This window comes from Haloarcula japonica DSM 6131, from assembly GCF_000336635.1.
Lineage (GTDB): Archaea > Halobacteriota > Halobacteria > Halobacteriales > Haloarculaceae > Haloarcula > Haloarcula japonica.
Map to the genome: position 1 here is coordinate 1 of NZ_AOLY01000035.1, position 57,671 is coordinate 57,671.

A 57,671-nucleotide genomic window follows, 5' to 3' on the forward strand; every position below is an offset into this window, starting at 1 on the left:
CATCAGAGATGTGTATAAGAGACAGCTCTCGGAAACCGCCATACCCGATCCGGCCAGTCCGGGCAGTCGACGCTTGTGAAGGTCCGGAACTGGGTCGCGCCGACGTTCCTGTCGTGGCGCTCGGTTGTCCCGACGGCGGCGACGTTGACCGTGTTCGGCATCACGTTCCTGCTCGTCGTCTCGCTGGCCGGCCTGGCGTCCCCGCTCGGAGGCGGAGCGGGTGGCTCCGGGACCATCACCGAAGCCGGCGCGCCCCACCCGCTGAACAGTCGCCTTGACGCTGAGTACGCCTCAGCCCTGCGGGCCGACGGGACACCGGCCAGCCCGGAAATCATCTACGCCCAGGTATCAGACGGCCAGCCGTACATGGCCCACGGGGCGGAGTACGACGCGTTCGCAAACGTCACCGGGGCCACGCTGGTCGAAGGCAAACGGCCACAGCGACACGATGAGGCCGTCGTCGGGAGCGACCTCGCGCGGACACTTGATATCGAAGTCGGTGACGAACTGACCGTCAGCGGGAGCGTCAAGCCCGGGATTCGCCGGGTCACTGTGGTCGGTCGGTACGACGCCCCCAGAACGCTTGATGACCTGCTCATTCTGCCGCTTGACTCCGCGGCCGACCTGGCGACCGGGCAGGGACAGGTCCACATGATTCGCGTAAAGGGGTCGGTATCAGGGATTGACGACGTCGACGGTGTCGCGGCCAACCGGTCGGGCGCTGTCGTGACGGGGCTATCGGGTCCGGGACGCGTCACGAAAGGTGACACAGTTAACCTCACCGTCGCCGTGCGAAACGTCGGCAGCGAGCGGACTAACCGGGAGGTCACAGTCCGGTATCGGGGCGAACAGCAAACGACGACGGTTGCCGTTCCGCCGGGACAGGAGCGGACCGGGACCGTCACCTTCAGGGCGTCGGAACTGGGGACCGCAAACGCCACCGCCGGGGAGTACACCCATTCCGTGACCGTCGTCTCGCCGAACGCGATCGAGATTCCGAGCCAGTTGCCGTCACAGGCCCCGCCCGGATCGGGTCTCTCCGTCCCTGTTGTCACGAAAACTGGCGAACGCGTTTCGAACGCCACCGTCACGGTGAACGGCCCGTCGCTCAGAACCGGATCAAGCGGCGTCGCTGTTGTTCCCCTGCCACGCGAGCCTGGGAACTACACGATAACAGCTCGCTCGGGAGACCAGACGGCGACACACGACATCCAGATCGTCCGTGGTACCGAGCGGGAACTGTACGGGGAGCTGTCGATAGCTCCGTCATCGGGGTCGGTCCTGACGACGCCAACGCTCAGGGTCGGGCTCGCAAACCCATGGCAGGAACCGCTCACGCGCAACGTGGGCGTCATCGGTCCCGGTGTCTCCCGGAACCGGACCGTCTATATGCCGCCCGGAAACGTCACGCAAACGCGGTTCTCCCCGGACGGTGGACGGAGCCAGCCCGGAACGTACACCTATCGAATGACAGTCAACGGGACCACCCTCACCACGGCGGACTACGAGGTGACCGGCGACCGCCGGCTGGCATCTGCGGTGGCAAGCAGCGGGTCGTACGCGTCCGGAACGCCAATCGAGCGCTCCGTCGAGGGCGTGTTCGGGAATGTCCAGTTGATTCTCGGCGTCCTTGTCGTTCTCTCGGCGTTGAGTACCGTCGGCAGTACCACGGCGACGTTCGCACAGGGGGTCCACGCGCGCCGGCAGGCTATCGGCATCCATCGCTCAACCGGCGCGACGCAGTGGCGGGTCCTGCGGACGATTCTGGCTGATATCGCCCGGATAGCGATCCCAGCGACCGGTCTCGCGCTTGGCCTGTCGGTCGTCGCGTTACACCTGCTGGAGCGGGCTGGTTGGCTGGTCTTCTTCGGCTTCCGGCTCTCCGCGCGGACGCCGCCGACTATCCTCACAGCGATATTCCTCGGCGGCGTCTCGCTCGCCCTGCTTGGTGCGCTCGTCGCAACGGTGCCGTATCTGACGGCGTCGCCGGTGTCGCTGCTCCCGAGTGGCGACCGAACGCGGACGCCAGATGCCGAGTCGGTCGACGAGAGACAGCCTAGCGACGACTGAACCGAACTGCTAGGGTAGCCGTTACTCGTGGCCCAGTCAGCAGCCGTCGGTCGGAACTTTGACTGTCTACCGAGGAGAACGCCGTACCATGGCGACACGACAGCGCCAGCGGTTCATTTACGGCCATCTCACGTGGGTGCTTGGTACCATCCTCGTGTTGACCCTCCTAGATGCGCTGACGCTGGAGCTGTTTTTCGTTGTCTCGCTGATCGGGTTTCTCGTTACTGTCGAACTGGTTGCACCGCAGGCTGTGTCACCGCGTTGGCGACGGCGGCTCTGGTGGCTCATCGGACTCGGTCTGGTGGGCTTTGCCTATGTGGTCATCAAACGGATCCTTGAGATTCTACCGCCGGGGCTAATCTGATGGCGTCGACACCGTTTTCGGACGATTCCTGGCTGCCGTCGCTCACTCTCCCACAGCTACTACTTGCCACTTACACCGCCCTCACGGTTCTCGCACTCGTCTACGCCGCGAGCACGTCTTCGGCGGCATTCGGCGTGTACAACTCTCAATGGGACGGGTCGGGTGACCTCCGAAACGTCGTGGCTGACGCCGGTGCAAACGTGACCGTCGGAACGAACGTGAGTCAGTATCCGACGAGTGACGCCGACGGCACCGTTGCTGTCGTTCTCTCGCCGGAGCAGTCGTACTCGCCGAGCGAGCGGGCACGGATTGCGGAGTTTGTTCGAAGCGGCGGGACACTCGTCGTTGCCGAGGATTACCGCCCACGCGGGAATGACCTGCTCGCTGCCGTCGGGGCGGATGCACGCTTCGACGGTCGCCCGGTGTACGACAACCGAAACTATTACCGGAACTCCTCGCTCCCGGAAGCGACGCCTGCTGGTGACTATCCAGAGACAACTGGCGTCGATACTATCGTCCTCAACTACGGCACGACTGTCAGGGCCGGCAACGCGACGCCACTCGTCAACACCTCCGAATACGCCTATCTCGACACCAACGGTAACGCCAACCTCGACGGTGCGGAGCAGTTAGCATCTCGACCTGTTGTCACGAGCGAATTGGTCGGCGACGGTCGAGTTATCGCCGTCAGTGACCCGAGTCTCTTCGTGAACGCGATGCTCGAACGAGGTGACAACCGACGGTTCGTCCGGAACATCGTCGCCGATCACGACACGGCCCTGCTGGATTACTCACACGCCAGCAGTATCCCGCCAGTGGCCGCTGCCGTCCTCGCCGTGCAGCGGTCGGACGCGTTGTTACTGTTCTGTGGCGTCGTGCTGGTCGGGACGCTGCTCGCGTACGACCGCCGTCTCGACGAGTCTCTCCGGGATCGACTCCGGGAATACAGTGGCCACGAGGTGGACTCGCATCTCTCCCGAGACGGCGTTGAGAAGTATCTCAGAGCCCGTCATCCGGACTGGGAAGCCGCACAGGTAGAGCGAGTAACGGAAGCCATTATTAAACAGCGGCCCGAACGTCAACGTAATGACTGATCCGTCGGTACTGTACGACCGTCTCAGGGAGGAGACGGAGACAGTTCTTATTGGTAACGAGCAGGTTCTTCGTCACATTACTGTTGCCATGCTTACACGCGGTCATGTGCTTCTTGAGGGGGTCCCCGGCGTCGCGAAAACGACGATTGCCACGCTCGTCGCCAACGCGACGGATCTCCAGCACTCTCGGGTCCAGATGACGCCTGACTTGCTCCCTGCGGATATCACCGGAACGACAGTGTATCACCAGCGAAACGGCGAGTTCGAGCTGCAGAAAGGCCCGGTGTTTACCAATCTGGTCATCGCTGACGAGATCAACCGCGCCCCGCCGAAAACACAGAGCGCACTCCTCGAAGCGATGCAGGAGGGACAGGTTTCCATTGAAGGGTCGACGCTCGGACTCCCGACGCCGTTTACCGTCGTTGCGACGATGAACCCCTTGGAGATGGAGGGGACATTCAAACTCCCGGAGGCCCAGCGCGACCGGTTCCAGATGAAACTCGTCACTGAGATTCCCAACTCCGAGGAGGAGCGTGCCATCCTGGACAGGTTCGACGCGAACCCGACGCTTGATGCGGACTCTATCTCGCAGGTTATCTCCCGGAGCGAACTTCTGGACGCCCGGTCAGTCGTCCCAGAGACACACATCGAAGACAGCATCAAGGAGTACATTCTCGCTATCGTTGGCGCGACGCGGGACCATCGAAACGTCGTTCACGGGGCCTCACCGCGGGCGACAATCGCCCTGCAGAATACGGCCAAAGCAGTCGCTCGTCTGAACGGCCGGGAGTACGTCATTCCGGACGACGTCAAAGAGATGGCGCTCCCGGTGTTGCGGCATCGTCTCATTATGAACAGCGATGCCGAACTAAGCCAGATCAGCGCCGAAACGGTTATCGAAGAAATCCTTCAGTCGATTACGCCGCCCGGATCCGACACCGACCACAGTACGGGTGTCGAGAAAGCGGTCGGTGACGGTGGGACGAAACGGGAGTTCGAGTAGCACCCGGACTGACGTCAGCTGTTTTCCGGAGTTGGTGTCGTCTCTCGTTCTCGGGCTGTCACGCCAGTGGACTCCGCCGATGGTTGTTCGAGTGTATCCCACGAAACGGTCACGACACCGTTGAACCGGTCGTCATTGCGTGTGTCGACAGTAACCGGTCGATCAAGGCTCGTAGCAAACCCCACCGCGAGCAGGGACACCACTGGGTGGTCTAGTTGGTGAATGTCGCCGAACGCGGGATTGTTGATGGCAATAGAGGCGGTTCGGTTCTCGTCATTGATTTCGATTGTTGTGTCATCGACGAGTTCGAACTGCTCGGATAGGGCCGCAGTCAGCTGTGTCGCTAGTGAATGGGGGTCGTCATCGAGTTCACCCGATAGGGTTCGCTCGAACTCGGTGTATAGTCGGCCACCGGTCGGGGGAAGCGATATGCCCTGCTCCGCCTCGGCACCGCTCGTAACGAACAGTTCCTCCAACTGCTCTGGATCGGGAACTGCGTACTCGACGTGCTGGGGGACGAACAGGCGCGCATTCGTCTCTGGACGGGATGCCGTTGGGACATACACCGTCTCGGTCTGGAGTTCCAGTTCACTGACGAGGTGCTGTTCGACATCGGCCAGCGTGTCGAACACCGTGTCACTGACCGACGCCGAGACGAACCGCTCGGGAGTGAGATAGAACGTGACGATGCCGGCGAACACACCGGTTCCAGCGAACGCGACGAAGATGGTCTGCAGGGCTGGAAAGAGGAACGCCGCTATGAGGGATAGTCCGCCGACCGCAAAAAATCCCACTGCGGTCCGTCTGAACGTTGCCCGCTTCGCATGCGCGTAGGAGTCGCGCAACCGGCGGTTCTCCTCCCGTAACACTTCCATCTCCGCTTCGAGTGTCTGGCGATCCCGTACAATATCCGTCTGCTGGGTGCTGTCATCGGCTGATGCGTCCGGTTGCGTAGGCTCGGGTTGGCTCATAGGAAATCACGATCCGAAGCTGCGTCTTCAGTCACGATGTCGAGTTCTATCAGCAGATAGCGATGGAGGAGATAGCCGATGATGGCAAGTCCGATGACCAGGGCGGATCCGGCTCTGAGTGGGGCCAAGTTCCAGCGCCAGAGCGACAGCCAGGCGAGACTGCCCAGCAGTGGAACGACAAGTGCGACGAGGCTGCCGGCGACTCGGCTGTCGGGCGTCTCGATAGTTACCGAAAGCAATGCAAGGAACAGGCCGCCTTCGACAAGAACGAGCGGTAGCAGTGACGGTGTATCGACTGTGATGAGTGCTATCTGCCCGAACACGACCGCGAGAACGGGTGTTCCGGACAGGTAGAGGCCGCCAAGGAGAACACCGACGAAACCAAGCCAGACCGGCCCGCCCCAGACGAGTCCACCTGTGGCTACGATGATGCCCAGCAGGCCGAGCACGGTGGGCGGTGATCGGAGCGAGCGTACCCTCGTTTCCAGTGCGACGCTCATGCGTACTCCCTCTGTTCTGTGTTCGCTGGGCTGCCGGACAGAAGAGCCGAGATCTTGTCCGGGGACCCAACCTCGTAGGCTGTCACCGAGTCGATCTCGTTCAGTTCTCGCCGGAACTGGTCGAAGGCTCGATACCGTTCGTATGCGGTATCGAGATCAGTGAGGAGGTCCGTATCGAAGGCTACTGATGGAGCTATAAACACGACGACCTCCGTTGCGTTGCGCCTCGCCAGTCCAACTGTGTCCCGTAGTTCACTCGGGTTGCTGTCGTCGGTACAGATGACCAGCAGGTCAGCGTTGCGTATCTCGTGTGGGGCCGCCTGGAACCCGTTGTACAGCGGTTGGTTGGGAAGGTGTCGTTTTGATCCGGCGGCATCTCGATACGCGAGCAACGTCGTTTCCATCGGTGATCGTGTGTCCGATGTCGGGTTCACCGTCCCTTTCATCATTCCAGTGTGAGCCGCTTTCGTGACGGCTGTTGCCGGCGTCTCAGTTTCGATGTCGAGGTCATTGATACGATGCTGGCACGACCTGTACGCCTCGGTTCTCGCTACGGGGACTTTCGAGTCCGTCACACCTGCGTCATCGATAGTCACGTACCCTAACGGGTCGCGGGTCGTTTCGGCACGCTGTCGGAACGCCGCGGCGACTGCTTTGAGGTGCTCTAGCTTCGTTTCGCCAGGTGCACCATCGCCCAGCGTCTGGCGGTGATCGAGGACGAGTACTACGCTACGGTTACCCTCGGCTTCGTAGTTGCGGACGTGCGCTTCGTCTAGTCTGGCAGTCGCCTTCCAGTCGACGTATTTCAGTGCGTCACCCGGAACGTATTTTCGAATCTCCTCGGCCGACAGGCCACCTGTTCGCCCCCTGGCATCGTGCTCGCCGACACCGCGTAGCAACTGTTTCCCGCTCTGGCCAACGTGAATCGGGCCGACCGACGGGGATTCGACTGCTATTTCCGGGCCCGGTGCCGTCGTGAACGACTGGGTAAACAGCCCGGTACCGTCACTGACCGTCACTGTGGCTCCGGGAACGGTGTAGTTGCCAACAGTCTCCCAGGTGAGCGGGAGTGTCACTGATAACGACCGCATCGACCTACCGAGGGTGATATCCGGAGAGGGACCCGCTTCCATTTGTGCTGTGAGTGGAATCCGTGCTTCGATGGAAAGCGGCAGATGATCGCCGGCAGCGTCAACCGATGCAGCAAGTGTGTAGTTCGCTTCGGCACCGGTCCGTATTCGGGACCGGTCGAGCGACTGGCTAACCGTGAGTTCGTCCTCGAGCCGTGAAACGCCACGAACGAACGCAAACTGCATTGCGAGCAGCCAGCCTGCGAGCCCAACAGCTCCGACGACTAACAGGGGTGCATCGAGCAGCCCACCACCTACGACGAGGCTCCCGATAGCAGTGAGCGTGAGCCAGAACCGCCGGGTAACACGCATTACCTCCCGTTACTGAACCGAGCCCATTGAAGATACCGACAGACACGCCGAGTACTCCGGATATACGTCTGTATCAGATAGCGGAATCGATACTGATATTTGGAGAATCAATTACTTAATCCCCAACCGAAAACATTGGCGCATAGATGCCTCAGAGCTCTATTTTATCCCATATTTTGGGCATCTGTCCGAACGCATTTTTTGGAATCAATCTTAATATTGAGGCTGAAAATCAAGACAACTCTGTCGGTACAAGTCCCCGCTGGCTCCGTACCGTGCCGATGGTTCGTGTCGGTGCCATCGTACTCGTCACGGTGCTTCTCGCCGGTGTCGTGTTCCCAGTCGCCGGAATGTCGTCACAGGTGAACACCGCTAGTGGTGGTGGGGCCGATACGCCGGATGTACAGCAGGCACAGGCCGATGCGAACGCCACTGATACAGACGGAGACGGGCTGTCGGATTCGCTAGAGCGGTCCGTTTACGATACTGACCCGACCGACGCGGACACGGACGGCGACGGTTATCCGGACGGCATGGAAGTTCGCTGCGAGCAGGCTATTCCGAATGCAGACCCGCTCCGAACGGATATTTACGTCGAAGTCGATTCCACACAGGCAACGACGCTCAGTGATCCGGCCCGGACATCTATTGTCGAGACTTTTGAGAACGCACCCGTTTCGAACCCCGGGGACTCCACCGGGATCGATATCCATCTCGTCACGGACGATACTAACCTCTCGGCCAACGGGACGGTCCACTCGAAATCCCGTCCTGGTGTCGGGAACGACATCTACGACTTCCGAGCCAACCATTCCGAGTACCGTTCTGACGGCTACTACTACGTCCTGCTAACCGACGACGTCGCCTACAACGGAGATGACTACTTCGTCGGCGCGGGCCGACCTGAAATCGCGGCGATGGAACGGTTCGATTCGACGAAGATCACCGCTTCGCTGTTCATGCACGAGTTCGGGCACGCGATGGGGCTCGACGCCTATCAGGACGGTATCGACGAGGAGCGCTACTCCCGGACAGAATACGATAGCGTCATGAACTACAACGGACTGTACAGACAACTCAGCTATTCGAACGGCACCGACAGCGTGGGCCGAAACGAGTGGCAGTTCGTTGCCGAAAACCGAACACAGCCCGCCATCGAATGCGTCGAGAACGGAACATGTTCTAGCAGGTGTACGCAAACCGCTAAAGTGACAGTCAACGGTTAGCTGCTGTCTGCTAGCATACTCATGAAGAACGACCCGAACACTGTCTGTAGCCCCAGCACCACGACTGTCGAGGCCAGAAGGGTCGCCGTGGCTGACGGTAACGCCGCTTCCCCAGCGAGTAGCCACCGTCCGAACACGCTTCCGAGGTACAGGATCCCGACTGCAGCCGCGAGAATACCGATCGACGCGCCGTGTTCCAGCTGGAACTGCTCCCGTATCATGCCGACGAGTACACCGTCGGGCTTGTTTATCGGGTTCGCGGCGATGGAACTGAACAGCGCGAGCGTCCAGACCTGATACCCGACGATTGCCAGCAACGACCCGCCAACCATCGTCTGTATGCCGAAGTTGACGCCACCGATCGACAGCCGAGCGATTGACAGCGACATCAACACTGCCCCGATCGAGACTAGCAACAGAGCCGGATACGAGAACAGGTAGTCCGGCGCGTTCACGAGCATGAATCGGACGTGTCGCCAGCCGTCACTGAAACTGTCGAGCGTTTCCTCGCCTTCCCGCTCGTGGTAGATAATCGGGACCTCCTCGATGATGAGGTCGTTCGCGCCGGCCTCCATGATCATCTCGCTGGCGAACTCCATCCCGGTTGTCTCTAGCTCTAGCGTTTCGAGCGCATCCTTGGTGAACACACGGAAGCCGCTGTGTGCGTCGCTGACACCGGCTCCATAGAACGTGTTCAGAAACCGCGTCAACAGCGGATTGCCGACGTATTTATGCAGTGGTGGCATCGACCCGTCACGGATCTCCCCCTCAAGTCGACTCCCCATACAGATGTCCGCGTCGCCGTTCTGGACCGGCTCAAGGAGCTGTGGAATCATCTTAAAATCGTACGTCGTGTCGGCATCGCCCATCGCGATATACTCTCCTCGTGCCTTGCCGAACGCGTAGCGATACGCATAACCATAGCCCGGTTCGTCAGGTGTCACGACTGTCGCACCCCGCTCGCGAGCTAGCTCCGGAGTCGCATCGGTCGAACTGTCGCTTACGATGATCTCAGTCGGCACACGTAACTCCGATATCGCTGTCTTGATCCGATCAATACATTCTACGATTCCTTTCTCCTCGTTGAGGGTGGGCATCACGACGCTCAAAACCGGCGTGACTTCGCTCTCCGGCGTGACAAGAAACTCGTCTGCAGTGCCTGCTGCGATCCCCTGTTGACCCGCTTGATTTGCCTGATTTGCTTGTATTGTCATTCCCGTACCTCGGCTGTAACTGGTGCGTCTAGTGGCATACGCTCTCCACTCCCCTGGGCGGCTTTCGATGAATACGGCTAGTAGGCCCCATTTTATCTGATTTCAATAGCTAATTTCTGACAGGTACCGCATGGCTCCCACACAGACTGTCATGTCAAAGCACCGTATAATAAAGCTATTGGGTAGGGTAACACATCATTAATAATAATGGTTGGCGTGAGAAACCCGATTCTCCTCTGGTTGTACACAATTTCTTCGGTCCATGACCGCAGTGTGGCGTGTCATCTATCAATAGAGCACATTATTCACGCACTAATGTACGTTGTGAAGCAACCATCTATCAGACTAGTAGACTATGTCTCCTGTGGGTTTCACCGCAGTATATTTCAAGCAAGTTGATAAAACGGGAACTGTCAACAGGAAGCCGCGTCTGTGAGTGTCAAACGACACTGGGAAACTACTATAAGAGGCACTGGGTAGCCGTCTCGCATTTTATCTGTAATCGGGAAAATACGTCAATTCGAGCAAACACGCTCCGGGAACAGCCACGTGATTCCATGTGCCGGTGGCTTTGGCGTCATGGTTGCTGAGCGTCTTATACTGGGCGGCGAAGCCGGCTCCGTATCTCGCCACCAACAGCATGTATCCGCGGCAGTCGCTCCTCTGATGCACTGATCAGCGTTGCGACGCTTAACCCAAGGACGTAGACAACTCCCAAAAGCGCGATAACCGAGATGTCCTTGCTGAACCGAAATGCCCCACGTATCGATGCCATATACGTAGATATATGGGCTGAGTATAAGCCGTTGGGGTCTGATTATTAATATTTGTAACTGGGTGGCTGTTGTCGTCCGGAGCCGTAGATTTAAGCCGCCCTATGTGCTAACAGATAACATGGCCACAGATCAGTTCGAGGGGGCCAGCCTGCACGTGCCACCGCTGGAGAATACAGCGTTTTTCTCCATTGAGGACGATGACGGCTACGTCCGTATTGAACAGTCACTGGGGAATCAGGTCCTGTACACGCCCGATGAGGCGCGAGACATCGCCGAAGCCATTCTCGACGCTGTTGACGAGGCTGTCGAAGAAGAGTAACCCATCGCTGACCGCCGGTCCTGTTTTGCTGGAAGGCGAGACGGTTTGAACAAGGGCGGTCCAGCGTCAGGTATGACAGATGCAAGCCATCGGGCGGCGGTCGCCGAGCGGGCGGCCCGGTCTGGCGGTATCGTGGCCCGGGAGCAGTTCCGGGGCGACCTCAGCGTCGAGTCGAAGGCCAACAAAAACGATCTCGTTACGGAGACGGACCGTGACGCCCAGCGGCAAGTCGTTGCTACTATTCTGGAGGAGTTCCCCAGCGACCGGTTCCTCTGTGAGGAAGACCTTTCCATGCGGGCCGGGCCGGAGGCCGATTACGAACCTGAAGCGGTCGATAACATCCCAAACAGCGGCTCTGTGTGGGTAATCGATCCGATCGACGGAACGGCGAACTACGTCCGTGGGATGCGCCTGTGGGGGACAGCTGTCAGCGCGGTTGTCGACGGCGAGCCGGTCGCATCGGTGACCTATCTCCCCTCGTATGGCGACCTCTACGCCGCCGGCCCCGAAAGCGTAACGCGAGACGGGACTGAGCTTTCGGTGAGTGGCCGAACCGACCCGGAGACGTTTGCCGTGGCTCCTGTCGGCTGGTGGGACCGCGACGACAGGGACGAGTTCGGTCGGCTGTGTAGTGCTGTCGGCGACCGCTTCGGCGACATCAGGCGTCTGGGCTCGTTCCAGGCCACGCTGGCACACGTCGCCGACGGGGCGCTCGAAGGGCTCGTTTGCACGCGCCCGATGGCACCTTGGGATACGCTCGCTGGCGTCCATATGGTCCGACAGGCCGGCGGCACGGTCACTGACCTCGATGGCGAGCCCTGGACCCACGACAGCGATTCCGTCGTCGCCTCCAACGGCGAGGCACATGAGGCCTTCGTGGCGGCCGGCAACGAAGCGCTCAGGTAAGACTGAGCGTACTTTCGCACAGCAGTTTGGCACCGACTGGGCCGCGGACTTCCGCTCCACGCACACGGGACCGGAACGCTAAAACCGCCTGCCACCGGTCACTCGGCCATGGAAACGCTCGAGCGAGCCGTCGATGAGTACGGGCCCGGCCAGCTCTGGGTGGGCTCTTTCGTTGCCGTCCTGCTCGTCGCTATCGGAGCCGTTGTGGCCGCTCCACAGGCCGTCTGGGATCGGTTCCTCTGGCAATACTTCTGGGGGCCAGTGTACGCGGACGCCAAGTCGGCCAGCTGTGCCGAGATGACTGCGTCCGGGCCACAACCGGTGTACGAGGGCTGTAAAGCGGCTATACAGGAGGGGCGGCTCATCGCAGAACCGGGGTACACTATCGTCTCAGAGATCGGCTACATGCTGATTCTGGTGTACATGCTCGTCGGTGTCTACTTCCTCCTCGAGCGGCTGGACATCGCCGAGGACCCGAAGCTTTACTTCGCGTTCGTGCCGTTCATGCTGCTCGGCGGTGCGTTGCGGACCGTTGAGGACGCGACCGACCGCGCGGTCGATGCCGGCGTTACACCCATCGTCGAGTACCCGCTGAGTTCACTCATCATCAGCCCCGTCATCTACGGGACGGTGTTCCTGCTGACGCTGCTCGTCCTCGTCGTCTGTGTGGGTCTCGAACGGCGTGGCGTCGTCGACAGCTACTACCGGACGACCGGCGCTATCGGCGGGGCCTTTGTCGCCATAACGCTTCTGTATCTCACGTTCGTTGCGCTCACACGCGAGTACGCGACGCTGTACCCATCCGTCCTCATCACGACGGTCGCGCTGGCGTCGGTGCTGTCCTATGGGCTGTATCGCCTATTCGAGTCCTATCGCCCGGCGTGGAACGACGGAACCGGCTACATCGGTCTGCTTGTCATCTGGGGTCACGCTATCGACGGCGTCGCGAACGTCCTGCTGGCCGACTGGCTAGACGCGCTCAACGTCCCGCTGACGTACTACCCGAAACACCCGGCCAACGAGTTCATCATCGAGACCACCGAGGCGCTCCAGCCGGCCGGACTCTCGGCCGCTATCGGGACGTCGTGGCCGTTCCTGATCGTCAAGCTCGCCGTCGCCTCGATTGTCGTCTCGCTGTTCAATCAGGAGTTCATCGACGAGAGCCCGCGGTACGCACTGCTGTTGCTCATCGCAGTCACCGCGGTCGGCCTCGGGCCGGGGACGCGGGATATGCTGCGGGCGACGTTCGGGATCTGACCACCGGTTATCCGGTATCTGCCACCCTCTCGCTGCATCGGCTGTTTCTACGGGAACGGATGATGCTCGCTGTCGAGTCGCGGCTCGAAGCCTAGGTCGACCGCCACGGTTTCGGCCCGCTCGCCGAAGAACGGTTCACCGAAGAACAGCGGCTGTGCCGACGGACAGACGACTCGAACCGCTTCGAATCCCAACTGTTCGAGGTCACGCGTCGTCAGCCGTACCCCGTAGGGTGTGAGCCCCGCGTTGGCCGCCCGGTCACATAACGTCTCTAGCTCTTCCTCGCCAGAGAGGGCTGCGTCGGGTCCAAGCGAATCCAGCGGGACCGCTGTCTCCGCCGCCGTCAGGTCGGCCGCCTCACCGGGTGAGTCGGCGTAGCGCCCGATAGCGCCCTGTGCATCCATTGCCGCCTCGGGGCCCATATTGTCGAGTTCCATCCAGTTCTGGAGCGCCTCCTCCAGCGCGCCGACGGCGGCGGCACCGGGGTCCAGATCCGCGTCGGTGCCGAGCGCGAAGCCCGGCCATTCGTCCTGTTCGAGTGCGACAGTGATGACTGGCACGTCAACATCCTGTGTCAGTAGCAGCGCCGTCACGTCGAGTCCCTCAGACGTTGCGCGCCGTCGGAGTGTTTCGTATTGCTCGTGGTCGTCGACGGCGACCCGGAGCGGCTCGAACGTCGAGTACCACGACAGCATCGCGGCGTCGCGCTCGATGACCTCGTACAGCCCGGTCAGTAATGCCTCCGAGACAGTATTACCGAGACCGAGCCCGGTCGTCGTTGCCGGTCTGACGGCGTTGGACGGCGGTGGATAGTGGACGGTTTCGGCAGGAAGCGACCGCTGTTCGTCGGTCAGCAGATTTTCGCCCGGGACCCACGATAGCGCCGTCGATTCGTCCCACGCAGCCTCGTCTCTGACAAACACATCGGGTGTGACGGCATCCGGAACGTCTGCGACTGTCCCGTCCTGCAGATTCTCTTCTCGGTAGACGCCGGCCGCATATCGCTCGTAGTTCTCGCCCAGCGCTTTCATGAATGCTGTATCCCAGTCGATGGCGACACCCGCAGCCTTCGCGGCGGCTGATACGTCGCTGAACCCGGCAGTGTCAGCCAGCGTCGACAGATAGTACGGGGCCGGGAACGATTCGACTTCGCCGACCTCCGTAGCGATGCCGACCCGGTCGTCGAGGCCCAGCTCCGCCCGCGACAGTGCCTCGCTGTCGTGGGCCGTCTGCCGGCCGTCACCGAGTGCGTGGCTCTGTGTCCCGCCACAATCACAGCCCGGGACGGGGAGGAACCGCCGCTGGGTGTGTGGGAGTTCCGTGACAGTCCCGAGAAGAGCCGCGTCGCCGTCGAGAAACTGGGTCACCAGCCGACCGGCCAGCGCGCCCGCGAACCGCTGTGTGGCTGCCGTCGGGGCCGCTGTGGCTTCCTCGGTGTCATCGACCGTTGCCTCGACACGGGCCCGCAGACAGTCGAAACAGCCCGTCTCGGGTCCGAATCCGCTGATCGCGGCGTCAGTCACCGGAACGCCACCGACGCCACCCAGTTCGACGGCGACCCACGGGACGTCATCACCTTTCGCCCGGTTGTTCCACGCCGCAAACGTCTCTGAACCGACGGTATCGACGACGACGGCGAGATCGCCGCTGCTGTCCGCCGGTGTCGACGGCTGTGCTACTGAAACGTCGATATCAGCGAGAAACGCGGTGAGTGCGTCGACGGCCGGTCCACGCCCGACGACTTCGACAGTTCGCATGCCGAAGCCCTCGTGGTGAAAGGAGAAAAACCTACGCGGCGAGGATGGACTGGGCGACGGATGCCAGTTCGTCCGGGTCGGCGTCTTTGAGCCGGTCGTCGCCGAGCATCAGGCGGAGTCGCGGTCGCCCCACGTCAATCGGGACCTTCTCGGTGTCAATGAGGTTCATGTCTTCGAGCTTCGTCTTCGTCCGCGAGAACGTCGCCTTGCTCGCCAGTCCGACATCCTCGCCCCATTTGCTGATATCGTACAACAGTTCGCCGTTCCGGGCGGCCACGAGCAGGCTGATTGTGACCTCGTCGAGGCCGTCGCCGTCGCCACGGGCCGTCGACAGCGAGTTGAGAACTTCGTTGAAGTCAGATGCAGTTTCCGGACCGATGTCGGATTCCAGCGTACTCTGGACGCGGTTGAGCGGCGGCGTTCGGAGCGAGTACGCGTCGGCGTCTTCCCAAGCTGAGTCGTAGTAGTCGTAGGCGTTGTCCACGAACTCCCCGTCGTCGGTCCCGAGGCCGCCGACCGTATCGCTGATCGTGACGAGCGCGTACACCGTATCGACAGTCACCGCGACCGAGTGGTTCGGCACGTCGTCGAGCAGTCGCATCGTGAGCCGCCCCTCGTCGATGAGGTCGGCCGCGGTGCTCGCAACGAGGAAGTCGTCCATGACGTCTTTCAGTGCCCGTTCGTCGGCCAGTAGCCGAACTTCGGGTGCGTCTGAATCTGCGTCCAGTGTCGATACAAGCTCAGAAATAGTCCGCCGCGACGGGTTCACGACGTACACGGGCTCGTCAGTTGCCTCAAAAACCGTGGTCAACATAGACCCGACGTCGTCTTGCAGGAGATTTTCGGTCATTGTCCCTTGCCAGTATATAGTGTACTGCTATATTTAATTTTACCGGCCATACAGTGTTGATTTCGCCAACAATCCGACAACACCCACCAGCGAACAGCGATAAAATATTGGTCAGCTATCCTAAGCAGAAGCCGTTGGACTCATGGACTGAACCACCTTTTCAATCCGTTAACGCCGTGTAATCTGCCGAATCAATGGCTGGTATCACTGTTTCCTTCCCGCCAGAGGTCCTGACCTGGGTACCACCTCAAATCTGCTCTCTAATGCTCCCGTAGAACGTCACATCGCCGCGACTACTCGGTTGGCCGGTTCGAACACAGACTGCGGCCGTTTCGGGTTCTGTTACGGTGTCTGTCAGTTCTGGCTTCCTCAGAAGTCCGTCCGGAGGCGAGCGGCCAGATCGTCGGACCAGTGGAACTCCCCGTCGTAGATGACGGGCAGTGAGGTCTGACCCAGCGCGTCGGCTAACTCCGTAGCGCCGAGCGAGTGGCTCGTCTGTTCGCCGTTCAGCGCGGCGCTGTCGTCAAACGGCAGGCGGTAGCTCTCGCCGGGCCGCTCCGGGGACACGACCGTACACTGTACGTCGAATCCCGTCTCCCCTCTGGAGACCCAGACGACTGCAGGGTGTGCGGGAGTAGGAACGATTGAATAGGTCCCGTCGCCGACAACCGCGTAGTCCTTGCACATCATTATTCGCCGGCGAGCGAGTTCCAGCGCTCGCTGAATACTGAAGCCGTTACTGAGCAAGCGCGCGAAGGCGGTCCCGACCAGGGCAGCGTGCTTGTCCAGTACGTCGGTGAGTGTCACTGCACCGGCAACTGCGCCCTGTTTGACTAAGTCAAGCCCTTCATCGTAGGAGCCACAGGCGTTCAGGAAGAACGTCTGCGTTCGGGCTTTCGACAGCGACGACAGCGCCAGATTCCCGTCGGGACAGCGCAGTCCCGCCTCGTCGCAGTGGCCGATGAAGTGGACGAAATCGGTCGGCTGACGGAACACGTCGGCCAGTTCGTTGACTGACAGCAGTTCGCTGACCTGCACGTCCATCGGGAGGTCCGCCGCCCGGTATATCTCTGTGACTTCTGTGTGCTCGTCGGCCATCTCCTCGTCGTTGAGGACCACCGCGACCCGTTGACTGCCGGTGTCCCGGTTCTGACTCCGGTAGCGGTTCAGGTACGCTTCCGGCGGCGTTTTGCAGGCGTCTATCGGGTTCCCCGGCGCGAGCCACGAATGCAGTTGGCCCTCGCGCAAGTTCGGCTCGATGACCGGTGGGCGTTCGGCCGACCCGCGGCTCAGATACGAATCCGCTAGCGTCCTGTCGAGCAGCTCATCCTGGTCGAGCCGGGAACTGTCCGGCAGGTAGATGAGGCTGAGTCGGTCAAGCAAGAACGGCAGGCAGCGGACCCGCTCCGGCTCTGGCGAGACGTACGTCGAAAGAGGCCACTCCGGCAGAATCGAGTTCACGGCCTCATCGGAGACATCGATGTATCGTTCGAGCCGACCAGCCGGCGATAGCGACCGAATCGTGTCCGGGTCAAGCGAGAGCGCCGACGTGATACGGGTGCCGCTCTCGGCCGGGTCGACGCGTCTAACCTGACAGTCGAGGTAGAACACCTTTCGGAGCAGGGCCGCGACGCCCTCTTGTAGCGACGGCCATGCGTCGAAGGAGAGGTGAACCGACGTGTCTTCGGCTGTCAACAGTGCAGCATCCCGTGACTCGACTACCACTTCGGCCCCGAGATAGTACGCCAGCGGTGCACTGACGAGCAGTTCCGCTTCGCACTCTGGAACACGTAGCGTGATACCGGTTTCTGGACGGTTCTGCCGAACCGTTTCTGGAATACGGGTTGTCTCGCCGGTCGTGACTATCGGCGGGTGCCCGCGGAGCTCCGGGTGCGAGCGGGATGGCTGCATCGTGTGATGAGCACCGCTCAGATGTGTGATTGCCGTTGCGAGCCCTGCGGGCGTCGCGGGGACTTGCAAATGCGGCCGCTCCGCGTTCGTTTCCCAGACGAACCCGACGGTGATGCTCGTCGGCTTTTGGAAACCAAGCACGGTGGTAATACCGGCCGAGTGGAGCGATGCCGGACCGTCGAAGCGAACGTGGATCCGAATATCGTCCACGACGCCAAGCGGCGATTCCCGATCAGTATCCGCAGCACGGGCCTGCATCGTCAACAGGTACTCTCCGTCCTCAAGCGTTGTCGGTGAATCAACCGTCCCGGTATCGGTGTCAGTATTGACTCGGGTTACCGTGGCATCCACCGCCGGCAGCGCTAACTCGGTGACGGTCCCGCGGTAACAGTCGTCGACACGCTGTGGTAGTTGCCCCCCGTCGGTACTCTCTCGGTTGTGTAATTGGTGCACCAGTGCGGTCGGGTCGACCGTTTCCCCATCCCAGTTCAGCGTTTCACCGCTGTCCCGGCCCACCCGCTCGCCTGCCACCCCCCAGGTGACCATGTGTGGATATGTGGAACGTCATCTGATATATACGTATGGTTGTCAGTACGTCGTCACCGCCTACCATACCCGCGGCATCGAATGGGGAGTAATAACACCATACATGCGTGGGGCAAAGGGTAGATTATTGTCGTATCGGTACTGACTCGGATACATGAGCTACGAAACCGTCCGGGAAGCGGACCCGGCAGTCGCGGACGCTCTGGAGGGCGAACGAGGCCGGCAGAACGACACGCTGGCGATGATCGCCAGCGAAAACCACGTCAGCGAGGCTGTGATGGAGGCACAGAGCTCCGAACTGACGAACAAGTACGCCGAGGGCTACCCCGGTGAACGCTACTACGGCGGCTGCGAGTACGCTGACGATGTCGAGGAGCTTGCTATTGACCGCGCGAAGGAGCTGTGGGGCGCGGACCACGTCAACGTCCAGCCGCACTCCGGTTCACAGGCCAACATGGGCGTCTATCTCGGCGTCCTCGAACCCGGCGACAAGATCCTCTCGCTCGACCTGACTCACGGCGGCCACCTCTCACACGGCCACCCGGCGAATTTCGCCGGTCAGGTGTACGAAGTCGAACAGTACAAGATCGACGAGGAAACCGGCTACGTCGATTACGAGGGGCTCCACGATCACGCAGAGGAGTTCGAGCCGGACATCATCGTTTCGGGCTACTCCGCGTACCCCCGAGAGGTCGACTTCGAGCGGATCCAGGAAGCCGCCGATGCGGTCGACGCCTACCATCTCGCGGATATCGCCCACATCACCGGGCTCGTTGCCGCCGGCGTCCACGAATCGCCGGTCGGCGTCGCCGACTTCGTCACTGGCTCGACGCACAAGACCATCCGCGCCGGCCGCGGTGGCATCATCATGTGTGACGAGGAATACGCCGACGACATCGACGCTGCCGTCTTCCCCGGCTCGCAGGGCGGCCCGCTGATGCACAACGTCGCCGGCAAGGCCGTCGGCTTCGGCGAGGCGCTGGCCCCCGAGTTCGAGCAGTACGCCGAGCAGACTGTCGACAATGCCGTCGCCCTCGGTGACCGACTCAAGGAACATGGCCTGGACCTGGTCTCCGACGGCACGGACAACCACCTCGTGCTCATCGACCTCCGACCGTCGCATCCCGACACAACCGGCAAGGAAGTCGAGGAAGCACTGGAGGAAGCCGGGATCGTCCTCAACGCCAACACCGTCCCCGGTGAGACACGCTCGGCGTTCAACCCCTCGGGCATCCGCGCCGGTACGCCCGGGCTCACCACCCGCGGCTTCGACGAGGACGCCTGCCGCGAGGTCGCCGACCTCATCTACGAGGTCGTCGACGCCCCCCACGACGACGATGTTGTCGCAGAAGTCAGCGACCGCGTGGACGAACTGACCGACGAGTACACGCTGTACGACTGAGGCGCTGACTGCGGGACGCGAGCGCTCGTTTTCACATCCATTTTTATTATTCCCAGCCGACATGTCCGGCATGCCACGCATAAGCCGGCGACAGATGCTCTTTACCGTAAGTATCTCCCTCCCGACGCTCGCCGGCTGTACGCAGTTCGAGGTCGAGACGGCCGAGGACACCGAACGGAGCAATGGCGATGCGAGTGAGCCGACGGCACAGACGGAGATTACCACCGCGACAGCGACGGAAGAGCGGGCGACTGCTGGCGGAACAGGGACAGCCGCCGAAGCAGAACTGGACCTCCGAGAGGCCAACGTCGTCGGCGTCGAGATCAGTGACGAGGGCGGCGACTACCGCTTCGACGTAACGCTCTATCACGATGACGACGGCGAGGACGGCTATGCGAACTGGTGGCAGGTCGAGACGCCCAGCGGCGACCGGCTCGGCCGCCGGGACCTCCTGCACGCCCACTCGACGGCCCCGTTCACCCGGTCAGAGACGATCCCGGTTCCCGACGACCTGGGCTGCGTCGTGGTCCGGGGCCACGACCAGACTCACGGCTACGGCGGGCGGGCGATGACCGTGGCCGTTCCGGGCGGCGGGACACGGGCTATCCAGCAAGGATCAGAGCGCCAGTCGGTCACTGAGTCGGACTGTCCCTGAGCGGGAGCGCGTCAGCCTGTCGCGGCTGACCGAAATCCGGGACGTTCATACCGCCCCGCTTCGCCGGTGTAGGTAATGACAGAGATCATCGACGGCAACGCCGTCGCCCAGTCGATCAGGGACGATCTGGTTGCATCCATCGACCGCCTTGTCGACGCCGGCCAGCGCCCGTCGCTGGCGACGGTGCTGATGTCCGAGGACCCGGCCAGCGAGACGTACGTCTCGATGAAACAGGACGACTGCGAGGAGGTCGGTATCGAGGCCATCGACATCGACATCGACCCCGACGCGGACGCCGCCGAACTGTACGACACCATCGAGGACCTCAACGCCGACGAGGATGTCAACGGTATTCTGGTCCAGATGCCGGTCCCCGACCACGTCGAGGACAGATCGGTCCTGCGAGCCATCGACCCGATGAAGGACGTCGACGGGTTTCACCCGGAAAATGTCGGTCGGCTCGTGGCCGGGGACGCTCGTTACAAGCCCTGTACACCCCACGGCATCCAGAAGCTCATCGAGAGCGCCGGTGTGAACACTGAGGGCAAGGACGCCGTCGTCGTCGGCCGGTCGGACATCGTGGGCAAGCCGATGGCGAACCTGCTCATCCAGAAGGCACCGGGCGGCAACGCGACGACGACGGTGTGTCACTCCCGCACCGAGAATCTCGCCGAGCGGACGCGCAACGCCGACATCCTGGTCGCTGCGGCCGGCGTCCCGGAGATGATCGACGGCGAGATGATTCAGGAAGGTGCGACGGTCATCGACGTGGGCATCAACCGCGTCGACGCCGACACCGAGAAGGGGTACGAGCTCGTCGGCGACGTCGAGTACGAGAGCGCGAAAGAGGTCGCCGGCGCAATCACGCCGGTCCCCGGCGGCGTCGGTCCGATGACCCGCGCGATGTTGCTGTACAATACGGTGAAAGCGACGGGCCTGCAACACGACATCGACGTCGACCTCCCTTGAATGCCGACGCTAGCGGACTTTGCAGACCGCGACCTGCTCACCCGTCGAGTGACTCGAGAGACTGACGCGGCGGGCGTAGACGGCGTTCGCGCTCGGGCCGACCGCGGGCTCCACTGGGCGGTCGGTGCGCTCGTCACCGATCCGGCAGACCGGATACTGTTCGTCTACGAAGACGACATCTGGAAGCTTCCGGGCGGCGGCGTCGAAGGCAGTGAGAACCGCCGGGAAGCCGTGCGCCGCGAAGTGTGCGAGGAGACAGGTGTGAACATCACCGTCGACGAACTGGCCGCTGTCACCGAGGTCACCGTGACCGACGGCGGGCGCGAGGCGACGTTCTTTTTCGGGACCTACCGCGGTACGCCTGCCTCGACGACGCTCGCGTCGGACCCCGGACTCGACGGCGAGGGAATCGAGACCGTGCGGTGGCGAGAGTCGGTCCCCGAGAACTGTCTGGACGAGACGTTGGTTCGGCGACTCCGGTGACCACTCAGACGGCGTCGTCCTCGATTCCGGCGAGCCAGTTCTCGGCTCTGACGAAGGCGCTTTCGTCGCCGGTGATGTACGAGCCCAGGTCTCGCGCCGTGTGGACGAGGCGGTTCGCGTCCGCGGGGTCGACATCGCCGTCCAGCGCCTCAACGCGCTTCCGATGGTCGCGAATCCGCCCGGAGAGCTGTCGCGCAGTCGGGTCCGGATTGTCGTCCAGATACGTCCGTACGTCCCGCTGATAGCTGCCGACGGCGGCCGCCATCGCCAGGCCGTACGGTACGCGAAGCTCCGACGGGACTTCATCGACGGCCGGTCGGTCGCCGTCGTCAGCCCCGCCAAGCAGTTCGTAGAAGTACCGCTCCGCCGGGTCGGCGCTGCGCAGCTCCCGGGCGAGGTGTGCGCCGACGTGCTGGAGTTCGACCGCGGCGACGAACGTCGGGTCGAGCGGGCGAAGTTCGCCCGCGTCGATGAATCCCCGCTTGCGCGTGTACTCTCGGCAGCGCTCGGCGGTTGCGTCAGCGATCTCCCGCGTCGTATCCGCGTCGATTCGGCTCCGGACAGGCGTCAGATCGAGCGTGGCCGGTGTGTCGGTGTGTTCGGTGTGTTCGTCGATGCCGACACTGTGGATGCTCCCACAGTCCGGACAGGCGATGCTCCCCGTCTCGTAGTACCGCCAGCGCGTGCCACAGTCCTGGCACTCGCGCTCCCCGCGGACTTTCATACGTGATGCTGAGAGGCCAGCCCTCAAGATTGTTCCGTGAGGGTTGTCTACGCCAACGTATGCGCTCGGAAGACGAGGTCCGCGAGCAGTACGAGTTCCTTGCGGAACAGCTAGACGACGAGGAGATGAACCACGAGCGAGTCCGTATGATGCTCACCCACTACAAGCGGGCGCTTGGATGGGTGCTTGAGGAGGAACATATATAGATTAGTTACAGCTTACATTCGCTTTTAATTCGATAACTAACATCTGCTGGACGGGGCCGGTACTTTTAAGTTATTCTGCCCCATTCGACCAAGTGACGCTTCGCTTGGAGGGCCGAAGCGTCAGCGGGGACCAATTCAGGGCGGCAAGCGGTCGCGTTTTTCGCGACCGCTTTCCACTTACTTCGCTGCTAACGACCTGATACCAGTGATTGCTGTACATCGGAAAAGGAACTGTTGGCCGATACGACGTACTCGATAGACCACTCTGTGTTTGTCGCGTTCTTGGGGCACTCCGGTTCGACTCCGATACTGCGCTCGCTGTCGCCTTCGGGCTCTCGTACTCGGTGTTCCCCTCGAACTCCACCCGCGATAGCGGTGCGACATGGCCTCCGAACCCCTGCGCTGAGCGCGATATCAGATACGTCTCCCAGACAATCGACCATCGTTCTGGGAGATGTGGCGACGGCGCTGGGGTCGAGTCCCCGTTCGCTTTCGAACAGGACTGTTTCTACCGTCCTCTCTGTGTCCTACAGTGACAAATAATACTACTGCCATCAGTTTCCGAAGAATGATGATCTACTGACTGTATTTACTATATGAGCAAAACGATGACTGAGGGCCCAAATACAGAAAATTCGACACTCTGGACTACCGAAATCACATCAAGTTCTCTGGGCCGATATATTTAACAGTATAGATACTAAATCATTACATAGGAAAATCGATGCACGACTTGACAGGATTCCAGCGTGATCTTCTCTACGTGATCGCTGGCAGGGAGGAGCCCCACGGCTTAGCTATCAAGGAGGAGCTCGAAGCGTACTACGAGAAGGAGATCCATCACGGTCGCCTGTACCCGAACCTCGACACCCTGGTCGACAAGGGACTGGTCGAGAAGGGCCAGCGCGACCGCCGGACCAACTTCTATACGCTCACGCGTCGCGGGCGTCGTGAGATCGACGCTCGCCGCGAGTGGGAAGACCAGTACGTCGACCTCTGAGGGTGCCGTAGCGCCACTTATGCCGAGGCCGTCGTCTCACCGGAAGCCCCAGGCTCGTGAGCCGATGCGTCCTGCCACCCTATCACTTTAGCCCGGGCCTGCCCTATCACAGCTGTGCCAATCCTCCTGCAGCTGTCCCCGGAGCCGATTCAGGCGACCGTCTTTCGCATACTGCTCGCGGGAGCGCTCGGGATGTTCCTGGGACTGGAGCGGGAGTGGTCACAGAAGTCGGCCGGTATTCGGACGTTCGCACTGATTAGCCTGCTTGCTGCGGTGTTCACGCTGGTCGAGAACCAGGCACTGCTCGTCGTCGGCGGCGTGCTGGTCATCGTACAAGGGATTTTGCTCGCAGTGCAGGGGCTTCTCGGCGATGCGGAAGACGATGGGCTGTCACTGACCACGTCTGTCTCGATGCTCGTCGCCTACGGCGTCGGGGCGCTGGTCGCACAGGGGTTCATCCTCGAAGGCGTCTCGGTCGCCGTCTTCTCGTCGCTGCTGCTGGTACTCAAGCGGGAACTCCACTCCTTGGCGTGGGGGCTCTCCCGCGAGGAACTGCGCTCGGCGACGGAGTTCGCCATCCTCGCTTTCGTCATCTACCCCTTACTCCCATCAGAACCGGTCGAGATTCCCGGCGGACTGCTGGACATCGCCGTGGAGTTGCGGGTCATCTGGCTGATGGTGGTGTTCGTCGCCGGCATCGGCATCGTCAACTACGCCATCGTCCAGACTTACGGCGGCCGTGGCATCGCGGTCACCGGTTTTTTCGGCGGCCTGGCGTCGTCGACAGCGGTCGTTGGCACGATGCTCGACCATGTCCGACAGCAGCCGGACGCGACCTCGTACGCGGTAGCTGCGATTCTGTTGGCCGATGCCGCGATGGCGCTTCGGAATCTCCTCATTACTGTGTTTTTCACTATCGAGCGTGGCGTTCTGGTCGAGGCAGTTATTCCGTTGGGGGCCGTTATTATCGGTAGCGTCGCCGTCGCTGCGTACACCGCCGACTGGTCTGAGACAGTTGATATGGGACTTGAAAGCCCGTTCTCTCTGCAGAACGCACTTGCCTTTGGCGGCGTGTTCCTGCTAGTCGTGGTTGCCGGCGGGTTCGCGGAAACGCAGTTCGGAACGGCGGGCCTCTACATCACGTCGGCGCTCAGCGGACTGGTCTCAAGCGCCGGGGCAACGACCTCGGCCGTGTTGCTGTACCGCGGCGGCGCTATCGATGGGCCGACAGCGATGCTCGCTATCCTCGCCGCGACGGCTGCCAGTATCATGGTCAAAGCAGCGTTGACTGCCCCGGGACCGAACCGGGCCTTCGCCACGCGCGTCGCGTTCTGGAGTTCAGTGGTCCTGGGCGTCGCAACGGTGCTGGCGCTTGGACTCTTCGTTTAAAACTGGTAGCGTCGGTCGTCTTTGTCCTGTTGCTGGGGGAAGTCATTCCCGGTCATCTGGTCGAAGGTCATTCCCGAGAGGTACTCGTCGTACGTACAATCGTAACTCGACCGGAGGTGGAAATCCAGCGTCCCGCGGTCGACGGTCGACTGAAACAGCATATGTACCGCGCGCCTGACGAGTTCGTCCGGGTCGTCCGGGTCGAATGCGACTGACAGCATCGCGAGTTCGTTGCGCGTCTCGCGGTCAATCGAGAGTTCGAACTCGTCGTCGAAGTCGCCGTACGCCGCTTCGATGTCATCCTGTAGATCGTCGAGGGTCATAACAAAAGAGACGATGAGGGCGAGGAAACCCCTTACGACTCGTCTGGGCCGTTTCCCGAAACGCTGTGTCGACCATTATAACATATGATAAATTATATCATGGGCTAAACATAATGACAGGTAGCGGTTAACTACTGACGGATTCAGATTAGATAATGACAGGTGGTGGGGACAAGACAGCAGCATCCAGCCAGCCCGACGGGCTGATAGAGCGACTTCACGCAGCCCTCCCGGACGTGTACGCGCGAAACTACGCGGTGAAGTTCGCTGTCGCGCTGGCAGTGATCGTCGTCGTACTCGCAGCCGTCGGCTTCGGCAGCTACCTGCAGATACAGGAACGGGTCGTCAGCGACGCGGCGACGGACCTCGAAGTGTCGGCCACGCATCGCGCCGACAGTATCGAGCAGTGGCGGACGACCACGGAGACGGAGACTATTGCTATCGCAGCCGCAAGGGTGTACGACACCGGGACACCCGCAGATATCAGACAGTACCTTACCACGGCAGAGTCGTCCCAGATTCGTTCGCTCCACTACGTCTCTACCATCGACGACTCTCAGATAGTCATCGCGAGTACTGGGACGAACACGGAAGGCCGCTCACCGCGGGCGGTCGAATCCGCGTGGGAGTCCCCCGTACTGGCGACGATGAACGGGACCACCAGTACTGAGACAGTGGTCCGCTCGACAGCATACGCGGACGGTAACGGCCACTCGATGGCGTTCGTGACTCCCGTCTCCGATGGCAGTGGGGCTCTGGTTCTCGTTTCGAGGGTCCCGACCGAGCAGTTTCACGACGGCCGCGATGGGTTCGAGACGCAACTGCTCACTGGGGACGGGGACCCGCTTATCGGCGGTCAGGACGGATCCGCACCCGTCAGCCAAGACGGTCTCCGGGCCGCAACAGCGGGCCAAACGACGACTATCGAAACGGGAGGCCATGTCGAGACGTACACGCCCGTCAACGGTACGTCGTGGGTGGTCACGACGAGTGCGACGCGAGAGTCACTGTACGGAACGAGTCGGCTCGTCCGCTGGGGCTTCCTCGCTGTCATCGGGACCGCAGTCGTCTCGCTGGGCGTCGCCGGGTACCTTTTCGGACGGCATACGGTTCGACCCTTGAGACAGCTCCGTAACCGAACGCAGTCCATGGAACAGGGTGACCTCGGCGTTGCTATCTCGACGACTCGGCAGGACGAGATCGGGAGGCTGTACGACGCCTTCAAAAATATGCGGGACACGCTCCGGAGTCAGATCCGGCAGGCACAGGCGGCTCGTGAAGAAGCCGAGCGGTCGAGCCGCGAACTCGAACGCCAGAACGAGCGGCTGGACGAGTTCGCATCGACGTTGAGCCACGACCTCCGAAACCCGCTCACAGTCGCTCGGGGACACGTCGAACTGCTTGCGACGCGGCTGTCGGACCCGGAGACTGATCCAGCCGACCTCCAGCCCCACATCGAGAAACTCGAAGACGCACACGACCGTATCGAGTCGATAATCGACGACGTGTTGACGCTGACGAGAAAGGGCGCAAGCGTCGAGGAGACGGCTCCGGTTCCGTTGGAGTCCGTCGTCACCGATGCGTGGGACAACATCGACAACAAAAGCGCCACCATCGAAACCGCGGGCAGCCGAACCATCGACGCCAACCGGACGCGGCTCTTGCGAGCCCTCGAAAACCTGTTTCGCAACGCCATCGACCACGTCGGCCCGGACGTGACGGTTACGGTCGGGCTGACGGAACACGGCTTCTACGTCGCCGACGACGGCCCGGGGATACCGACCGACGCGGTCGACAACATTTTCGAGTACGGCCACACGACGAGCGAGGACGGGACCGGGCTCGGCCTCTCTATCGTCAAGACCATCGCGGAAGCCCACGGCTGGCGGCTGTACATCGATACGACCTACCCCGACGGCGCGATGTTCGTGTTTGCGGACGTGTTCAGCGAGGACGAACCGGACTGGTACGGAACCGAGTTCGAGTGGGGACGGTCCGAAGTCGACGACTGATATCGCTTGCCGTACCCTGCAGTATATTTGCCACTCCGGGGTGCCGAAAACCTCTCCAGACGTACAGCCGACAGTATGAGCGGCACCGACCGCCACGCACAAATCAGGACAGAGCCAAGCGAGGGTATGACCGACCAGTCGGCAGCGACAGACCGTCCGGGAGCCGTGCCCGCGGACCCGTCGGCTGTCCAGGACGCGCTCGTGGAGTGGTACGAGGCGGACCACCGCTCGTACCCGTGGCGGGAGACGACAGACCCCTACGAGATTCTTGTTTCCGAGGTGATGAGCCAGCAGACCCAGCTCGACCGCGTCGTCGACGCTTGGGAGGACTTTCTGGACCGCTGGCCGAGTGCGGCGGTGCTGGCCGAGGCCGACCGCGCTGATGTGGTGGGTTTCTGGACCAGTCACTCGCTGGGGTACAACAACCGGGCGAAGTACCTCCACGAGGCCGCGGGGCAGATCGTACAGGACTACGGCGGCGAGTGGCCCCGGGACCCGGATGGCCTCAGCGACCTGATGGGCGTCGGGCCTTACACCGCCAATGCCGTCGCCTCTTTCGCGTTCAACAACGGGGACGCCGTCGTCGATACGAACGTCAAGCGCGTCCTGTACCGAGCCTTCGATGTGCCCGACGACGATTCCGCCTTCGAGACGGCCGCGAGCGTCCTCATGCCCGAGGGCCGGTCGCGGGTCTGGAACAACGCCATCATGGAACTGGGCGGTGTCGCCTGCGAGAAGACGCCGGACTGCGACGGCGCGCAGTGCCCCTGGCGCGAGTGGTGTTCCGCCTACGAGACGGGCGATTTCACCGCGCCGGACGTGCCGACCCAGCCTGAGTTCGAGGGGAGCCGCCGCCAAATGCGCGGGCGCGTCATCTCGGCGCTCAAGGAGTACGACGAACTGCACCTGGACGACCTCGGCCCGCGTGTGCGCGTCGACTACGCGCCTGACGGGGAGTACGGACGCGAGTGGCTCCGCGGCCTCCTGGATGACCTTGCCAGCGACGGCTTAGTCGATGTCGAAGAAAGCGACGGCGAGACGGTCGCGCGTCTCCAACGCTGACCGTCAGTGGCATACACCCTTGAACCCATGCGGTCAATACGGTCCCAATGGTTGGCTTGCTCGGTTCGGTTGCTCTCATCGTCGTCGCAACCGCTGTCATCTGGAGAGGGAGCGCGTACTTCGAGCGGGCCGCGGAGCGATTGAGCAAGTACTACGGATTGCCGGTGGCGGTCCACGGGGCAATCGTCGTCGCCGTCGGGTCGAGCTTTCCGGAGATTAGTTCGGTCGTTATCAGCACCGTCGTCCACGACGAGTTCTCGCTGGGTGTCGGTGCCATCGTCGGGAGCGCGATATTCAATCTGCTCGTGATTCCGGCCCTCGCAGCGCTCGCAAGCGAGGAGCTCCGATCGACGCGTGACATCGTCCACAAAGACGCCCAGTTCTACGTCATCAGCGTCCTCATCCTGTTTATTGTATTCGCCCTCGGGGCGACGTACGTTCCGGGTGGGACCAATCGGGCGGCTATCCTGACCCCGACGCTCGCGTCCATTCCGCTCGTAGCCTACGGGATCTACGTCTTCTTGCATCAGCAGGATGCCAGCGAGCACGTCGCGGACGAAACTAACAGCGTCCGGCCGGGCCGGGAGTGGGGGATGCTGGGGGTCGGCCTGGTCATCATCACCATCGGCGTCGAGGCGATGGTGCAGGGCGCGCTCTCGCTGGGCGTTATCTTCGACACCCCGACGTTCCTCTGGGGGTTGACCGTCATCGCCGCCGGCACGAGCCTCCCCGACGCGTTCGTCAGCGTCCGCGCCGCGAAAAACGACGACAGCGTCACCAGCCTGACGAATGTCTTGGGCAGCAACACGTTCAATCTGCTCGTGGCGATTCCCGTCGGCGTCCTCCTGGCGGGGCAAGCGACCATCGACTTCCTCGTGGCGATTCCGACGATGGGCTTTCTCGGATTCGCGACGCTGGTGTTCATCATATTCACCCGGACGGACCTCGAACTCTCGGACCGCGAAGCGTACACGCTGCTTGGCCTGTACGTGGTGTTCGTCTGCTGGATGGCGCTGGAATCCGTAGGGCTCATCGAGACGGTCCGCGGTATCTGAGGCGACAGCCTTCGCTGACGCTACTCACCGTCTTCGTCGGGCGATAGCTCGCGGGAGTACACGGCCTCGTCGTATGGATCACCACCGATAGTGAGCGTGCGCGTGTTGGTCTGCTCGAAGCCGAGGTTCTCGAAGAACGCCCGGCTCCGGTCGTTCGACGCCAGGTCCAGCGCCCGGAACTGCTCGACGCCGTGTTCGAGAAAGATATCCTCGAGTCTATCGTACAGCGCCGTCCCGACACCCTCGCCGTGGTAGTCCGGGTGGACGTAGAGCCGTAACATCGTTCCCATCGTGTGCATGGTGATGCCCTGCGTGAAGCCGATGATTTCCCCGTCCTGCTCGGCGACCAGCAGCGTCGCCTCGATATCGTCGAGGTCGTTAGCGGAGACGCCGCCGGCCCATCCATGGAGCGCGCTACCCAGCGGGTCGGCGTACCAGTCGGATATCGTCTCGTCGATGACATCGGAATCCAGCGAGTCGTAGGCATCGTGCCACGCTGCCCGTGCGACCCGGCGGATGCCGTCGGCATCGGCGTCGAAGGCTCGGCGGATAGTCGTCATACGTGTCTCGGCGACTTGGACAGATGCTGAGGCGTGTCGCGTACCATGGGTGCTGTGTCTATCGGTTTGTTTGGGCTATCATGGCTAATATCCTCTCCTTGGTGTGTGAGTCATCCGCACTATCTATAATGGTTTATCATTAGGTTTATGTAGTTGACACCCATCGGTGGTCATGTATGAGGACAGTCATCCTCGGTGTCATCGGCTCCGACGCGCACGTCGTTGGGATTACCATTCTGGAGCGAGCCTTCGAAGCGGCCGGGTTCGACGTAGTCAACCTCGGTGTCCAGTCGTCCCAGTCGGAGTTCATCGACGCCGCGGATGAACACGACGCCGAAGCAATACTTGTCTCGTCGCTGTACGGCCACGCCGAGCAGGACTGCCAGGGGTTCCAGCAGCAGATCACCGAGGCTGGGCTGGACGTGACGACGTACATCGGCGGCAACCTCGCTGTCGGGCAGGACTCCTTCGAGGAGACGCGTGAGACGTTCAAAGCGCTCGGTTTCGACCGGGTCTTCGATTCGGAGACCGACCCGGAGGAAGCCATTGAGGCGCTGAAAGCCGATCTCGGCCACCGCTCCCGCGAGGCGTCCTCTGAGAAGATCCAGCTCGGCTCCTAAGCCATGGACTCCGTTTCCAACCGCTAACGTCAGCGAGCCATGCGTAATCCGGGATACTCTCAGCCACTGCTGTCGTCGACCACCCACAGCCCGGGGTGCTTTACGACCGGAGCGCGTATGATATTTAATGTCACACATGACAGCTGAGCTGAGTGACGGCACCGAAATCAAGAACATTCACGACGTGGTCGAAGGGTCGAACGGCGTCCACCTGAAGAAGGAAGTCGGCAGCGGCGGGCTCGAACGCGTCGCGTACATCCCGTATCCGAACCTCCTCTACGTGTACCACGACAACTGATGTCGCCCAGAGCGCCCTCCACGGACTGACAAACCAGCAGGGGAACCGAGACCAGCGGCGCGCCTCGTCACCCCCACCGATATACCGGCCCCACTCCATAGAGCCGCCATGTCCGAACCACACGTCGTCGGTGTCGTCGGCAGTCTCAGAGAGGAGAGCTACACCAGGGCCGGTATCGAGCGTGCGCTCGCCGCTGCCGAGGAGTTGGGGGCGACGACGGAACTGCTCGATCTCCGTGAGTTCGACCTCCCAGTGTTCGATGCAGACCACCGCGAGGCGGGCGACGCCATCGCGTTCGCCGACAGCGTCCACGCGGCTGATTCGATTTTGCTGGGGACGCCGGTGTACCACGGGTCCTATTCCGGCGTGTTGAAGAACGCACTCGACTACTGTGGCTTCGACGAGTTCGAGCACAAAACTGTGGGGTTGCTTGCGGTCGCTGGTGGGGGCTTTCCGATCACCGCGCTCGAACACCTCCGCTCGGTCTGTCGGGCGCTGAACTGCTGGGTCATCCCACATCAGGCTGCAGTTCCGAACGCGCGCAACCACATCGCTGACGGCCAGATAGTCGACGCTAATATCGAGAAACGCGTGGTGACCCTCGGCGAGGAAGCGGTCCAGTACGCGAACATCAAGCCGGATCCGGCGTGTTTCGAGAGTGCGGAGAACGTCGGGGCGGACGATTAGCCGCGAGGGCCGCTGTGGGTGTCTGAGCCGTGAGCGTCCGGTTCGAAGGAGCAGATGAGTGGCCGTGAGGACCGCTGTACGTGTCCGAGCCGCCCACGTCCGCTGACAGAGAGAAGGAAACGGTCAAACCGACTCACACCGTACGTACGGTCGTGACTCAGTGGGTCGAGAATCCGACCGGTGGCCGGGACCGCGGACCAGCCGCGTTGGTGCGCGCGTGGGTAGAAATACTCAGCCGTCCGCGGCGGTTCTTCCGTACCGGCGTCGCGCCGGGCGACCAGGCTCCGGGACTGGTGTTCGCGGCGACGGTGGTCCTCTTCGAGGAGGTGAGCCGGTACGCCGTCGTCAAGCTGGCTCAACGTGGGCTCCTGTCTACGGGGCCGTTCGACTACCCCGCTATCGGCGGCTTCTCGCCCGGCGTCGCGGTGCTGGCGCTGTTTGCCATCCTGGTGTTCGTCACGCCGGCGACGGTGCATCTGACGGCCGCACTGCAGACCCTCCTCTTACTTCCCGTCGCGTCTGACCGCGGCGGCGTCAGCGAGACTGTGCAGGTGATGTGCTACGCGATGGCCCCCTGTCTGCTGGCGGGACTGCCGAGCGCAGAGGTCCGGGTGCTCGTCACTGCGTGGGGCGCAGGGCTGTACCTGATTGGGACCGCTGTCGTCCACAACGTCAAGTTCCCGGTGGCCGCAATCGTCGGGGCCGTTCCCGCGGCGATTATCTTCGGCTACGGTTTCCGTGGCTTCCAGGCCCTCTCGGTACTGCTCGCAGACTACGGGTTTTAGGGTCTGCCCGCGTGCGTTTCCCAACGATGCTCAGTATCGATATCGACCAGTTCATGCTGGAACTCAAGGACGGAGCGTTCAAGAGCGTCGGGCCGTCGAATAAAGAAGCAACCATCAAGATGTACGACGTGGAGGGCGTCGACGTTCGGGAGTACGGCGACAAGCGCGTGAAAATTGCCTTCGAGGACGAACAGGGGAGCGAAATCGAGGTCGCTCTGTTCCCGGAGCAGGCAAAAGCGGTCGCTTCAGGGCTCGAACTGCTGGAAGAAGAGAGCGAGATGTTCGAATAGCGGACCTGTTTCGTTCGTCCGGAATTCGACAACCGTTTTAGGCCCGACATGCTTGCACCGTGTAATGGGTTCGTGTATCATCTGCGGCAAATCTGTCGAAGGACGCATCTGTGACCTCCACGAGGAGGACGCCCTGTTCGAGTTCCGCGGCTCTCGTGCCGACCAGCTATCGGTCGACCGCTACTACCGCGGCAGTGTCGACGGCTTCGCCGAGTTCGGCGTGTTTGTCGACATCGGCGACAGCGTAACGGGGCTGCTCCACCGGAGCGAACTGGACCAACGGCTCGACTCCCTCGACTGGGACTCGGGCGACACCGTCTACGTCCAGGTCAAGAACGTACGGGACAACGGCAACGTCGACCTCGGCTGGTCGATCCGCCAGTCCGAGCGCGAGTTCCGCGGCGTCCTCGTCGACGACCCGGACATCGGCCACTCCGTCCTGCTTGAGAACGAAGACGACGAAGACGAGGGGCAGTCAGACGACGGCTCCAACGAGGCCGAGTCCGAACCGTCAGCCGACGAATCGCCGAGCGACGACGAATCGAGTTCGGACGACGATTCCGACACAAGCCAGTCTGAATCCGAGAGTACCACAAGCGCCGGGACGGTCAGCCGGGCCAGTGATGACGACCGCGTCGAGGGTACTGCGGCTGTCGGCGGCAACGACAGCGGGTCGAACACCGCCGTCATGACCGAATCCGACGAGGAAGCCGACGCAGAGAGCGACGAGCAGACGGACGAAGCGACCGCAGCCGAACCGGTCGCCGCGGCTATCGGCGACCTCGACGACCACGTCGGTGCGGACGTTCGACTGGAGGGCGAAGTCGTCGGCATCCGGCAAACCTCCGGGCCGACGGTGTTCGAACTGCAGGACGAGAGCGGGACGGTCGACTGCGCGGCCTTTGTCGAGGCCGGCGTCCGTGCCTACCCCGAGGTCGAGGAAGACGACTACGTCCGACTGTCGGGCGAAGTCCGCGAGCGTCGCGGCGAACTGCAGGTCGAGACCGAGGAGCTCACCGTGCTCGAAGCCGAGGAGCGCGAGGAAGTCGAACAGCGACTCGCCGACGCCCTCGACGACGAGGCCCGACCTGACACGGCTGAACCGCTTGCCGACGACACGGCGGTCGCGGCCCTCTCTGACCAGCTGGTCGAGGCGGCGACCCAGATCCGGAAGGCAGTGCTGACCGACCGACCGGTCATCGTCCGCCACGCCAACACCGCGGACGGCTACCTCGCCGGCAGCGCGCTCGAACGGGCCGCGCTCCCGCTGGTCACCGAGCAGCACCGCCGCGCCGACGCGAAGTACCACTACTTCGACCGGCGACCTATCGAGGGCGGCGTCTACGACATGGACGACGCGACGAAGGACACGACGACGATGCTCGACAACCGGGAGCGCCACGAGGAGAAGCTCCCGCTGTTCGTCTTCGTCGCCGCCGGCGGTACGCGCGAGAGCCTCGACGGCTTCGACCTGCTGAACGTCTACGGCGCGCCGAGCGTCGTCATCGACGACATCGACGTCGACGGCGCGGTCGTCGACACGGTCGACGCCGTCGTCTCGCCTTCGGCCGACACCGTTTCCGAGACCACGTCGACGGCGCTCGCAGCCAACGTGGCCGCACACGTCAACGAAGACGTTCGCGACGACCTGGAACATCTCCCGGCCGTGAGCTTCTGGGAAGACATCCCCGAACCGTACGTCGAAGCCGCCAGCGAGGCCGGTTACGACGAGACCGCGGTGTCGGAGCTGCGCGAAGCCGTCGCGCTCGAAGCCCACTACCAGTCCTACGAGGACAAGCGCGAACTCATCACTGACCTCGTGTTCGGCGACGACGAGGAGGACGTGGGCGGCCTCGCCGGCCACATCGCCGAGCAGTTCCGCGAGAAGGTCGACGAGGAGGTGTCCACCGCCCGCGCGAATCTGGACCACCGGACCGTCGACGGCGTGGACATCGCCGTCCTCGATACGGACGCCTTCACCCACCAGTACGAGTTCCCGCCGGAGTCGCTCCTGCTCGATGAACTCCACCGTGACGTTCGCGACGAGAGCGACGCGGTGCTCGGCATCTCGACGGACACGATGTACGTCCGTGCCAACGGCGACCTCGACCTGCACGAGCTGGTCAACGAGGTCAGCGAGCGCGTGCCGGAAGGCGGCGTCGCGACGCGGAGCGTCCGCGAGGGGACCATCCGCTATCTGGCCGGCGAGCGACCGGCCGTCCTCGACGCCACGCTCGACGTGCTGGCCGACGAACTGTAACGCAGGGGACTTTTTCTCCCCGCCGGCTGTCTTCTCGGTCATGAGCGACGGCCCCGTCAACGAAGCCGACCTCGACTGGACCGACCACGAACACGGCGACCGCACGTTCAAGCGCAAGCAGCTCGGTGACGCCGCCGGCGGCGAGCAACTCGGTGCGAGCCTCTATGCCGTTCCGCCGGGCAAGCGGCTCTGGGTGCGCCATTATCACGAGGGCAACGAGGAAGCGATATTCGTCCGTGGCGGAACGGGTACGCTCTGGCTCGGTCCCGAGGCCGACGAGCACGCGCTCGAGCCGGGTGATTACGTCGCGCTCCCGGCCGGCGAGGAGAGCGCACACGAAATCGAAGCCGGCGAGTCGGAACTCCAGCTGTTGATGGTTTCGACGATGGAAGAGCCGGATATCACCGTCTACCCTGATCGGGAGATGGTCGGGCTGTACGGCGGGTCGCCCCCAGGCGGCGAGAAAGCCGACCGGACGCTGTCGACGTATCTCGATATAAACGCGGAAAAGGAGTACTGGGAGGAGTGAATCTTACCGGCTGCCGACGTCGAATTCCGACAGCATCGTCTGGAGCCGCTCGGACTGCTTGGCGAGCGATTCGATGCTGGCGCTGACCTGCGACATGGATGCGGCCTGTTCCTCTGCGGTCGCGGAGGCGGTTTCGGTCTCCGCGGCGGTCGCCTCGCTGATGTCCACGGCTTCCTCGACCATCGACACCGCTTCCTCGGTCGTGGCGGCCTGGTCGTCGGTCGTGTCGCTGATCTCCTGAATCCCGTTGTCAGTCGCCTCTGCGTTCTCTGCCACTTGCGTGAACGTGTCGACGACTTCTTCGACGGCTTCGGTACTCTCCTGCATGTCCTGCTTTGCTCCCCGTGCCTCTGTGACTGTGGTTTCTGTCTGGGCCTGTGTCTCTTGGATGAGCTGTTCGATTTCAGTCGCCGAGGCCTGGGTTTCCTCGGCCAACTGCTTGACCTCGTCCGCGACGACCGCGAACCCGTCACCACCCGACCCGTTTCCGGCCCGTGCAGCCTCGATATTGGCATTCAGGGCCAGCATGTTCGTCTGCTCGGCGATGTCGCCGATGAGATCGACGATCTCGCCGATCTCTGCCATCTTCTCGTCCAGTCGCTCTACGTTTTCGACCGTCGAGTCGATGGCGGTCTGAACCTCACGGGAGCCCGCTATCGCTTCCTGTGCCGTCTCTTCCCCGTCGTCCGCGATCTCGGCTGTCTCGCGGGACCGCTCTGCGACGGTTTCGGCGGAGGCGGCGACCTCTTCGACGGTCGCCGAGAGATCGGTCATCTCGCCGGAGACGGTTTCAAGCATCTCCCGCTGTTCGGCTGCCCCGCTGGCGATGCCCTGAATCGATTCGCTCATGTCTTCGCTAGCCCCCGTTGCCTCGTTGGCACCGGCCGTGGCCTGGTCGCTCGTCGACGCGACCTCCTGCGAGAACGTCTGTATCTCTTCCATCGCCGACTCCGTCTCCGTCATCATCTTGTTGAACGACTCGGCGATCTGTGCCATCGCATCGCTCTCGCTGTCGGGGTCGATCCGGACTGTGAGGTCGCCGTCGGCCGCCTGGGACATCGCCGCGCTGTACGCGTCGGCCGTGGTTTCAAGGTAGTCGTTGAACTCTTCGACCTCCCGCTGTCGGGCCTCGGCCTCGGCTTTGGCCTCCTCGGCCTCGGCGATGGTCCGTTCCATTTCGGCTTTCTTCTCCTCCAGGTTTTCGACCTCTTGGGTCTTCGATTTAGCCTGTTGGAGTTGTTCTTCTGCCGCTTCGCGGGAGCGTTCGGTCGAGGCCCAGTGGGCCATCAGCGCCGCAGCTAACATGAGGACGAACGCCGCGTGGATGAACGCCCACGCCCACGGGTTGTTGATCGCCGCCGAGTGGTTGTACACCCGGCTCGGGTCTATCATGCCGAAAATCCCGTGCTGGACGGAGACGTAGCCGATACCGAGGAAAAACGGCAGCCAGTCTTCGTAGACGGCAACGACGGCCATCACGACGAAAAAGTGGAAGTGGGCCTCGATGTACCCACCGGAGAAGTGGACAAGGAACCCGGATGTCGTGACCAGTCCCATCGTCGCCAGCGCGGTCCGCGTTCGCCGACCGAACCACGGCAATCTCGCTAAGACCGCGAGGCCGACGACGACCCCGACCTCTGCGAGAACGTGGAGCGTGTCGATCTCGGGAAGCGTCGCGCCCGTGACAAGCGATTCGGTTCCCGAATACAGCCCAAGCGCCAGCAGGAACGGCACGTGCGCAAGCAGCAGAATGAGGATATTGCGGTGTCGGCCTCGCCATGTCTCGTCGGGGATCGTATCGCCACTCGGAATGTATGCGATGAACTCTTGGAATCGTTCCGTCGGCGTCAGTTCCCGGGAGCGAGTTTGTGCAGACCCACTGGTCGTGTCTGGCATATACTCACAGTCGAGGAGAGCAACGACTAAAAGACTCCCCTGGCAGTATCATTCGAAATAACGGGGTACAGCGTCTGAAAGCGGATTTCAACGTCTTAGGAGTTGTTTCCAGACCCTTCACTCACTGCCAACTGCTCCTCAGGTCCCGCTATGTATCAGTCGCTGAGACAGACCTGGCTGCCTTCTTGGCACCGTAGTACGCCCATTCCGCACTGTAACAGAACACACAGCCGCGGAAGGTCGGCCGGTCGAGGCTCCTAGTGTCGTCCGTTTCACCGCTCATACTCTGACTTGGTGTGACAACACAATGAACCCCACGGCTACCCCTGTCGCTGACGATACCCGAGCGACACGCTTATTCGGCCGAGACGCCGATTTCGCACAACGCCGATGAGCACGGAGACGCCGGACCCAGACGAGACAGAGACCTTCCAGCAGGTGTGTGCGGAGCTGGTCGACCGGATTCTCGCAGGCGAGGTCGAGCGCGACGACGTCGAATCAGCCAAGATCGACGTCTGTCGGGAGTACTCCGCGCCGAAAGTGCCGAAAAACTCCGAACTGCTCGATTACGCGCCACAGGAGCACCGCGAAGTGCTGGAGGAGGTCCTCCAGCGCAAACCGGTTCGGACCGCCTCAGGTGTGTCCCCTATCGCGATCATGACCTCGCCCGAGCGGTGTCCCCACGGGAAGTGCCTGTACTGTCCCGGCGGTCCCGACTCGGAGTTCTCCTCCGCCCAGTCCTATACTGGTCACGAGCCCGCGGCCGCACGTGGCGAGCAGAACGACTACGACCCGTACGGTCAGGTGACCCTCCGGCTCAACCAACTGCGAGAGATCGGCCATCCCGTCGACAAGGCCGAGCTCATCGTGATGGGCGGGACGATGACGGCCCGGAGCCACGACTATCAGGAGTGGTTCGTCAAGCGGGCTCTGGAGGCGATGAACGACTTCGACGTGGACGGAGAGCCGACGCCCGCAGAGGACGTGAGCTTCGCCGAGGACGACTACGAGTTCCGCTATCTGGAGGACGTCATCGCGGAGAACGAAACCGCCGACGTCCGCAACGTCGCCACGACGTTCGAAACGAAGCCGGACTGGTGTGACCCCGAACAGATCGACCGGATGCTCGACCTCGGTGGGACGAAAGTCGAGGTGGGCGTCCAGACGACCTTCGAGCGGATCAACCGCGAGATGCACCGCGGCCACGGCGTCCAGGCCTCCATTGACGCGAACCGCCGACTCCGCGACTCGGGGTTCAAGGTCGGGTTCCACATGATGCCGGGCCAGCCTGGGATGTCAAAGGAGATGTGTCTGGAGGACTTCCGGCGCATCTTCGATGAGACGGACTGGCGGCCGGACTACCTGAAGATATACCCGACGTTGATCGTCGAAGGTACTGTCACCTACGACTGGTGGCGCAAAGACGAGTTCGACCCGTTAGACAACGACGAGGCCGCCGAATTAGTCGCCGAAATCAAAGACATGATTCCCCGCTACACCCGCCTCCAGCGCGTCCAGCGGGACATCCCGGCGGACTTCATCGAGGGCGGTGTCTGGAAGTCGAACCTCCGCCAGCTCGCCTGGCAGCGCATGGAAGAACACGGCTGGACGTGTGACTGTATCCGCTGTCGTGAGGCCGGACATAGCGACGATGAGGCCGAGAACATCGAACTCGACGTGATGACCTACGAGGCCTGTGGCGGCACGGAACATTTCATCTCCTTCGAAGACTTCGAGAACGACGTCCTCGTCGGCTTCTGTCGACTCCGGTTCCCCAACGATCCGGTCCGCCGGGAGCTACAGGACGCCGCAATCGTGCGCGAACTCCACGTCTACGGCAACGCCGTCGGTGTCGGCCAGGAGGGCGACGACGGGGACCACCAGCACAAAGGCTACGGCAAGCAACTGCTGGAAAAAGCCGAAACACTGGCAAGGGACGCCGGCTACCCGAAACTGGCCGTCATTTCCGGTATCGGCGTCCGGCAGTACTACCGGGAGAAGCTGGGGTACAAGCAGGACGGGCCGTACGTGAGTAAGCGTCTCTGATAGCTTCCCGATCTGATTTCTCCCTTTGTCATCCCCAGGTATGTGACTGAGCGTCCTGTCGATAGATCATAGCTACAGAACTACGCTGTTGTGTGTCTGGCTAGCTGAGAGGTACCTTCATCGCGCGGCAGAAGTCAATCGACGACGGAAAGAACGGCCGCCGTTTGAGGCACTATATGTATACCGACATACCAGCCCTGTGGTCCGGGCGCGCTGAACAGGCCATTACCTGTAATGTTGTGGTTCACTCCTTATCAGACTAGAACTGGCGGTAGCGGCCGGTAGACGCGATAATAGGACCTTACTTGGCGATTCGTTCCCGCTAACTAATTACCATACTGTCATCGGCCAACCCATGGGTAAGATTACGGGCCTGTGGCTATCAGCGATGACGCTACTGGCTGTGGTTGCGGTGTCGACGACCCCGATGTTTGGGCCGGGCGTCGCGGCTGCGTCCAATCACGAGACAGAGACGATCGAGGGACCCGATATCGAGATACAGGACGCCGGACTGATTGACAAACGGGTCGATACGGGGCAGATGAAGACGCCCGAGCCCGAGCTGTGGGTCACCTTCGAGAACTCGGGCGATACGGCCGGAGACGCCACGATCACCGTCGAAGTTGGCGGGCGGGAGGTGACGGTCATCGGCCCCGACGAAGCGACGGTTGCGTCGGATGAGTCGAAAAACGTGACCACGACGTACGTGCTGGAGACTAGTGACGGTGGCTACATCGAAAACGGGGAACACGAGGTGACGGTCAACGGTGAACCAGCGGGCACGCTGGTCGTCGGCGAACCGAATATCACCGTTACGGACCACTCTTGGAATACGACGACCGTCAGTGAGGGTGGAGCCGTCGAACTGACTGTCACCGCGGAGAATACGGGCACTGTCTCCGGACAGCGAGACATCTTCACCAGCGTTGACGGGACATCCGCCGGCGGGGTGTCATTCAACCTCCAGCCGGACGAATCAGGGACAGAGAAATACGTACACACGTTCGACGAGACCGGTGAGTTCGAGTTCGGTACTGCCGGGGAGACGCAAACTATCACGGTCGGTGAGCCACCGAGTTTTGCGGTGACAGAGCGCAAGCTCAATAGATCTACGGTCAACGTTGGCGAAGCTGTTGAGATAACTGCTACCGTAACGAACACCGGCGACCGGGAAGGGAGCTTTGAGGTGCCGTTCACCGTCGATGGCAAAACCGAGGTAACAAGAGAGGTGACGCTGGACGGTGGTGATTCGACGACGGTGTCGTACATCCGCTCATTCGACAATAGCGGTAATCGAAGTATCTCGATAAACGATGTGGCTGCCGGGACACTCACTGTCGAAGCAGAGACCGGGGGCGGGGCTGGCCCACCGGACATCAAGGTACGTGATACCGGACTGATCGACAAGCGAGTCAATACGGCGGAGATGCAAACGCCCCAACCCGAGGTTTGGATCACCTTCGAGAACACGGGTGGCACCGCCGGGACTGTTCCGATTACCGTCGAAGTTGGCGGGCGGGAGGTGACGGTTATCAGTTCAACAGAGGTAACCGTCGAGTCAGGTGAACGAAACGTGACCTCGACCTACGTGTTAGAGACCGATGACGGGGGCTACATCGACGACGGGGAACACGAGGTGACTGTCAACGGTAACTCCGCCGGCACGCTGGTCGTTGGTAAGCCGAATATCACCGTCACGGACTACTCGTGGAACCGGACGACGGTCACCGAAGGCGGTGCCGTCGAACTGACTGTCACCGCAGAGAACACTGGGGCTGTGTCCGGTCATCGAGATATTTTCACCTACGTCGACGACAGGTCTGTCGATGCAGTGTCCTTTAGTCTTGGACCGGGTGAGTCCGGGACGGACACATACGTCCACACCTTTGAGCAAACTGGAACCCGTCAATTCTCTGTCGGAGATGCGAGCAAGACGATTACGGTCGAGGGGGTGAACGAAACCGAGGCTGCCACCGGTGAAAACGGGACTGGAACTGAAACAGCTACGGATGCCCAGTCTGCGACGTTCGAGGTGCGCGACGTAAAACTGAGCAATCAGTCCGTCGAAGCCGGCGAGTCAGTGGACGTGACGGCGACCGTGGAAAACGTCGGGACTGAGAGCGGGAACTACACCGCGGCGCTCACAGAGAGCAATCAGACGCTCAAGTCCAAAACTATCGGTCCGATTGCCGGTGGTGAAACAGTAACTGTCTCCTTCAGTATCTCCTTCGACAACGAGGGCATCCGCTCGCTCGCTATTGGTAACGCCGCCGCTGAAACACTCGCTGTCGAAGCCGAAAGCAGTAGTGACGGCGGTGGCGGCGGTAATGGAGGCGGAGGCGACGGAGGCGGTGGTGGTGGAGGCGGTGGTGGTGGAGGCGGTGGTGGTGGAGGCGGTGGAGGCGGCGGATTCGACTTCGATGACAACTCAGACGAGGCCGACAACGGCGGCGGCGCAGAGGCTCCCGCCATCTCACAGTCCCAGATCGACAACGGAGTCACTGTCCGAGTGACTGCCGACGCCGCGAACTCGACGGTCTCCCAGTCGCTGAACCGCTCCGGTCCGTCCGAGACCGCGCCGGCGTTCACCCTCTCTGCACTCTCACTCAACGTGACCAACGAAAGTGATGGGTTCAACGCGACGATGCTCGGCCCGCACGCCACGCCGAACGACATGACCGAAGTTCAGGAAGACGGTGTGCGTGGGTACGTGACTGTCACTTCCGGTGCAAACGCGTCCGACATCAGCCGGGCGACCTACACCCTGCGGCTCAACGAGTCCGCGCTTCCGACCAACGGCTCGATGGACGGCGTCCGGGTGTTCCAGTACCACAACGGGTCTTGGGGGCAGCTACCCAGTACCGCCAACGCGACGAATATGTCTATCCAGGCGTCATCGTCCAATCTATCGACCATCGCTGTCGTTTCCCCGGTCGCTAATGCGTCCACTCCGACGACGACAGCCAGCCCCTCGAATACGAATGTATCGACTCCGATGCCCGCAGAACTCACCGTTTCTGATGCGTCCCTGATGGCTGACTGGGTCCGGGCCGGCTTCAACACATCGGCGCGAGCGACAGTCGAGAATCCGACCGACGAAACCGTCGAGCAGACGCTTACGGTCACTGTCGATGGCGATCCGGTCACTTATCGGACCGTTCGACTCAATGCCGGCGAACAAACTACTGTGACGATGGAGTTCGAGGCTGTCGACGGTGAAGTCGCGGTCAACGGCGTCAGTGCCGGTGACCTCCGTGTCGGCTCGGACACTGCACAGAGTACAGGCGGGTCCGGGACTGATGGGACTGGTGAGAGCGGCGGTGGCGCGGAGCCAGCCGCCGAAACGGTCGCAGCGTCCGGCCCGGGATTCACCGTCCAGCTAGTCGCACTTGTGCTGGCGCTAATCGCCGGTCTCGTCCGAGTCCGTCGACAAATGTAGGGCTCCAGTGGACGGAGACTTTCCGTCTCTCCTGTTTCAGCGTTGGAAGGGCGACCTTACCGACGTTTTGGTTGCTGCGTAACTAATCGTTTACTCACGTACACCCTGTATGAGCGAGGCCAGAACACTCTGTACTGTTGTCGCTGTCGTTTTTGCCATCGCTGTCTTCGCGTCCGTCTTCGCCGTCGGCAGCGTGGTCGCTTCCGACGCCAGTCCACAGCGCGACTCAGACGCCACAGCAAGCACACCCGGAACCACGGTTCCATCTGTTCTCGAACGCCACACAGGGATACTACTCGGGCAGGTCAACGAGACCGACACACAGGATGACGGTGAGCAGACCGAAGAAGAAACGGAGGAGACAGAAGAACCGACCGAGACTGAAGAATCCACAGAAACGGAGGAGACAGAAGAAGCGACTGAGACAGAGGAACCCACAGAAACTGAAGAGACAGAGGGACCGACCGAGACGGAAGAACCCACAGAAACCGAAGAGACGGAAGAACCGACCGAGACCGAAGAGCCCACAGAAACTGAGGAGACAGAAGAACCGACTGAAACGGAAGAACCCACAGAAACTGAAGAGACAGAAGAACCGACTGAAACGGAAGAACCCACAGAAACTGAAGAGACAGAAGAACCGACCGAAACTGAAGAACCAACCGAGAACGGAACCCAGGAGGAAACCGATGCAGATGACGGCGCTGACCGAAACGATTCAGACAATTCAGACGACCCAGACGACGACTCCGATGACTCGGACGATTCAGGCGACGACTCCGATAGCTCGAATGGGTCGGACGACGAGGAGAACACGACTACCCGGAACGAAACCGCGGGCGGCGGTGCGCCTGCTGACAACACGACAGGTAGCGAGAACGGAACCATCGGGTTCGGGACGGAAACTGAAACGGGCACCGACGGGGCACCCACCCCCGGCGGCCAGGGCAGCGCCGATGTCCGGATTTCGGACGCGTCCCTGTCGGCTGACTGGGTCCGGGCCGGGTTCAATACGACCGTGCGAACGACAGTAACGAACACCCGTTCGCGGCCGGTCAACGAGACGCTGAGTGTGACGGTCGACGGCGAACCCGTAGCAACGGATCGGGTGGCGCTTGACCCAGGAGAAGAGACGGTCGTCGAGACCGAGTTCGAGGCAGTCAACGGAACGGTACGGGTCAACGGTGAGACGGCGGGCTCGCTCAGAGTCGAAAACCAATCCGTTCCGGTCACTGACGGCGACGAACAGGCGACGACTGCGGCACAGGGACCTGGGTTCTCACTCCGTCAAGTGGGTGTCGGTGTTGCGATACTCGCCGTCATCTACTGGACGCGCCGGGGCTTTCGACGCCAGCGGGACCGCTGAATGGACCACGGGCGGGCGGTCCGAACTGGTTGTGTGGTGGATTTTTACTCGTACCGTCCGACTGGCAAGTATGTCTCGTAACCTCGCAGTCGTCGGTGCCGGTGGTGCCGGTGCGGCGGCAGCGTATGCGCTCCGCGACACGGACGTCGACGTAACAGTGTTCGAGAAGAGTCGCGGCGTCTGCGGGCGCGCCGCGACCCGTCGGCACGGCGACTGCACGTACGAGTACGGCGCGAACTATCTCAAGGCCGACGACGACCGGGTGACCGAACTGGTCACGGAGACGCTGCCGACCGAGGGGCTCGTGGACATCGACGACCCGATCTACGCCTTCGACGCGACCGGTGAGATCGACCCCGGCCGGAACGCGGACGAACACAAATGGACGTACGAAACGGGCATTACACAGCTCGCGAAGCGGCTGTTCGCCGAGACAGACGCCGAGGTAGAGAACGGCGTGCGGGTCGAGCGTCTGGAGCGACAGCAGGACGGGTGGCTGCTTCAGGACGACAACGGCGCAGACCTCGGGCATTTCGACGCCGCCCTGCTGACACCGCCGGCTCCGCAGACGGCTGACCTGCTGGGGCAGTCGCGGTGGGATCACGACGACTGTCGCGAGCTCCGGCAGGAAATCGCCGCCGTCCCGTATCGGACCGTTATCGCCGGCGTGTTGCACTACCCCTTCGAACTCGACGTGCCGTGGTACGCCGCGGTCAACAGCGACAAGGACCACGATATCGGCTGGATCGGCCGCGAAGAGTGTAAAGACGGCCACGTTCCCGACGGCGAGTCCCTGTTGCTGGTCCAGATGAACGAGCCGTGGTCGATTGCGAACTACGACGAACACCCCGACACGCTTATCGACGACATCGCAACGCGGACGGCGCGACTGTTGGACGACGACCGGCTGGCCGACCCCGACTGGACCGACCACCAGCACTGGCGCTACTCTCAGCCCGAGGGCGAGGTCGACCACGACCTGCTGTCGTGTGCGGCCGAGCACGACCTGCACTTCGCTGGCGACTGGGTGGCTGGCGAGGGGCGACTCCACGCGGCGCTACGGAACGGACTGGAGACGGGCGAGGCAATCGCCGACAGCAGGTAACGGAACGCCTTTGGGTGCCCGCCGACAGCCACCGACATGGACCACAAGCGGGAACTGACGAGCGTCGACCTCGCCGCCCTAGAGGGTGAACTCGCCGGCTACGAGGGCGCGAAGCTCGACAAGGCGTACCTCTACCCCGAGGACGACCTCGTCAGACTGAAGCTCCGGGACTTCGACCGCGGGCGCGTCGAGTTCCTCATCGAGGTCGGTGACGTCAAGCGCGCCCACGTTGCCGACCAGAGCCACGTCCCCGACGCGCCGGGTCGGCCGCCGGATTTCGCGATGATGCTCCGGAACCGGCTGTCGGGCGCTGACCTCGTCCGCGTCGAACAGTTCGAGTTCGACCGCATCATCGAACTGGAGTTCGACCGCGAGGACGCGTCGACGACCATCGTCGCAGAACTGTTCGGTGACGGCAACGTCGCCGTGCTGGACGAATACGGCGAGGTCATCGACTGTCTGGAGACGGTGCGGCTCAAATCCCGGACCGTCGCACCGGGGACGCCCTACGAGTTCCCCTCGGCGCGGTTTAATCCGATGACTGTCGACTACGACGGCTTCGTCGCCCGCATCAAGGAATCTGATGCCGACCTCGTGCGGACGCTAGCGACGCAACTGAACTTCGGCGGTCTCTACGGCGAGGAACTGTGTACCCGCGCCGGCATCGACTACAACGTTGCCGTCGATGACCTCGAGGAGTCCGATTTCGAGCGGCTGTACGAACTCATCGACGAGATGGGGACGCGCCTGCGTGAGGGGAACGTCGACCCGCGGGTGTACTACGAGACGCTCGACGATGATGACGGTGCAGACAGTGGAGAAGCCGATGATGGCCCAGACCGCCGACGGGTCGACGTGACTCCGATTCCGCTGTCGGAGTACGAGGAACTCTACAGCGAGTCCTTCACGGAGTTTAATTCCGCGCTGGACGACTACTTCTTCAATTTCCAGCGGGAGGAGGAAGTCGAGGGCGGTGAGACACAGCGCCCGGACTTCGAGGCCGAGATCGAGAAACAGAAACGCATCATCCAGCAGCAGGAGCAGGCTATCGAGGACTTCGAAGCTGACGCCGAGGTCGAGCGGGAGAAGGCCGAACTGCTGTACGCGAATTACGACCTCGTCGACGACGTACTCTCGACGGTTCAGGCCGCTCGTGAGGACGACGTGTCCTGGGACGACATCGAGGCGAAGTTCGACGAGGGAGCCGACCGCGGCATCGCGGCCGCCGAGGCGGTCGTCTCGCTCGACGGGAGCGAGGGGACGGTGACCCTCGACATCGACGGGACGCGCGTCACAGTGGACGCATTCACCGGCGTCGAGAAGAACGCCGACGAACTGTACAAGGAGGCCAAACGCATCGAGGAGAAGAAAGAGGGCGCGCTCGCCGCCATCGAGAACACGCGCGAGGACCTCGAAGAAGTCAAGGAGCGACGTGACGAGTGGGAGGCCGACGACGGTGACGACGAGACCGACGAGGACCAGAGCGAGGACGAACCGACCGACTGGCTCTCGATGCAGTCCGTTCCGACCCGGTCGACCGAACACTGGTACGAGCAGTTCCGATGGTTCCACACGTCGGACGGCTTCCTCGTCATTGGCGGCCGCGACGCAGACGACAACGAGGAACTCGTCCAGAAGTATCTGGAAGGCGGTGACAAGTTCTTCCACGCGCAGGCTCATGGCGGTCCGGTCACGGTCCTCAAGGCTACCGGTCCCAGCGAACCGTCCAAAGAGGTGGAGTTCCCGCAGGCCTCGCTGGATCAGGCCGCCCAGTTCGCGGTTTCGTATTCCTCGGTCTGGAAGGACGGGAAGTTCGCCGGCGATGTGTACATGGTCGACCCCGATCAGGTGTCGAAGACGCCCGAAAGCGGCGAGTATCTGGAGAAAGGCGGCTTCGCCATCCGCGGTGACCGAACGTACTTCGAGTCCACGCCGGTCGGCGTCGCCGTCGGCATCACCTGCGACGACGAGACGCGGGTCATCGGTGGCCCACCCGCGGCTATCGAGGGACAGGCCGCGACCAGCATCACTGTCGAACCGGGACAGTTCGCGCAGAACGACATCGCCAAGCGCCTGTACCGGGAGTTCAGGTCCCGCTTCGCCGACGAGTCGTTCGTCCGCAAGGTCGCCAGTCCGGACCAGATACAGGAGTTCCTGCCGCCCGGCGGCAGCCGAATGTCTGAGGACTGATCATGTCGGGTCAGAGGGAACACCGCACCGGAGGTGACCGACTGCATGAGTGACCTCGGAAAGATCGACCGCGAGGTGTTTGATAGCGTCATCTACCCGGAACTCGGCGCGGACCGCGACGACGTGACGCTGGGGCCGACTCACGGCATCGACTTCGGCGTCATCGACGTTGGCGGCGACGCCCTCGTCACAGCCACCGACCCGCTGTCGGTCCTCCCCGATTTAGGATTCGAGCGGGCCGGTCGGTTTGCACTCGACGTGGTACTGGCCGACGTGGCCGTCTCCGGTATCCCGCCATCGCACCTGTCGGTGACGTTCACCCTCCCGCCAGCGATGACCGACGACGAACTGGCGGCGATGTGGCACGGCTTCGCTGGGCGGGCGGAGGAAGTGGGCGTGAGTATCGTCACCGGTCACACCGCTCGCTACGCCGGTGTCGACTACTCCTGGGTCGGCGGCGCGACGGTGCTTGGCGTCGGCTCTCACGATGACATCGTCCGGCCGGACGGCGCGCGTCCGGGTGACAAACTGGTCGTCGGTACCGGCCCCGGGGCCGAAGTCACGGGGTTGTTCGCGAACCTTTTCCCGGAGCAGATCGGCCTGTCGCCCGAGTGTATCGCTACCGCACAGGAGCGACTGGCCGACACCGCGCTCGGCGAGGATGCTATGGCCGCGGCAAACGCCGGCGGCGTGACGGCGATGCACGACGCCACAGAGGGCGGCATCACCGGCGCGCTCATCGAGATGGCCGATGGTGCGGGCGTCCGCTTTGACGTGGACAGCGACGCGATGCCGGTCGCCGATGGCGTCGAGAGTCTCTGTAACGCGCTCGATATCGACCCCTGGCACGTCAGCAGTTGCGGGACGCTTCTAGCCGCTGTTGACCCTGCGAGCGCTGATGACGTTGTCGACGCGCTCCGGGACCGCGGGACGCCGGCCGCCGTCGTCGGCGAGGTGACCGACGGCGAGGGCCTGTACGTCGACGGCGCTCGGCAGTCACACCCTGGCGCGGACCCCTCGTGGGAAGCGTTCGCGGAGTTACAGGCGGCTGCCGACACGTAGTGACACTGCTCGCCGGTGTCGTCATCGGTGTCCTGAACGCCGTCGTCATCGGCGCAGTGCTGGTCCCCTTCGTGACGTTCTACGCGAACGTGGCAGGGACCTACGCGGTCGGGACCGCGGTCCGGAATATGCCCGTCGTCGAGACCGGTGACGAAACGCCTGACGCCCAGCCTGCAGCCTGAGTCAGTCCTTCGGTTCGACGTTTTTCCATACCACTGGAGCGCCCGGGTTTATGCCATTGGTTCGACAACACTGATCCGTAACTGGGGTTCCGGGACCGTCCGGATCCACATCGTTACGGAGTCTCCATGTTAGAAGACGCACTCCGATACCCCTGGACCGGCGAGCAGAAAGTCGAGACTATCCTTATCGGTGGCGTGTTGACCCTGCTGGGCGTATTTTTTATTCCGGCGTTGTTCATGTACGGGTATCTCGTCCGTGTCATCCGAGCAGTGAGTGCTGGCGACGACGAAGTGCCGCCGGTGTTTGACGACTGGGGCGACCTGTTCATTGAGGGCGTGGTCGCGTTTTTGATTTCGCTGGTGTACTCACTCGTCCCGCTGGTAGTCATCGGCCTCGCAATTGCCTCGTTCGTTCTGCCTGCCTCCGTGGTCACGACAACCGGTGGTGAGCCAGCGCCGGGGCTTTCCATCATCGGCCTCCTCCTCGCGCTCGTCGTCGTCACTGTCACCGTTGTGGGCTCGCTCGGGGCGGTGTATCTCCTCCCCGCGGCCGTGGCTGCGTACGCAGTTACCGGACGTGTCGGAGCGGCGTTCTCGCCTGGTACGCTACGCGCGATTGGCGGGTCACAGACGTATGCCGTCGCGTGGCTGGTGGCCGTCGCTATCGCTATCGGTGCGCAGGTGGTCGGCGGGCTTGCCTCCGTCACCGTTGTCGGCGCGGTCCTGATACCGTTCCTTTCGTTTTACGGCAACGTCGCCGGTGCATACGCCATTGGAACCGCCGTCAGAGAGGTGCCAGCCCTCGCAAGCGAGTCCGGGACGCCAACCGCAGGCTCTGTCGCCTGAGTGGCTCGGTACACCCGGTCGGAACCAGCTGCTTGCCATAGCGGCGGGTCGAATGGCAGAACACTTGTGTCCATGAAGCGGACGCTTCAGTATGCAGATACAGAGTCAGGAGACCACCGCGGAAGGGGCGGAACGCATCGAGGTGGTCCCCGAGACGCTTGACGACCTCTGGCATCTCTCGTACGTTATCGAGCCGGGGGACCTCGTCTCCGGCGACACGACGCGGCGCATCCAGCGCAACGACGACAATCTCCGGGACAAGGGCGGCGAGCGCGAGCCGATGTGGATTCAGATCGAGGTCACCGACGTGGAGTTCGCGAAGTTCGCCAACCGCCTCCGCGTCGGCGGGGAAATCGTCGACTGCTCCCGCGAGGACCAGTTGGGCTTTCACCACACGCTCAATGTCGAGGAACACACCGAACTCACCGTCGAGAAGCACCTCAAGCCCGATCAGGCCGACCGGCTGGAGGAGGCCGTCGAAGCGACGGAGAACCCTGACGTGGCGATTGCGACCGTGGAGGAAGGGGAGGCGCACGTCCACACCGTCGCCCAGTACGGCACCGAGGAGCGGGCGACGATCACCTCAACGACTGGGAAGGGGGAGTACGCCCGCCCGCGAAAGGAACTGTTCGACGAACTGGCGTCGGTCCTCAAACGCCAGGACGTGGACGCCTACATCCTCGCCGGTCCCGGCTTCACCAAACAGGACGCGCTGGATCACTTTCAGGACGAGATCCCCGATGTGGCCGAACAGATTACCGTCGTAGACACGTCCGCTGTCGGCGACCGCGGCGTTCACGAAGTGCTCAAACGCGGTGCTGTCGAGGACGTCCAACAGCAGACCCGTATCGCCGAGGAGGCGGACTACATCGACGAGCTGATGGAGCGTATCGGTTCAGGTTCGGAGGTGGCCTACGGCCCGGAGGAAGTCGCAAAAGCGGCCGACTACGGCGCTATCGAGACGCTACTCGTACTCGATGAGCGACTCCGACTGGAGCGAGCCGGCGAGGGCGACTGGGATATCGACGTCGACCAGATAATCGAAACGACAGAGCAGAAAGGCGGGGATGTGACTGTCTTCTCCGCGGAGTTCGCGCCCGGACAGCAACTCTCGAATCTCGGGGGCATCGCCGCGCTGCTGCGCTACCGACTCGATTGAGGCTGCATACCCACAATACATGTCTATCATCTCTCACTCTGTCGGTGAGTCCCCCGAAACCGTTTTTTGCCGCGCTCTCCATTGATACGTAGTTCCAATGTCTGCGAGGAGTCGGTGATATGTCGTTTGAAGAACAACAGGACTTCGCCAGACAGGTCGCCGACCTGAACAAGTACGGCCAAGCGCTCAATCGGTGCGAGTCCGTCGACGAAGTCGTCTCCCTCACGCTCGAAGCGATGTCACTGCTGTTTGAGTTCTCCTACTCTACGTTCGTCGAGGTGCGTGAGGATGACCTCCGCGTCGTCCACAGTACGAACCCGAATCTCGTTCAGGGCAAGCCACCGAGTGACCTGGCTCGACGGGCGCAGGAGGCCGGCGAGACGCTGGTCGAGCAGGGGTCTGATGCCGCTGTCGCGGCCGACTCGGACGTGACTGGTGCCTTGGCTGTCCCGGCCCGGATGGGTGATGAGGTGACTGCGGTGTTGGTCACGCGGTCACGGAGTGTCGAGGAGTTCGGGGACGAGTACGTCAGACCGATGGAGATCCTCGCGACCCACGCCGCGACGGCCATCTCCAATATCCGCTCCCGTGAACGGCTCGAACGGGCACACCGGGATCTGGAACGGCGAAAGGAGATGATCGAGATGTACGACCGACTGCTTCGCCACGACTTGGGCAACGACCTCCAGATCATCGCCGGGTTCGCCGATGTCGTCGCTGGACAGGTCGACGGCCAGACCGAAGAGTACGCCGGCAAGATCCAGCGCGCGGCTGAGAGCGCCGCCGACCTCATCCAGCGCGTCGGCGACCTCGTCTCGACGCTTGAGGCACAGGACAATCCGGAGCCACACGACCTCGAATCGGTCCTCGGGGCAACGGTGCGTGATGTCAGAGCCAACTACGGGTCACTGACTGTCGATTTTGCGCCGTCGGAGTTCGAGTATCAGGTGTACGGCGGCGACCTGCTCGACTCGGTGTTCACGAACATCATGTCCAACGCTGCGGTCCACAACGAGGGCGAGATCAATATGCGAGTGCACCCGGCGGACGTCAGTTCCGACGAGGTTACGATCTGTTTCGCCGACGACGGGGACGGTGTCTCGCCGGACCTGCGCGAGGATATCTTCGAGATGGGTGTGAAGGGACAGGAGAGTTCGGGGACCGGTTTCGGCCTGGGGTTCGTTCGGGCACTGACCGAGTCCTACGGCGGCAGCGTCAGCGTCGGCGAGAGCGACGACGGCGGGGCCGAGTTCCGCGTCACACTCGAACGCGTTTAGCTGACCATTATCGTCAGGCCGTCTTCGGCGAACTGCACATCGCCATCGTAGCCCTCTGCTATCGACTCTAGCATCTCCTCGTGTCGCCCCTCGGTGTGTGGATACAGGTGCGTGAGATACACGCGCCCGACCTCGGCGTTGGCATCGCTGAGGGTCCGTCCGAGCGTTTCTGGCGTCGGATGGTTCGACACGTCAACCTCGTCCGGGAACGAGCAGTCGTGAACGAGTACAGCCGACCCGTCGGCGAACTCGATGAGGTCCGTGAACGCCTCTGAGTCCGCGCCAAACGTTATTGCTGGACCGTCATCGACGGAAAGCCGGTACGCGAAACACTGCATCGAGTGGCGCGTTTCACAGGTGTCGCCGCTGAACCCAGCCAGCTCGAACGGGCCGCCGTCGAGGTCTCTGAGTGTCAGGTCCAGCCGGTCCTGCATGTAGTCGTGTGTTTCGAGCAGGTCACGAACCAGGTTGCTCGTCCCCGGCGGGCCAGCTATCGTGAGGGCCGTCTCACCGGCCAGCCAGCGGGCCTTCATTAGCACGTCGAGGTCGGAGACGTGGTCCAGATGATGATGGGTCAGCAAGACGGTGTCGACACCTTCGTATCCCGCGTCTGTTCGGGCCAGCGAGTGCAACACGCCGCTACCACAGTCGACGAGCAGCCGGTTCCCGTCGCGTTCCAGCAGATAGCCGGACTGCATTCGAGAGCCGGTGGGCATGGCGCTGCCGGTGCCAAGAAACGTGAGACGCATATCGGACGACAGCGAGCGAACGGACAAAGGGTTGGTGTCTGGGGAATACGTCGGCAGGGGAACCACCAGGGAGCGTCAGCGGAGTGAGGGCGGTGGCCGTCGGCGGGGACGGGGTCAGGGCGGTCGTGTGGGAAGGTCACCCGACGACGGCGCAGTTCATGCTACGGACGGGGATAGCAAAAGCCCACCTGTGGCTCAAAACGCGTTTTAAGCGAACCCGAACCGCGACAAAACCGCGAAACGGAGCGGGGGACACTTGTGCGAGCACGACGAGGAGTGAGTATGAAGAAATCACTCGACGAACACGCCGAGCGGTTCTCCGAACACGCCGATGCCTACGACGAAGACCAGGATTCAGCGGCGTATCGCGCCTGCGTCGACTTCGTTGTCGAGCACGCGGCCCCCAAAAGCGACGACGTGGTGCTCGATCTCGGCACGGGCACCGGAGCTATCGCGTTCGCGCTCGCGCCCGACGCACGGGAGGTTATCGGCCGCGACATCAGCGACGGAATGCTGGAGAAAGCCCAAGAGAAAGCGAAAGAGCGCGGCGTCGAGAACGTTTCTTTCGGCGACGGTCGCTTCCGCGCCCCGAACGTCGACGGCTCGGTGGACATCGTCACGTCGAACTTCGCCATGCACCACCTCGGTGACGGCGAGAAACGCGAAGCTATCGACACCATCGCCGATCTGGGGCCGCGACGAATCGTCCTCGGGGACGTGATGCTGTTCGGCGACGACGATCCCGATGCACCGTTTTACAGCCCCGAAGTCGACGACCCGGCGACGGTCGGCGTCCTAGCGGACGCCTTCACCGACGCCGGCTACGCACTGACGGCTGTCGAGATGGTCACCGAACAGGCCGGCGTGTTAGTCGCTGAACGGACCGACTCGGACTGAAGCGACTGGACCGCTAAACCGGCTTAGCGGTAGTTCCTGTACGTCCAGAACGAGACGTATAGCGTCAGGACCAGCAGCCCGCCAAGGAAGAAGGCCACACCGGGCTCGATATGGAAGCCGCCACTGGCCGCGGCGTCGGTCGTTAGTTGCCGTGCCTCCTCGGTCATTGCTGCGACCGGGGTGTCAGCCTCCGGAGCCGGAGTGCTTCTCGGGGCCTGCGTGGCCTCTGGTGTCTCCGTCGCCTCGGCTATCTGGAACCCGCCGTCGTCCGACGCCGTCGAGGTCGGTGTCGATTCGACCGTCGCGGCTGTCTGGTTCGCTGTGTCCAGACTCTCGGCGTCCCCGCCGCCCTGAGCACCGTCACCGGCGGTTCCCGCATCGCCGCCGGCCTCCGAGCTCCCGAACTGTATCGGGAACTGCCCGAGCAGGAGTTGCAGCATGACGCTGGCCGCGGTGAGGATACCGATAACAGGCAGGACGCGGCGGACGAGCGACCGGAGCGACCGCTTTCGCTCCTGGGTCCCGACGAACAGCACCAGCGGGTCCTCCGGTGGTTCGTACACCTTCATTTCCTGCCCTTTCTCGGAGTACTGGACCCCGGCGACGGTGATCAGCTCCTCGTCTTCCAGTTTCTCTAGGTGATACGAGACCTTCTGTATCGACATATCGAGTCGGTCGGCCAGCTCGGAAGGCGTTCCCGGCTCGTCGTAGACGGTGTTGAGAATCTCTCTGGCCGTTTCCGAAGAGAGTGCATCGAGTACGGCTGAGACGTCTTCGTCGACCCCGACGACCTGTAGCTCCCCGTCCTGTGAGGTGCTTGCGTCGGGACCGCGGGAGGGCAGCAACGACATATATTGCGTTCACTGCCGCCCAGCGTAATGAATCTCGTGGAACCTCACAGGGCCATTTGAGTTTCAGAGCGCGCTCTCGAAGACGGCAGACCAGACACACCGTCCGAGACAGCAGTGTGATCGCTATCAGAGCAGCGCGGTTCGGTGGTCACTCCAGCATCCCGGTCACGGATTCCACTGCGTCCGACGGGAGCGAGGCCCGGGGCGGTCGCACTGTCGCGTGGTCGATGATGCCGCGGTCGGCGAGCAACGCCTTCACGGTAGGCGCAAACCCGTACTCGGCACAGGCCTCCGAGAGTGGTGAGAGGACGTCCCGCTGGACTGCTCTGGCCTGTTCGATATCACCGCTGGCGACGGCGGTGCCCGCCCGTGCTAACTCGCCGAACAGCAGGTGCGAGAGCGCGCTGACGCCGCCGTCGCCGCCAAGAACGAGCGACGGGACGAACAGGCCGTCGTGGCCCTGGTAGACGGTGAAGTCCTCGGGCGTCTGATTCATGACCGCGGTGACGTACGGGAGATCGCCCGAGGAGTCCTTGAGCCCCGCGACGGCGTCGGACTGGGCGAGCGCAGCGACGGTCTCGACGGATAGCTCCTGTCCGACAGCCCCGGGGATGTTGTAAAGGTAGACGGGCAGCGGCGCGTCGGCCAGCACCGTGTCGAAGAACGCCTCATTGCCCGCTCCGCTGGCCTGCCCGCCGTAGTACGGCGGCACGACAAGCGTGCTGTCCGCGCCCTGGTCGTCGGCGAACGCCATCCGCTCGTGGACGGTCGCAACGTCGGTTGCGGCCGTCCCGACCATGACGCGGCAGTCGTCGGGCGCTGTCTCCGTCGCGGCTCTGACGACGGTCCGGTACTCCTGGGGCGACAGCGTCTCGAACTCACCGGTCGTCCCGCAGGGAACGATACCGTCGACGCCGGCCGCCGATACGTGCCGGACCAGTGATTCCAAGCCGGCGATATCGAGGTCGCCATCGGCGTCGAACGGCGTCACCAGCGGCGTCAATACATCGAAGGAGTCGGCCATGCCACAGGCCAGACGTGGCGGTCGCTTAGGCGTTTTCCCCGTCGATATGGCGGAACCCACTTGCCGTGGCGGCCCTACTGGTCGGTAAGAGCCGACAATGGGAGGACGCGAGCGTCTCGCAGCCACCGACCCGGACTTCGACCCGGAGGCGGTCGACATCGACGACGCCCAGGTGCTGGACCGCCTCGCGCCCGTCGTCCAGGAGTGGTGGGTCGAGCAGTTCGGCGAGTTCGTCCCCGGCAACGGGGGCTTCTTCACGCCGCCACAGAAGGAGGCTATCCCGCTCATCCACGAGCGCGAGAACGCCCTCATCTGTGCGCCGACGGGGAGCGGCAAGACCCTCGCGTCCTTCACCGGTATCATCAACGAACTGTTCGGGAAGGCCCGCGAGGACGAACTGGAGAACTCCGTCTACTGCCTGTACGTCTCGCCGCTGAAGTCGCTGGCCAACGACATCCACCGGAACCTCGAACAGCCCCTCAACGGCATCACGTCGAAGCTTGACGAGCGCGGCGAGGACGTGGAAATCCGCCACGCCATCCGCCACGGCGACACGAGTGACAGTGAGCGCCAAGCGATGCTAGAGACGACGCCCCACATTCTCAACACGACGCCAGAGACCCTGGCGATCCTGCTGAACTCCCCGAAATTTAAAAAGAAGCTCGAAACCATCGAGTACGTCATCGTCGACGAGATCCACAGCCTCGCCGAGAACAAGCGCGGGACGCACCTCTCCGTGTCGTTGGAGCGCTTAGAGGAGATGGTCGAGGAACCGCCGACGCGCATCGGCTGTTCAGCGACCGTCGAGCCGCTGGACACCGTCGCCGAGTTCCTAGTGGGTCGCGAGGAGCCCGGCGGCGACCCACGGGACTACGAAATCGTGGACACCCGCTTCGCCCGCGATTTCGACATGGAGCTGTCCTGTCCGGCGGATGACCTCATCAACACACCGCGGGATATCATCACCGAGCGGTTCTACAAGCAACTCCACGACCACATCCAGTCCCATACCAACACGCTCGTGTTCACGAACACCCGCTCGGGAGCAGAGCGCGTCCTCCACAACCTCCGCGAGAAGTTCGACGACTACGACGAGTCGAACTCCGGCTGTCACCACGGCTCGCTCTCGAAGGAGAAGCGCCGCGACATCGAGGAGTCGCTGAAGGCGGGGTCACTCGATGTGGTGACGACCTCGACGAGCCTGGAACTTGGCATCGATATGCCCCACATCGACCTCGTGGTGCAGGTCGGTTCGCCCAAATCCGTGGCCGCGTTGCTGCAGCGTATCGGCCGCGCCGGCCACCAGCTCGGCGAGACCGTCGAGGGCCGCGTCATCGCGCTGGACCGCGACGAACTCGTGGAGTGTGCGGTGATGCTCGAAAAGGCAGAGCGGGGGTTCGTCGACCGCGTGTTCATTCCGGAGAATGCCCAGGATGTAGCCACTCAGCACGTCTACGGCATGGCTATCAACGACGTTCGCCCCGAGGTGACATTCAAGAACGTCCTCCGGCGGGCCTACCCCTATCGGAACTACGACGACGAAGATTGGGAACAGCTGATGCGGTACATGACCGCCGACTACCCGGGTATGGAGGACAAGAACGTCTACGCGAAAATCTGGCGGGACACCAACGACGCGCCCGACGGCGAGCATCACTACGAGGATTTCGACGTGGGCGAGCACCTCATCGGCAAGCGCGGCCGGCTCGCGCGGGTCATCTACATGACCAATATCGGAACGATTCCGGACTCCTTTACGTGTGATGTGGTCACCCGGAGCGACGATAGCTGGGTCGGCCAACTGGACGAGTCGTATCTGGACACGCTAGAGAAAGGCGACGTGTTCGTGCTGGGCGGGGACAACTTCGAGTACCGCTACCGCCGCGGGTCGAAGGTGTACGTCGACCGGACCGCCGCGCGCCCGACGGTGCCGTCGTGGTTCTCCGAGCGCCTCCCGCTGTCGTATGACCTCGGCCGCGAAATTCTGGAATTTCAGGGGCAACTGCTTGACCGGCTGGCCGACGGCGGGATGTCCGAAGTCCGAAACTGGCTCCGGGAGTTCCCCAT

50 protein-coding genes and 1 pseudogene (1 of these 51 running past the window's edge) are annotated in these 57,671 nt (G+C 62.5%); 37 read left to right on the forward strand and 14 right to left on the reverse strand.

The window, feature by feature from the left end; translation table 11 throughout:
* Window positions 1-24 precede the first annotated feature (24 nt).
* The 4 genes and pseudogenes from C444_RS09775 to C444_RS09790 all read left to right on the forward strand — a co-directional run.
* Window positions 25-2,070: pseudogene (locus C444_RS09775) on the forward strand (FtsX-like permease family protein); the annotation flags it as partial.
* An 88-nt stretch (window positions 2,071-2,158) separates the two neighbouring features.
* On the forward strand, window positions 2,159-2,434 hold the full coding sequence (locus C444_RS09780; RefSeq protein ID WP_004592598.1) for a hypothetical protein: 276 nt from the start codon (window positions 2,159-2,161) through the stop codon (window positions 2,432-2,434).
* Window positions 2,434-3,528: a DUF4350 domain-containing protein gene (locus C444_RS09785; RefSeq protein WP_004592599.1), complete on the forward strand. Its 1,095-nt coding sequence runs from the start codon at window positions 2,434-2,436 to the stop codon at window positions 3,526-3,528. Before C444_RS09780 ends, C444_RS09785 begins: the two co-directional genes overlap by 1 nt.
* Window positions 3,521-4,531 (forward strand): AAA family ATPase, encoded by a 1,011-nt coding sequence (locus C444_RS09790; protein ID WP_004592600.1) that lies wholly within the window; start codon window positions 3,521-3,523, stop codon window positions 4,529-4,531. The genes C444_RS09785 and C444_RS09790 overlap by 8 nt, the downstream gene beginning before the upstream one ends.
* Window positions 4,532-4,545: 14 nt before the next feature.
* Here the strand turns inward: C444_RS09790 and C444_RS09795 are convergent, their stop codons facing one another.
* The 3 genes from C444_RS09795 to C444_RS09805 are packed head-to-tail and all read right to left on the reverse strand — an operon-like array spanning window position 4,546 to window position 7,444.
* On the reverse strand, window positions 4,546-5,502 hold the full coding sequence (locus C444_RS09795; RefSeq protein ID WP_004592601.1) for a hypothetical protein: 957 nt from the start codon (window positions 5,500-5,502) through the stop codon (window positions 4,546-4,548).
* The gene (locus C444_RS09800) at window positions 5,499-6,002 is read right to left on the reverse strand and encodes a hypothetical protein (RefSeq protein ID WP_004592603.1); all 504 of its coding nucleotides are present in this window, start codon (window positions 6,000-6,002) and stop codon (window positions 5,499-5,501) included. The genes C444_RS09795 and C444_RS09800 overlap by 4 nt, the downstream gene beginning before the upstream one ends.
* A complete protein-coding gene (locus C444_RS09805; protein WP_004592604.1) occupies window positions 5,999-7,444 on the reverse strand; it encodes a DUF58 domain-containing protein in 1,446 nt (481 codons plus the stop codon). The genes C444_RS09800 and C444_RS09805 overlap by 4 nt, the downstream gene beginning before the upstream one ends.
* Window positions 7,445-7,725: 281 nt before the next feature.
* Between C444_RS09805 and C444_RS09810 the strand changes: the two genes are divergently transcribed.
* Complete coding sequence (locus C444_RS09810) at window positions 7,726-8,670, forward strand: zinc metalloprotease (RefSeq protein WP_004592605.1); 945 nt, start codon at window positions 7,726-7,728, stop codon at window positions 8,668-8,670.
* Here the strand turns inward: C444_RS09810 and C444_RS09815 are convergent.
* Entirely contained in the window at window positions 8,667-9,884 is a 1,218-nt protein-coding gene (locus tag C444_RS09815) for a glycosyltransferase family 2 protein (protein WP_004592606.1), read from the reverse strand. The two genes, C444_RS09810 and C444_RS09815, sit on opposite strands and share 4 nt — an antisense overlap.
* Before the next feature lie 894 nt (window positions 9,885-10,778).
* Between C444_RS09815 and C444_RS09820 the strand changes: the two genes are divergently transcribed.
* The 3 genes from C444_RS09820 to C444_RS09830 all read left to right on the forward strand — a co-directional run bounded on the left by C444_RS09820 (window position 10,779) and on the right by C444_RS09830 (window position 13,142).
* Entirely contained in the window at window positions 10,779-10,979 is a 201-nt protein-coding gene (locus C444_RS09820; RefSeq protein ID WP_004592607.1) for a hypothetical protein, read from the forward strand.
* 72 nt (window positions 10,980-11,051) lie between these two features.
* Complete coding sequence (locus C444_RS09825; protein WP_004592608.1) at window positions 11,052-11,885, forward strand: inositol monophosphatase family protein; 834 nt, start codon at window positions 11,052-11,054, stop codon at window positions 11,883-11,885.
* 108 nt (window positions 11,886-11,993) lie between these two features.
* Complete coding sequence (locus tag C444_RS09830; protein ID WP_004592615.1) at window positions 11,994-13,142, forward strand: DUF63 family protein; 1,149 nt, start codon at window positions 11,994-11,996, stop codon at window positions 13,140-13,142.
* 47 nt (window positions 13,143-13,189) lie between these two features.
* On the opposite strand, the gene C444_RS09835 is transcribed toward C444_RS09830, so the two are convergent.
* The 3 genes from C444_RS09835 to C444_RS09845 all read right to left on the reverse strand — a co-directional run bounded on the left by C444_RS09835 (window position 13,190) and on the right by C444_RS09845 (window position 18,206).
* Window positions 13,190-14,899 carry a YcaO-like family protein gene (locus tag C444_RS09835; RefSeq protein WP_004592619.1) on the reverse strand — a complete coding sequence of 570 codons (1,710 nt, stop codon included), beginning with the start codon at window positions 14,897-14,899 and terminating at the stop codon, window positions 13,190-13,192.
* 31 nt (window positions 14,900-14,930) lie between these two features.
* A complete protein-coding gene (gene tbsP / locus C444_RS09840) occupies window positions 14,931-15,749 on the reverse strand; it encodes a transcriptional regulator TbsP (protein ID WP_004592620.1) in 819 nt (272 codons plus the stop codon).
* A gap of 369 nt (window positions 15,750-16,118) precedes the next feature.
* A complete protein-coding gene (locus tag C444_RS09845) occupies window positions 16,119-18,206 on the reverse strand; it encodes a hypothetical protein (protein ID WP_004592621.1) in 2,088 nt (695 codons plus the stop codon).
* Window positions 18,207-18,360: 154 nt separating this feature from the next.
* Between C444_RS09845 and glyA the strand changes: the two genes are divergently transcribed.
* From glyA to C444_RS09865, 4 genes are all read left to right on the forward strand, one after another.
* Window positions 18,361-19,608 carry a serine hydroxymethyltransferase gene (gene glyA / locus C444_RS09850; protein ID WP_004592622.1) on the forward strand — a complete coding sequence of 416 codons (1,248 nt, stop codon included), beginning with the start codon at window positions 18,361-18,363 and terminating at the stop codon, window positions 19,606-19,608.
* A 70-nt stretch (window positions 19,609-19,678) separates the two neighbouring features.
* Window positions 19,679-20,263 (forward strand): hypothetical protein, encoded by a 585-nt coding sequence (locus C444_RS09855; RefSeq protein ID WP_049909393.1) that lies wholly within the window; start codon window positions 19,679-19,681, stop codon window positions 20,261-20,263.
* A gap of 75 nt (window positions 20,264-20,338) precedes the next feature.
* On the forward strand, window positions 20,339-21,232 hold the full coding sequence (locus C444_RS09860; RefSeq protein WP_004592624.1) for a bifunctional methylenetetrahydrofolate dehydrogenase/methenyltetrahydrofolate cyclohydrolase: 894 nt from the start codon (window positions 20,339-20,341) through the stop codon (window positions 21,230-21,232).
* A complete protein-coding gene (locus tag C444_RS09865; protein WP_004592625.1) occupies window positions 21,233-21,715 on the forward strand; it encodes an NUDIX hydrolase in 483 nt (160 codons plus the stop codon).
* Between the two features lie 4 nt (window positions 21,716-21,719).
* Here the strand turns inward: C444_RS09865 and C444_RS09870 are convergent, their stop codons facing one another.
* Window positions 21,720-22,439: a DUF7117 family protein gene (locus C444_RS09870; protein ID WP_004592626.1), complete on the reverse strand. Its 720-nt coding sequence runs from the start codon at window positions 22,437-22,439 to the stop codon at window positions 21,720-21,722.
* Between the two features lie 59 nt (window positions 22,440-22,498).
* On the opposite strand from C444_RS09870, the gene C444_RS22325 reads away from it, so the two are divergent.
* The 3 genes from C444_RS22325 (at window position 22,499) to C444_RS09880 (ending at window position 25,034) form a co-directional block, all read left to right on the forward strand.
* Complete coding sequence (locus C444_RS22325) at window positions 22,499-22,645, forward strand: hypothetical protein (RefSeq protein ID WP_004592627.1); 147 nt, start codon at window positions 22,499-22,501, stop codon at window positions 22,643-22,645.
* Window positions 22,646-23,369: 724 nt separating this feature from the next.
* A complete protein-coding gene (locus C444_RS09875) occupies window positions 23,370-23,645 on the forward strand; it encodes a PadR family transcriptional regulator (protein ID WP_004518082.1) in 276 nt (91 codons plus the stop codon).
* Between the two features lie 114 nt (window positions 23,646-23,759).
* The gene (locus C444_RS09880) at window positions 23,760-25,034 is read left to right on the forward strand and encodes an MgtC/SapB family protein (protein ID WP_004592628.1); all 1,275 of its coding nucleotides are present in this window, start codon (window positions 23,760-23,762) and stop codon (window positions 25,032-25,034) included.
* Here C444_RS09880 and C444_RS09885 read toward each other — a convergent pair.
* Window positions 25,031-25,357: a hypothetical protein gene (locus tag C444_RS09885; protein WP_004592629.1), complete on the reverse strand. Its 327-nt coding sequence runs from the start codon at window positions 25,355-25,357 to the stop codon at window positions 25,031-25,033. The genes C444_RS09880 and C444_RS09885 overlap by 4 nt on opposite strands.
* Before the next feature lie 155 nt (window positions 25,358-25,512).
* Between C444_RS09885 and C444_RS09890 the strand changes: the two genes are divergently transcribed.
* From C444_RS09890 to C444_RS09900, 3 genes are all read left to right on the forward strand, one after another.
* Window positions 25,513-27,369 (forward strand): sensor histidine kinase, encoded by a 1,857-nt coding sequence (locus C444_RS09890; RefSeq protein ID WP_004592630.1) that lies wholly within the window; start codon window positions 25,513-25,515, stop codon window positions 27,367-27,369.
* A 126-nt stretch (window positions 27,370-27,495) separates the two neighbouring features.
* Entirely contained in the window at window positions 27,496-28,431 is a 936-nt protein-coding gene (locus tag C444_RS09895; protein WP_004592631.1) for an HhH-GPD family protein, read from the forward strand.
* A gap of 47 nt (window positions 28,432-28,478) precedes the next feature.
* Entirely contained in the window at window positions 28,479-29,486 is a 1,008-nt protein-coding gene (locus C444_RS09900; RefSeq protein WP_004592632.1) for a sodium:calcium antiporter, read from the forward strand.
* Window positions 29,487-29,506: 20 nt separating this feature from the next.
* Here the strand turns inward: C444_RS09900 and C444_RS09905 are convergent, their stop codons facing one another.
* Window positions 29,507-30,046: a GNAT family N-acetyltransferase gene (locus C444_RS09905; RefSeq protein WP_004592633.1), complete on the reverse strand. Its 540-nt coding sequence runs from the start codon at window positions 30,044-30,046 to the stop codon at window positions 29,507-29,509.
* Between the two features lie 176 nt (window positions 30,047-30,222).
* Between C444_RS09905 and glmS the strand changes: the two genes are divergently transcribed.
* From glmS to C444_RS09935, 7 genes are all read left to right on the forward strand, one after another.
* Window positions 30,223-30,666 (forward strand): methylaspartate mutase subunit S, encoded by a 444-nt coding sequence (gene glmS / locus C444_RS09910; RefSeq protein WP_004592634.1) that lies wholly within the window; start codon window positions 30,223-30,225, stop codon window positions 30,664-30,666.
* 127 nt (window positions 30,667-30,793) lie between these two features.
* Window positions 30,794-30,964, forward strand: coding sequence for a hypothetical protein (locus C444_RS22330; RefSeq protein WP_004518074.1), 171 nt, complete (start codon window positions 30,794-30,796; stop codon window positions 30,962-30,964).
* A 108-nt stretch (window positions 30,965-31,072) separates the two neighbouring features.
* Window positions 31,073-31,651, forward strand: a complete 579-nt coding sequence (locus C444_RS09915; RefSeq protein ID WP_004592635.1) for an NADPH-dependent FMN reductase — start codon at window positions 31,073-31,075, stop codon at window positions 31,649-31,651.
* Between the two features lie 152 nt (window positions 31,652-31,803).
* Window positions 31,804-32,436, forward strand: coding sequence for a YIP1 family protein (locus C444_RS09920; RefSeq protein ID WP_049909423.1), 633 nt, complete (start codon window positions 31,804-31,806; stop codon window positions 32,434-32,436).
* Between the two features lie 26 nt (window positions 32,437-32,462).
* A complete protein-coding gene (locus C444_RS09925; protein WP_004592637.1) occupies window positions 32,463-32,726 on the forward strand; it encodes a hypothetical protein in 264 nt (87 codons plus the stop codon).
* A 64-nt stretch (window positions 32,727-32,790) separates the two neighbouring features.
* A complete protein-coding gene (locus C444_RS09930; RefSeq protein WP_004592638.1) occupies window positions 32,791-34,986 on the forward strand; it encodes a DHH family phosphoesterase in 2,196 nt (731 codons plus the stop codon).
* 40 nt (window positions 34,987-35,026) lie between these two features.
* Window positions 35,027-35,515, forward strand: a complete 489-nt coding sequence (locus C444_RS09935) for a cupin domain-containing protein (protein WP_004592639.1) — start codon at window positions 35,027-35,029, stop codon at window positions 35,513-35,515.
* Window positions 35,516-35,518: 3 nt separating this feature from the next.
* Here the strand turns inward: C444_RS09935 and C444_RS09940 are convergent, their stop codons facing one another.
* Entirely contained in the window at window positions 35,519-37,411 is a 1,893-nt protein-coding gene (locus C444_RS09940; RefSeq protein WP_004592640.1) for a methyl-accepting chemotaxis protein, read from the reverse strand.
* A gap of 390 nt (window positions 37,412-37,801) precedes the next feature.
* Between C444_RS09940 and C444_RS09945 the strand changes: the two genes are divergently transcribed.
* From C444_RS09945 to C444_RS09990, 10 genes are all read left to right on the forward strand, one after another.
* Complete coding sequence (locus tag C444_RS09945; protein ID WP_004592641.1) at window positions 37,802-39,457, forward strand: tRNA uridine(34) 5-carboxymethylaminomethyl modification radical SAM/GNAT enzyme Elp3; 1,656 nt, start codon at window positions 37,802-37,804, stop codon at window positions 39,455-39,457.
* A 388-nt stretch (window positions 39,458-39,845) separates the two neighbouring features.
* A complete protein-coding gene (locus tag C444_RS09950) occupies window positions 39,846-42,896 on the forward strand; it encodes a CARDB domain-containing protein (RefSeq protein ID WP_004592642.1) in 3,051 nt (1,016 codons plus the stop codon).
* 109 nt (window positions 42,897-43,005) lie between these two features.
* Window positions 43,006-44,262 carry a hypothetical protein gene (locus C444_RS09955; RefSeq protein ID WP_004592643.1) on the forward strand — a complete coding sequence of 419 codons (1,257 nt, stop codon included), beginning with the start codon at window positions 43,006-43,008 and terminating at the stop codon, window positions 44,260-44,262.
* Window positions 44,263-44,332: 70 nt separating this feature from the next.
* The gene (locus C444_RS09960; protein WP_004592644.1) at window positions 44,333-45,367 is read left to right on the forward strand and encodes an NAD(P)/FAD-dependent oxidoreductase; all 1,035 of its coding nucleotides are present in this window, start codon (window positions 44,333-44,335) and stop codon (window positions 45,365-45,367) included.
* A gap of 36 nt (window positions 45,368-45,403) precedes the next feature.
* Window positions 45,404-47,557, forward strand: coding sequence for a ribosome rescue protein RqcH (rqcH, locus tag C444_RS09965; protein ID WP_004592645.1), 2,154 nt, complete (start codon window positions 45,404-45,406; stop codon window positions 47,555-47,557).
* Between the two features lie 45 nt (window positions 47,558-47,602).
* Window positions 47,603-48,619, forward strand: coding sequence for an AIR synthase family protein (locus C444_RS09970; protein WP_004592646.1), 1,017 nt, complete (start codon window positions 47,603-47,605; stop codon window positions 48,617-48,619).
* Window positions 48,619-48,801, forward strand: coding sequence for a hypothetical protein (locus C444_RS09975; protein WP_004592647.1), 183 nt, complete (start codon window positions 48,619-48,621; stop codon window positions 48,799-48,801). The genes C444_RS09970 and C444_RS09975 overlap by 1 nt, the downstream gene beginning before the upstream one ends.
* A gap of 126 nt (window positions 48,802-48,927) precedes the next feature.
* Complete coding sequence (locus tag C444_RS09980) at window positions 48,928-49,647, forward strand: DUF4013 domain-containing protein (RefSeq protein WP_004592648.1); 720 nt, start codon at window positions 48,928-48,930, stop codon at window positions 49,645-49,647.
* A 91-nt stretch (window positions 49,648-49,738) separates the two neighbouring features.
* Entirely contained in the window at window positions 49,739-50,806 is a 1,068-nt protein-coding gene (locus C444_RS09985) for an mRNA surveillance protein pelota (RefSeq protein WP_004592649.1), read from the forward strand.
* A gap of 119 nt (window positions 50,807-50,925) precedes the next feature.
* On the forward strand, window positions 50,926-52,083 hold the full coding sequence (locus C444_RS09990) for a sensor histidine kinase (protein WP_004592650.1): 1,158 nt from the start codon (window positions 50,926-50,928) through the stop codon (window positions 52,081-52,083).
* Here C444_RS09990 and C444_RS09995 read toward each other — a convergent pair.
* Window positions 52,080-52,832 (reverse strand): MBL fold metallo-hydrolase, encoded by a 753-nt coding sequence (locus tag C444_RS09995; protein ID WP_004592651.1) that lies wholly within the window; start codon window positions 52,830-52,832, stop codon window positions 52,080-52,082. The genes C444_RS09990 and C444_RS09995 overlap by 4 nt on opposite strands.
* A gap of 282 nt (window positions 52,833-53,114) precedes the next feature.
* Between C444_RS09995 and C444_RS10000 the strand changes: the two genes are divergently transcribed.
* Complete coding sequence (locus tag C444_RS10000) at window positions 53,115-53,729, forward strand: class I SAM-dependent methyltransferase (protein WP_004592652.1); 615 nt, start codon at window positions 53,115-53,117, stop codon at window positions 53,727-53,729.
* Between the two features lie 23 nt (window positions 53,730-53,752).
* Here C444_RS10000 and C444_RS10005 read toward each other — a convergent pair whose 3' ends face one another.
* Window positions 53,753-54,580, reverse strand: coding sequence for an ArsR/SmtB family transcription factor (locus C444_RS10005; RefSeq protein WP_004592653.1), 828 nt, complete (start codon window positions 54,578-54,580; stop codon window positions 53,753-53,755).
* A gap of 148 nt (window positions 54,581-54,728) precedes the next feature.
* On the reverse strand, window positions 54,729-55,604 hold the full coding sequence (locus C444_RS10010) for a dihydrodipicolinate synthase family protein (protein WP_004592654.1): 876 nt from the start codon (window positions 55,602-55,604) through the stop codon (window positions 54,729-54,731).
* A gap of 97 nt (window positions 55,605-55,701) precedes the next feature.
* Between C444_RS10010 and C444_RS10015 the strand changes: the two genes are divergently transcribed.
* Window positions 55,702-57,671 carry the 5' portion of an ATP-dependent helicase gene (locus C444_RS10015; protein ID WP_004592655.1) on the forward strand. It continues 781 nt past the right edge of the window, so 1,970 of the gene's 2,751 nt are visible here — the first part of the coding sequence; it begins with the start codon at window positions 55,702-55,704; its stop codon lies beyond the right edge, outside the window.

Excerpts from the sequence above, each read along its gene's own strand:
- C444_RS09780 (WP_004592598.1), top strand. The coding sequence starts at position 2,159 with ATGGCGACACGACAGCGCCAGCGGTTCATTTACGGCCATCTCACGTGG.
- C444_RS09785 (WP_004592599.1), top strand. The coding sequence starts at position 2,434 with ATGGCGTCGACACCGTTTTCGGACGATTCCTGGCTGCCGTCGCTCACT.
- C444_RS09790 (WP_004592600.1), top strand. The coding sequence starts at position 3,521 with ATGACTGATCCGTCGGTACTGTACGACCGTCTCAGGGAGGAGACGGAG.
- C444_RS09795 (WP_004592601.1), bottom strand. The coding sequence starts at position 5,502 with ATGAGCCAACCCGAGCCTACGCAACCGGACGCATCAGCCGATGACAGC.
- C444_RS09800 (WP_004592603.1), bottom strand. The coding sequence starts at position 6,002 with ATGAGCGTCGCACTGGAAACGAGGGTACGCTCGCTCCGATCACCGCCC.
- C444_RS09805 (WP_004592604.1), bottom strand. The coding sequence starts at position 7,444 with ATGCGTGTTACCCGGCGGTTCTGGCTCACGCTCACTGCTATCGGGAGC.
- C444_RS09810 (WP_004592605.1), top strand. The coding sequence starts at position 7,726 with ATGGTTCGTGTCGGTGCCATCGTACTCGTCACGGTGCTTCTCGCCGGT.
- C444_RS09815 (WP_004592606.1), bottom strand. The coding sequence starts at position 9,884 with ATGACAATACAAGCAAATCAGGCAAATCAAGCGGGTCAACAGGGGATC.
- C444_RS09820 (WP_004592607.1), top strand. The coding sequence starts at position 10,779 with ATGGCCACAGATCAGTTCGAGGGGGCCAGCCTGCACGTGCCACCGCTG.
- C444_RS09825 (WP_004592608.1), top strand. The coding sequence starts at position 11,052 with ATGACAGATGCAAGCCATCGGGCGGCGGTCGCCGAGCGGGCGGCCCGG.
- C444_RS09830 (WP_004592615.1), top strand. The coding sequence starts at position 11,994 with ATGGAAACGCTCGAGCGAGCCGTCGATGAGTACGGGCCCGGCCAGCTC.
- C444_RS09835 (WP_004592619.1), bottom strand. The coding sequence starts at position 14,899 with ATGCGAACTGTCGAAGTCGTCGGGCGTGGACCGGCCGTCGACGCACTC.
- tbsP (WP_004592620.1), bottom strand. The coding sequence starts at position 15,749 with ATGACCGAAAATCTCCTGCAAGACGACGTCGGGTCTATGTTGACCACG.
- C444_RS09845 (WP_004592621.1), bottom strand. The coding sequence starts at position 18,206 with ATGGTCACCTGGGGGGTGGCAGGCGAGCGGGTGGGCCGGGACAGCGGT.
- glyA (WP_004592622.1), top strand. The coding sequence starts at position 18,361 with ATGAGCTACGAAACCGTCCGGGAAGCGGACCCGGCAGTCGCGGACGCT.
- C444_RS09855 (WP_049909393.1), top strand. The coding sequence starts at position 19,679 with ATGCCACGCATAAGCCGGCGACAGATGCTCTTTACCGTAAGTATCTCC.
- C444_RS09860 (WP_004592624.1), top strand. The coding sequence starts at position 20,339 with ATGACAGAGATCATCGACGGCAACGCCGTCGCCCAGTCGATCAGGGAC.
- C444_RS09865 (WP_004592625.1), top strand. The coding sequence starts at position 21,233 with ATGCCGACGCTAGCGGACTTTGCAGACCGCGACCTGCTCACCCGTCGA.
- C444_RS09870 (WP_004592626.1), bottom strand. The coding sequence starts at position 22,439 with ATGAAAGTCCGCGGGGAGCGCGAGTGCCAGGACTGTGGCACGCGCTGG.
- C444_RS22325 (WP_004592627.1), top strand. The coding sequence starts at position 22,499 with ATGCGCTCGGAAGACGAGGTCCGCGAGCAGTACGAGTTCCTTGCGGAA.
- C444_RS09875 (WP_004518082.1), top strand. The coding sequence starts at position 23,370 with ATGCACGACTTGACAGGATTCCAGCGTGATCTTCTCTACGTGATCGCT.
- C444_RS09885 (WP_004592629.1), bottom strand. The coding sequence starts at position 25,357 with ATGACCCTCGACGATCTACAGGATGACATCGAAGCGGCGTACGGCGAC.
- C444_RS09890 (WP_004592630.1), top strand. The coding sequence starts at position 25,513 with ATGACAGGTGGTGGGGACAAGACAGCAGCATCCAGCCAGCCCGACGGG.
- C444_RS09895 (WP_004592631.1), top strand. The coding sequence starts at position 27,496 with ATGACCGACCAGTCGGCAGCGACAGACCGTCCGGGAGCCGTGCCCGCG.
- C444_RS09900 (WP_004592632.1), top strand. The coding sequence starts at position 28,479 with ATGGTTGGCTTGCTCGGTTCGGTTGCTCTCATCGTCGTCGCAACCGCT.
- C444_RS09905 (WP_004592633.1), bottom strand. The coding sequence starts at position 30,046 with ATGACGACTATCCGCCGAGCCTTCGACGCCGATGCCGACGGCATCCGC.
- glmS (WP_004592634.1), top strand. The coding sequence starts at position 30,223 with ATGAGGACAGTCATCCTCGGTGTCATCGGCTCCGACGCGCACGTCGTT.
- C444_RS22330 (WP_004518074.1), top strand. The coding sequence starts at position 30,794 with ATGTCACACATGACAGCTGAGCTGAGTGACGGCACCGAAATCAAGAAC.
- C444_RS09915 (WP_004592635.1), top strand. The coding sequence starts at position 31,073 with ATGTCCGAACCACACGTCGTCGGTGTCGTCGGCAGTCTCAGAGAGGAG.
- C444_RS09925 (WP_004592637.1), top strand. The coding sequence starts at position 32,463 with ATGCTCAGTATCGATATCGACCAGTTCATGCTGGAACTCAAGGACGGA.
- C444_RS09930 (WP_004592638.1), top strand. The coding sequence starts at position 32,791 with ATGGGTTCGTGTATCATCTGCGGCAAATCTGTCGAAGGACGCATCTGT.
- C444_RS09935 (WP_004592639.1), top strand. The coding sequence starts at position 35,027 with ATGAGCGACGGCCCCGTCAACGAAGCCGACCTCGACTGGACCGACCAC.
- C444_RS09940 (WP_004592640.1), bottom strand. The coding sequence starts at position 37,411 with ATGCCAGACACGACCAGTGGGTCTGCACAAACTCGCTCCCGGGAACTG.
- C444_RS09945 (WP_004592641.1), top strand. The coding sequence starts at position 37,802 with ATGAGCACGGAGACGCCGGACCCAGACGAGACAGAGACCTTCCAGCAG.
- C444_RS09950 (WP_004592642.1), top strand. The coding sequence starts at position 39,846 with ATGACGCTACTGGCTGTGGTTGCGGTGTCGACGACCCCGATGTTTGGG.
- C444_RS09955 (WP_004592643.1), top strand. The coding sequence starts at position 43,006 with ATGAGCGAGGCCAGAACACTCTGTACTGTTGTCGCTGTCGTTTTTGCC.
- C444_RS09960 (WP_004592644.1), top strand. The coding sequence starts at position 44,333 with ATGTCTCGTAACCTCGCAGTCGTCGGTGCCGGTGGTGCCGGTGCGGCG.
- rqcH (WP_004592645.1), top strand. The coding sequence starts at position 45,404 with ATGGACCACAAGCGGGAACTGACGAGCGTCGACCTCGCCGCCCTAGAG.
- C444_RS09970 (WP_004592646.1), top strand. The coding sequence starts at position 47,603 with ATGAGTGACCTCGGAAAGATCGACCGCGAGGTGTTTGATAGCGTCATC.
- C444_RS09980 (WP_004592648.1), top strand. The coding sequence starts at position 48,928 with ATGTTAGAAGACGCACTCCGATACCCCTGGACCGGCGAGCAGAAAGTC.
- C444_RS09985 (WP_004592649.1), top strand. The coding sequence starts at position 49,739 with ATGCAGATACAGAGTCAGGAGACCACCGCGGAAGGGGCGGAACGCATC.
- C444_RS09990 (WP_004592650.1), top strand. The coding sequence starts at position 50,926 with ATGTCGTTTGAAGAACAACAGGACTTCGCCAGACAGGTCGCCGACCTG.
- C444_RS09995 (WP_004592651.1), bottom strand. The coding sequence starts at position 52,832 with ATGCGTCTCACGTTTCTTGGCACCGGCAGCGCCATGCCCACCGGCTCT.
- C444_RS10000 (WP_004592652.1), top strand. The coding sequence starts at position 53,115 with ATGAAGAAATCACTCGACGAACACGCCGAGCGGTTCTCCGAACACGCC.
- C444_RS10005 (WP_004592653.1), bottom strand. The coding sequence starts at position 54,580 with ATGTCGTTGCTGCCCTCCCGCGGTCCCGACGCAAGCACCTCACAGGAC.
- C444_RS10010 (WP_004592654.1), bottom strand. The coding sequence starts at position 55,604 with ATGGCCGACTCCTTCGATGTATTGACGCCGCTGGTGACGCCGTTCGAC.